57 protein-coding genes (1 of these 57 only partly in view) are annotated in these 57144 nt (G+C 60.9%); 42 read left to right on the top strand and 15 right to left on the bottom strand.

All coding sequences use genetic code 11. The features are described 5' to 3' along the window. The 3 genes in view from ACTG4J_RS02725 to ACTG4J_RS02715 are tightly spaced (each overlapping or abutting the next) and all read left to right on the top strand, a layout consistent with a single transcriptional unit that may run on beyond the window. Positions 1-305, top strand: partial view of an ABC transporter permease gene (locus ACTG4J_RS02725; RefSeq protein ID WP_439136960.1) — the final stretch only. The gene continues 1255 nt to the left of window position 1, outside the view; only the last 305 of its 1560 coding nucleotides appear in the window; its start codon lies beyond the left edge, outside the window; it ends in the stop codon at positions 303-305. Then, positions 289-1266: a carbohydrate kinase family protein gene (locus ACTG4J_RS02720; RefSeq protein WP_439136959.1), complete on the top strand. Its 978-nt coding sequence runs from the start codon at positions 289-291 to the stop codon at positions 1264-1266. Before ACTG4J_RS02725 ends, ACTG4J_RS02720 begins: the two co-directional genes overlap by 17 nt. Further along, positions 1263-1925, top strand: coding sequence for a transaldolase family protein (locus ACTG4J_RS02715; protein ID WP_439136958.1), 663 nt, complete (start codon positions 1263-1265; stop codon positions 1923-1925). Before ACTG4J_RS02720 ends, ACTG4J_RS02715 begins: the two co-directional genes overlap by 4 nt. Before the next feature lie 53 nt (positions 1926-1978). Here the strand turns inward: ACTG4J_RS02715 and ACTG4J_RS02710 are convergent, their stop codons facing one another. From ACTG4J_RS02710 to ACTG4J_RS02700, 3 genes are all read right to left on the bottom strand, one after another. Further along, on the bottom strand, positions 1979-3259 hold the full coding sequence (locus tag ACTG4J_RS02710; protein WP_439136957.1) for a TRAP transporter large permease: 1281 nt from the start codon (positions 3257-3259) through the stop codon (positions 1979-1981). After that, positions 3259-3816 (bottom strand): TRAP transporter small permease, encoded by a 558-nt coding sequence (locus ACTG4J_RS02705; protein WP_439136956.1) that lies wholly within the window; start codon positions 3814-3816, stop codon positions 3259-3261. The genes ACTG4J_RS02710 and ACTG4J_RS02705 overlap by 1 nt, the downstream gene beginning before the upstream one ends. A 67-nt stretch (positions 3817-3883) precedes the next feature. Next, entirely contained in the window at positions 3884-4870 is a 987-nt protein-coding gene (locus ACTG4J_RS02700; RefSeq protein WP_439136955.1) for a TRAP transporter substrate-binding protein, read from the bottom strand. A 197-nt stretch (positions 4871-5067) separates the two neighbouring features. Here ACTG4J_RS02700 and ACTG4J_RS02695 point away from each other — a divergent pair, with 197 nt between their 5' ends. The 5 genes from ACTG4J_RS02695 to ACTG4J_RS02675 are packed head-to-tail and all read left to right on the top strand — an operon-like array spanning position 5068 to position 10390. Continuing rightward, positions 5068-6243, top strand: a complete 1176-nt coding sequence (locus ACTG4J_RS02695; protein WP_439136954.1) for an L-rhamnonate dehydratase — start codon at positions 5068-5070, stop codon at positions 6241-6243. Continuing rightward, positions 6240-7151: a dihydrodipicolinate synthase family protein gene (locus tag ACTG4J_RS02690; RefSeq protein ID WP_439136953.1), complete on the top strand. Its 912-nt coding sequence runs from the start codon at positions 6240-6242 to the stop codon at positions 7149-7151. The genes ACTG4J_RS02695 and ACTG4J_RS02690 overlap by 4 nt, the downstream gene beginning before the upstream one ends. Continuing rightward, positions 7151-7855: a GntR family transcriptional regulator gene (locus ACTG4J_RS02685; protein WP_439136952.1), complete on the top strand. Its 705-nt coding sequence runs from the start codon at positions 7151-7153 to the stop codon at positions 7853-7855. The genes ACTG4J_RS02690 and ACTG4J_RS02685 overlap by 1 nt, the downstream gene beginning before the upstream one ends. 1 nt (position 7856) lies before the next feature. After that, positions 7857-8876: a 4-hydroxythreonine-4-phosphate dehydrogenase PdxA gene (locus tag ACTG4J_RS02680; protein WP_439136951.1), complete on the top strand. Its 1020-nt coding sequence runs from the start codon at positions 7857-7859 to the stop codon at positions 8874-8876. Beyond that, complete coding sequence (locus tag ACTG4J_RS02675) at positions 8873-10390, top strand: aldehyde dehydrogenase (NADP(+)) (protein WP_439136950.1); 1518 nt, start codon at positions 8873-8875, stop codon at positions 10388-10390. Before ACTG4J_RS02680 ends, ACTG4J_RS02675 begins: the two co-directional genes overlap by 4 nt. Before the next feature lie 104 nt (positions 10391-10494). On the opposite strand, the gene ACTG4J_RS02670 is transcribed toward ACTG4J_RS02675, so the two are convergent. After that, positions 10495-11181, bottom strand: a complete 687-nt coding sequence (locus ACTG4J_RS02670; protein WP_439136949.1) for an FCD domain-containing protein — start codon at positions 11179-11181, stop codon at positions 10495-10497. A 158-nt stretch (positions 11182-11339) separates the two neighbouring features. Between ACTG4J_RS02670 and ACTG4J_RS02665 the strand changes: the two genes are divergently transcribed. The 20 genes from ACTG4J_RS02665 (at position 11340) to ACTG4J_RS02570 (ending at position 30799) form a co-directional block, all read left to right on the top strand. Next, positions 11340-12185 carry a fumarylacetoacetate hydrolase family protein gene (locus tag ACTG4J_RS02665; RefSeq protein WP_439136948.1) on the top strand — a complete coding sequence of 282 codons (846 nt, stop codon included), beginning with the start codon at positions 11340-11342 and terminating at the stop codon, positions 12183-12185. 108 nt (positions 12186-12293) lie between these two features. Beyond that, a complete protein-coding gene (locus ACTG4J_RS02660; RefSeq protein ID WP_439136947.1) occupies positions 12294-13226 on the top strand; it encodes a VOC family protein in 933 nt (310 codons plus the stop codon). A gap of 23 nt (positions 13227-13249) precedes the next feature. Further along, positions 13250-13807 (top strand): NADPH-dependent FMN reductase, encoded by a 558-nt coding sequence (locus ACTG4J_RS02655; RefSeq protein ID WP_439136946.1) that lies wholly within the window; start codon positions 13250-13252, stop codon positions 13805-13807. 34 nt (positions 13808-13841) lie between these two features. Then, positions 13842-14729 (top strand): alpha/beta hydrolase, encoded by an 888-nt coding sequence (locus tag ACTG4J_RS02650; protein WP_439136945.1) that lies wholly within the window; start codon positions 13842-13844, stop codon positions 14727-14729. Next, positions 14726-15760 (top strand): Ldh family oxidoreductase, encoded by a 1035-nt coding sequence (locus ACTG4J_RS02645; protein WP_439136944.1) that lies wholly within the window; start codon positions 14726-14728, stop codon positions 15758-15760. The genes ACTG4J_RS02650 and ACTG4J_RS02645 overlap by 4 nt, the downstream gene beginning before the upstream one ends. Positions 15761-15815: 55 nt before the next feature. Continuing rightward, entirely contained in the window at positions 15816-16280 is a 465-nt protein-coding gene (locus ACTG4J_RS02640) for a tripartite tricarboxylate transporter TctB family protein (protein ID WP_439136943.1), read from the top strand. Positions 16281-16282: 2 nt separating this feature from the next. Then, entirely contained in the window at positions 16283-17782 is a 1500-nt protein-coding gene (locus tag ACTG4J_RS02635; RefSeq protein WP_439136942.1) for a tripartite tricarboxylate transporter permease, read from the top strand. A gap of 97 nt (positions 17783-17879) precedes the next feature. Further along, on the top strand, positions 17880-18839 hold the full coding sequence (locus tag ACTG4J_RS02630) for a Bug family tripartite tricarboxylate transporter substrate binding protein (protein WP_439136941.1): 960 nt from the start codon (positions 17880-17882) through the stop codon (positions 18837-18839). Between the two features lie 69 nt (positions 18840-18908). Continuing rightward, positions 18909-19280, top strand: coding sequence for a YciI family protein (locus ACTG4J_RS02625; RefSeq protein ID WP_439136940.1), 372 nt, complete (start codon positions 18909-18911; stop codon positions 19278-19280). A 52-nt stretch (positions 19281-19332) separates the two neighbouring features. Next, positions 19333-19662, top strand: a complete 330-nt coding sequence (locus tag ACTG4J_RS02620) for an NIPSNAP family protein (RefSeq protein ID WP_439136939.1) — start codon at positions 19333-19335, stop codon at positions 19660-19662. A gap of 49 nt (positions 19663-19711) precedes the next feature. Continuing rightward, a complete protein-coding gene (locus ACTG4J_RS02615) occupies positions 19712-20512 on the top strand; it encodes a crotonase/enoyl-CoA hydratase family protein (RefSeq protein WP_439136938.1) in 801 nt (266 codons plus the stop codon). A gap of 218 nt (positions 20513-20730) precedes the next feature. Then, positions 20731-21666: a 2-hydroxyacid dehydrogenase gene (locus ACTG4J_RS02610; RefSeq protein WP_439136937.1), complete on the top strand. Its 936-nt coding sequence runs from the start codon at positions 20731-20733 to the stop codon at positions 21664-21666. Positions 21667-21926: 260 nt separating this feature from the next. Next, positions 21927-23669 (top strand): Ldh family oxidoreductase, encoded by a 1743-nt coding sequence (locus ACTG4J_RS02605; protein ID WP_439136936.1) that lies wholly within the window; start codon positions 21927-21929, stop codon positions 23667-23669. A gap of 94 nt (positions 23670-23763) precedes the next feature. Continuing rightward, positions 23764-24717, top strand: coding sequence for a sialic acid TRAP transporter substrate-binding protein SiaP (locus ACTG4J_RS02600; RefSeq protein WP_439136935.1), 954 nt, complete (start codon positions 23764-23766; stop codon positions 24715-24717). Between the two features lie 83 nt (positions 24718-24800). Then, a complete protein-coding gene (locus tag ACTG4J_RS02595; protein ID WP_439136934.1) occupies positions 24801-25391 on the top strand; it encodes a TRAP transporter small permease in 591 nt (196 codons plus the stop codon). A 10-nt stretch (positions 25392-25401) separates the two neighbouring features. Continuing rightward, positions 25402-26682 (top strand): TRAP transporter large permease, encoded by a 1281-nt coding sequence (locus ACTG4J_RS02590; protein WP_439136933.1) that lies wholly within the window; start codon positions 25402-25404, stop codon positions 26680-26682. A 145-nt stretch (positions 26683-26827) separates the two neighbouring features. Next, on the top strand, positions 26828-27568 hold the full coding sequence (locus tag ACTG4J_RS02585) for an SDR family NAD(P)-dependent oxidoreductase (RefSeq protein WP_439136932.1): 741 nt from the start codon (positions 26828-26830) through the stop codon (positions 27566-27568). A gap of 65 nt (positions 27569-27633) precedes the next feature. After that, positions 27634-29160, top strand: a complete 1527-nt coding sequence (locus ACTG4J_RS02580; protein WP_439136931.1) for a UxaA family hydrolase — start codon at positions 27634-27636, stop codon at positions 29158-29160. Between the two features lie 28 nt (positions 29161-29188). After that, positions 29189-29935 carry an SDR family oxidoreductase gene (locus ACTG4J_RS02575; RefSeq protein WP_439136930.1) on the top strand — a complete coding sequence of 249 codons (747 nt, stop codon included), beginning with the start codon at positions 29189-29191 and terminating at the stop codon, positions 29933-29935. Positions 29936-29950: 15 nt separating this feature from the next. Beyond that, the gene (locus ACTG4J_RS02570) at positions 29951-30799 is read left to right on the top strand and encodes a fumarylacetoacetate hydrolase family protein (RefSeq protein WP_439136929.1); all 849 of its coding nucleotides are present in this window, start codon (positions 29951-29953) and stop codon (positions 30797-30799) included. Positions 30800-30897: 98 nt separating this feature from the next. Here ACTG4J_RS02570 and ACTG4J_RS02565 read toward each other — a convergent pair whose 3' ends face one another. Continuing rightward, positions 30898-32193, bottom strand: coding sequence for a ribulose-bisphosphate carboxylase large subunit family protein (locus ACTG4J_RS02565; protein WP_439136928.1), 1296 nt, complete (start codon positions 32191-32193; stop codon positions 30898-30900). Further along, positions 32190-33566 carry a four-carbon acid sugar kinase family protein gene (locus ACTG4J_RS02560; RefSeq protein ID WP_439136927.1) on the bottom strand — a complete coding sequence of 459 codons (1377 nt, stop codon included), beginning with the start codon at positions 33564-33566 and terminating at the stop codon, positions 32190-32192. The genes ACTG4J_RS02565 and ACTG4J_RS02560 overlap by 4 nt, the downstream gene beginning before the upstream one ends. Before the next feature lie 124 nt (positions 33567-33690). Here ACTG4J_RS02560 and ACTG4J_RS02555 point away from each other — a divergent pair, with 124 nt between their 5' ends. From ACTG4J_RS02555 to ACTG4J_RS02515, 9 genes are all read left to right on the top strand, one after another. Next, positions 33691-34521, top strand: a complete 831-nt coding sequence (locus ACTG4J_RS02555) for a phosphogluconate dehydrogenase C-terminal domain-containing protein (protein ID WP_439136926.1) — start codon at positions 33691-33693, stop codon at positions 34519-34521. A 32-nt stretch (positions 34522-34553) separates the two neighbouring features. Continuing rightward, positions 34554-35357, top strand: coding sequence for a transcriptional regulator NanR (nanR, locus tag ACTG4J_RS02550; RefSeq protein WP_439136925.1), 804 nt, complete (start codon positions 34554-34556; stop codon positions 35355-35357). Positions 35358-35414: 57 nt separating this feature from the next. Then, positions 35415-36383, top strand: a complete 969-nt coding sequence (locus ACTG4J_RS02545; protein WP_439136924.1) for a TRAP transporter substrate-binding protein — start codon at positions 35415-35417, stop codon at positions 36381-36383. 68 nt (positions 36384-36451) lie between these two features. Further along, positions 36452-36973: a TRAP transporter small permease gene (locus ACTG4J_RS02540; RefSeq protein ID WP_439136923.1), complete on the top strand. Its 522-nt coding sequence runs from the start codon at positions 36452-36454 to the stop codon at positions 36971-36973. Continuing rightward, positions 36970-38253, top strand: a complete 1284-nt coding sequence (locus ACTG4J_RS02535) for a TRAP transporter large permease (protein ID WP_439136922.1) — start codon at positions 36970-36972, stop codon at positions 38251-38253. The genes ACTG4J_RS02540 and ACTG4J_RS02535 overlap by 4 nt, the downstream gene beginning before the upstream one ends. After that, complete coding sequence (gene ltnD, locus ACTG4J_RS02530) at positions 38253-39137, top strand: L-threonate dehydrogenase (protein ID WP_439136921.1); 885 nt, start codon at positions 38253-38255, stop codon at positions 39135-39137. The genes ACTG4J_RS02535 and ltnD overlap by 1 nt, the downstream gene beginning before the upstream one ends. Further along, entirely contained in the window at positions 39137-40375 is a 1239-nt protein-coding gene (gene otnK / locus ACTG4J_RS02525) for a 3-oxo-tetronate kinase (protein WP_439136971.1), read from the top strand. Before ltnD ends, otnK begins: the two co-directional genes overlap by 1 nt. Then, the gene (gene otnC / locus ACTG4J_RS02520; protein WP_439136920.1) at positions 40372-41019 is read left to right on the top strand and encodes a 3-oxo-tetronate 4-phosphate decarboxylase; all 648 of its coding nucleotides are present in this window, start codon (positions 40372-40374) and stop codon (positions 41017-41019) included. Before otnK ends, otnC begins: the two co-directional genes overlap by 4 nt. Further along, positions 41016-41780: a hydroxypyruvate isomerase family protein gene (locus tag ACTG4J_RS02515; RefSeq protein WP_439136919.1), complete on the top strand. Its 765-nt coding sequence runs from the start codon at positions 41016-41018 to the stop codon at positions 41778-41780. The genes otnC and ACTG4J_RS02515 overlap by 4 nt, the downstream gene beginning before the upstream one ends. 277 nt (positions 41781-42057) lie before the next feature. Here the strand turns inward: ACTG4J_RS02515 and ACTG4J_RS02510 are convergent, their stop codons facing one another. The 6 genes from ACTG4J_RS02510 to ACTG4J_RS02485 form a co-directional block, all read right to left on the bottom strand. Further along, positions 42058-42678, bottom strand: a complete 621-nt coding sequence (locus ACTG4J_RS02510) for a 2-dehydro-3-deoxy-6-phosphogalactonate aldolase (protein ID WP_439136970.1) — start codon at positions 42676-42678, stop codon at positions 42058-42060. After that, positions 42675-43571 (bottom strand): 2-dehydro-3-deoxygalactonokinase, encoded by an 897-nt coding sequence (locus ACTG4J_RS02505; protein ID WP_439136918.1) that lies wholly within the window; start codon positions 43569-43571, stop codon positions 42675-42677. The genes ACTG4J_RS02510 and ACTG4J_RS02505 overlap by 4 nt, the downstream gene beginning before the upstream one ends. Before the next feature lie 241 nt (positions 43572-43812). After that, positions 43813-44700: a DMT family transporter gene (locus ACTG4J_RS02500; protein ID WP_439136917.1), complete on the bottom strand. Its 888-nt coding sequence runs from the start codon at positions 44698-44700 to the stop codon at positions 43813-43815. 68 nt (positions 44701-44768) lie between these two features. After that, positions 44769-45776 (bottom strand): TRAP transporter substrate-binding protein, encoded by a 1008-nt coding sequence (locus ACTG4J_RS02495; RefSeq protein WP_439136916.1) that lies wholly within the window; start codon positions 45774-45776, stop codon positions 44769-44771. Positions 45777-45814: 38 nt separating this feature from the next. Then, complete coding sequence (locus tag ACTG4J_RS02490; RefSeq protein WP_439136915.1) at positions 45815-47092, bottom strand: TRAP transporter large permease; 1278 nt, start codon at positions 47090-47092, stop codon at positions 45815-45817. Continuing rightward, positions 47092-47595: a TRAP transporter small permease gene (locus ACTG4J_RS02485; protein ID WP_439136969.1), complete on the bottom strand. Its 504-nt coding sequence runs from the start codon at positions 47593-47595 to the stop codon at positions 47092-47094. The genes ACTG4J_RS02490 and ACTG4J_RS02485 overlap by 1 nt, the downstream gene beginning before the upstream one ends. A gap of 133 nt (positions 47596-47728) precedes the next feature. On the opposite strand from ACTG4J_RS02485, the gene ACTG4J_RS02480 reads away from it, so the two are divergent. Together ACTG4J_RS02480 and ACTG4J_RS02475 are read left to right on the top strand one after the other, a co-directional pair. Further along, positions 47729-48781 (top strand): LacI family DNA-binding transcriptional regulator, encoded by a 1053-nt coding sequence (locus tag ACTG4J_RS02480; RefSeq protein WP_439136914.1) that lies wholly within the window; start codon positions 47729-47731, stop codon positions 48779-48781. Positions 48782-48823: 42 nt separating this feature from the next. Beyond that, positions 48824-50605 carry an IlvD/Edd family dehydratase gene (locus ACTG4J_RS02475; RefSeq protein ID WP_439136913.1) on the top strand — a complete coding sequence of 594 codons (1782 nt, stop codon included), beginning with the start codon at positions 48824-48826 and terminating at the stop codon, positions 50603-50605. 269 nt (positions 50606-50874) lie between these two features. Here the strand turns inward: ACTG4J_RS02475 and ACTG4J_RS02470 are convergent, their stop codons facing one another. Continuing rightward, a complete protein-coding gene (locus ACTG4J_RS02470; RefSeq protein WP_439136912.1) occupies positions 50875-51759 on the bottom strand; it encodes an NAD(P)-dependent oxidoreductase in 885 nt (294 codons plus the stop codon). Further along, positions 51756-52727, bottom strand: coding sequence for a D-erythronate dehydrogenase (denD, locus tag ACTG4J_RS02465; RefSeq protein ID WP_439136968.1), 972 nt, complete (start codon positions 52725-52727; stop codon positions 51756-51758). The genes ACTG4J_RS02470 and denD overlap by 4 nt, the downstream gene beginning before the upstream one ends. A gap of 122 nt (positions 52728-52849) precedes the next feature. Between denD and ACTG4J_RS02460 the strand changes: the two genes are divergently transcribed. The 3 genes from ACTG4J_RS02460 to ACTG4J_RS02450 are packed head-to-tail and all read left to right on the top strand — an operon-like array spanning position 52850 to position 56269. After that, complete coding sequence (locus tag ACTG4J_RS02460) at positions 52850-54304, top strand: FAD-binding oxidoreductase (RefSeq protein ID WP_439136911.1); 1455 nt, start codon at positions 52850-52852, stop codon at positions 54302-54304. Beyond that, positions 54301-55017 (top strand): FadR/GntR family transcriptional regulator, encoded by a 717-nt coding sequence (locus tag ACTG4J_RS02455; protein ID WP_439136910.1) that lies wholly within the window; start codon positions 54301-54303, stop codon positions 55015-55017. The genes ACTG4J_RS02460 and ACTG4J_RS02455 overlap by 4 nt, the downstream gene beginning before the upstream one ends. Before the next feature lie 46 nt (positions 55018-55063). Continuing rightward, entirely contained in the window at positions 55064-56269 is a 1206-nt protein-coding gene (locus ACTG4J_RS02450) for a mandelate racemase/muconate lactonizing enzyme family protein (RefSeq protein ID WP_439136909.1), read from the top strand. Between the two features lie 333 nt (positions 56270-56602). Here the strand turns inward: ACTG4J_RS02450 and ACTG4J_RS02445 are convergent. Beyond that, the coding region (locus ACTG4J_RS02445) for an acyl-CoA dehydrogenase family protein (RefSeq protein WP_439136908.1) at positions 56603-57144 on the bottom strand (542 nt) is incomplete at its 5' end.

The following is a 57144-nucleotide window of genomic DNA, read 5'->3' as shown; positions in this document are numbered from 1 at the left end:
AGAATGCGCGCTTGTTGTCGCCCGCCGAGTTGGAGGCATTTCAGACCGCCGCCAACGCAAATATCACCGCGGCGGCCCTTCTGTCGCTTCTGGTGATCGCCGCGGGCTATGTGGTGTTTCGCGGCAAGCCGATCTTGACATGGGTGCTTGCGGCGGGGTTCGTGGCGATGATTGTGCCGCTCGTAGCCTTGGGCTACCAGATCACAGTCCCCTTCCTTGTCCTTGGTGCCGTCGTGGCTATGGGCAGCACCTTTGTCTTCACCATCTTCGCGAAAGCCCGCCAGCTCGATGCCAACGCAAGCTGAATACCCCATCATCATCGGTGGCGAGAACCTGATCGACAGTATCGCCGATACAAGCGGGACCACGGCTGACGGATTCTTCCACAATCTCGGCGGCTCACCCTACAACGTGGCCGTGGCGCTTGGCCGCCAAGGGGTGATGACACATTACGTCACGCCGATCTCGACCGATGATTTCGGGGTGCGGCTGGCGGCACATCTCGAAGCCCAGGGCGTAACCCTCACCGGGCCGCGGCTTGCAGCGCCGACATCGCGGGCCATCGTCACGCTCAAGGATGGTATACCCCAATATCACTTCTTGCGCGAAGGCACCGCCGAACGGATGGTCACGGCCCCGATGTTGCAAGCCGCGATCCCCCCCACGGCGCGGCATTTCCATATCGGCTCACTCGCGCTGGCGGGCGGTGCGGATGCGGAAATCTGGGAGGGCACATTCATCGCCGCGGCAGGGGCGGGCATCTGTACCTCGCTCGACCCTAATGTGCGCCCCTCGCTGATCGGTGATCCTGCCAGCTACCGCGCAAGGATCACAAGGCTTTTGGGTCATGCGACCATCGTCAAGCTGAGTGACGAGGATCTGGAATGGCTCTATCCCAACTTGACCCAAGACGCGGCTATCGCGGCCTTGCGCAACCAGACCACGGCGGCCCTCGTCACCCTGACAAAAGGCCCCGAGGGGGCCGAGGCATGGACCCCACAGCACCATGTGCGCGTGACGAACCCGCGGTTTTCCGGGCTGATCGACACGATCGGGGCAGGCGACACGTTGATGGCCACATTGATCGCGGGGCTGGCGGAGAAAGACCGACTGGGCAAGGATGCGATCGCCGCACTGCCCGAAGATGCGCTTGCAGACCTGATCAAACGCGGGATCTATGCAGCCTGCCTGAACTGTACCAAGGAAGGCTGCAACCCGCCGACAGCGGCGGAATTGGCGCAAGCCCTGATGGATGAGCGGATATGACACTCTATCTCGACACAGCCGACCGCGCGGCGTGGGACGAGCTGATGCCTACGGGGCTGTTTCACGGGGTCACCACCAACCCCCTTTTGGCCGCGCGCGCGGGGCTTGATTACGCGCGCATCGATTGGCAAGCGATGGCCGCCCATGCCCGCGATCTGGGGGCGATGGAATTGCATGCGCAGGTCGCAGGCCCGGTCGAGGGTTATGTCGATTGGGCGGGCGCGCTTTACGAAGCAGGACGCATTGCGGGGATCGAAACCATCGTCAAAATCCCGCTGGTCGAGGCCGCGATCCGGGCGACCCCGGCGATCAAATCCCTTGGTGGGCGCATCTTGATGACGGCGTGTTATGACGCCAAGCAGATGTTCGTCGCCCGCGCGCTGGGGGCGGATTTCATCGCCCCCTATTTCGGCCGCATGGCCGAGGCGGGGATGGATGCCATGGATCATCTGGCGACAATGGCGCGGATGAACGCAGGGGCGGGAAAACCCTGTACGGTTCTTGTCGCTTCACTGCGCTCACCCGAACAGATGGTGGCGCTCGCCGATCTCGGGCATGATTGCTTCACCATCTCACCCGATGTCGCGCGTGCGCTGATGAACTGCCCGCAAAGCATCGCGGCCTTCGAGAGCTTCGAGGCAACGATCAAAGCCCGCTAGATGCGGATCGCCGCGCCATGGCAACAGCGCCACGGCACGGCATTGTTTAAACCTTAATCCAACAGCCCGACCAGCCCAAGGCTGACCTGCGGCACATAGGTGACCAGCAGCAAGATGAAGGCCAACACCCCGATAAAGGGCAGGTTGGTGCGGGTCGTCTCCCATATACCGGCTTTGGCGATGGAGCATGCGGTGATCAACACGCTCGCCACGGGCGGGGTTTGCTGCCCAATGGCAAGGTTCAAGGTCACGATGATCCCGAAATGTACCGGATCGATGCCCACTGCCGTGACCAAGGGCATCACGATCGGCACCACAAGGATGATCGCCGCCGCCCCATGCAAGAACATGCCCAAGACCAAAAGCAGCACGTTCAACAGCGCCAGAACGACCCAAGGGTTGGTGGTGAATTCGGTGATCGCGGCGGCCAGTTGCTGGGGCACCTGTGCTTGGGTCAAGAACAGGCCCAGCGCGGCCGAGGTCGCCACGAGCAGCATCACCACACCCGTTTGCGAAATGCCGTCCAGCATGGCGCGGTGAAGCCGCGTGATATTGAGGTCGCGGTAGATCACGCCACCCACGAACAAGGCCGCAACAACCGCCAACGCGGCCCCTTCGGTCGCAGTGACAATGCCCGAAAAGATGCCCCCCAAGATGATCACCGGCATGGTGAGCGCCCAAGCCGCTTCGCGGAAGGCTTTGGCCAAACGGCAGAGATTAAAGGCCTCTTCACGGGGCAGATCATAACGCACGGCAAGGAAATAGGTCACCAGCATCAACAAGAACCCGCCCAGAACACCCGGAATTATGCCTGCCACGAAAAGCTTGAGAACCGATGTCTCGGCGATCGCGCCATAAAGGATCATCGGGATCGAAGGCGGAATGATGATCGCAAGCGAGGCCGAGGATGAGGTGATGGCCGCGGCCATCGTGCGGGTATAGCCACGCTTTTTCATCTCGGGGATCATCACGGTGCCGGTCGCAGCCACATCAGCCACGGCCGAGCCCGAGATCTCTGCGAAAACCATCGAGACACCGATATTGACCATGCCAAGGCCGCCGCGGACGAAACCGATCAGCGCCGAGACGAAGTTGATCAACCGAACCGAGATGCCCGAGGTGTTCATCAGGCTACCCGCCAAGATGAACAGCGGGATCGCGATCAGTGGAAAGGATGTGGCGCCGGTGTAAAGCGCGATGGCGACATCATAAAGTTGCATCGGCCCGGTGGTCAGCAAAAAGCCAACCACAGCCACGATGCCGACCGACACCGCGATGGGAACATTGAGCAAGATCAGACCGATCAAGCTGGCCGCCGTGAAGAACAGGATCATCAGACAGCCCCTTTGCGGTCATCGGTGCGCATATCCGCCTCGGCGGCGGCGATGGCTTCGGCGATCTCCGCGTGGTCGCGGTCGATACCGTCGATCGCCTCGCGCAGAATTTTCGGAAAAGTGCCGATCGAGGCAAAGATCATCAGCGCGCCGGTGATGGGGATCACGGATTGGACGACACCCAAGGACACCCAAGGCAGGCTGACCATCGTGTCGAAGGCGGCAATCGGCAAGATCGCCCAGCCATACCAGACGGCGACGCCGAAAAAGGCGATGATGGCGGCTTCGGCGAACAGCACGAAAAACAGCCGCAGGGGTTTGGGCATGGCCATGACAAGGCCACCAAAGCCCATGTGCTGGCGGTGAAACATCGCATGCACCGCCGCGAAATAGGACAGCCACGCCAACAGGATCTGGGCGACTTCATCATACCAGCTGGGTGAGGCGCCAAGATATCGCATCGTGGCCGAGTAGACGACCGTCGCGGTCAGCACGACGAGCAAAAGCAGGCACATGGCCTCCACGGATCGCGCAACTGAGCGGATCAACAACGACATTTTGGATTTCCCCCAAGGATCGCGCCGGCCGATGATGCGGCCGGCGCTTTTGCAAGGTGATCGCGGCTTAATTCGACGCGGCCAAGGCCTGCGCTGCGGCAACCAGTTCGGCGCCACCTTCGACACGCTCGGCGAACATCGCGTAGATCGGCGCGGACGCTTCGACAAAGGCGGCCTTGTCGGCCTCGTTCACCGCGACGCCTGCAGCGATGACGCGGTCAAGCAGGGTTTGATCGGCGCTGTCGCCCTGACCAAAAGCCCAACCCTGCACCTCGCTGGCGACCTCGGTCGCGGCAGCGCGCACATCATCGGGAAGCCCGTTCCAGCTTGTCACGCCAGCGGTCAGGTAGCTGGGCGAATAGACATGGCCCGTCAGGCTGAGATAGCCCTGCACCTCGTGCAGATTGGCGCCTACGATATTGGTCAGCGGGTTTTCCTGACCATCCATCGTGCCGGTCTGCAACGCCACGAACAGTTCCGAAAACGCCATCGCGGTTGGGTTCGCACCATAGGCCTGGAACATGGCCACACGCCATTCCGACGAAGGGGTGCGGATCTTCAACCCGGCCAGATCGGCGGGGGTATTGATCGGGCGCACCGAGTTGGTGATCTGGCGGAAACCGTTTTCCCATGTCGAGATGACCTGAAGCCCCTCGGCGGCAGCCAAGGGCGCAAGCTTTGTCTGCACGATCTCGGCGTCGATACGCGCCATATGGGCGCGGTCTTGCACCAAGAACGGCAGGTCGAACAGCGCGAATTCATCGGCGACATTGGTCATGATCGACGACAGCAGCGTGAAGTGAACCGTGCCGAGACGCAGCTTTTGCATCAACTCACGCTCATCGCCAAGCTGGCCATCTGCGTAGAATTCCACAGTATGTGCATCGCCCAGCTTCGCCTGAAGCTCGGTCGCAAAGCGCTGCGCGCTTTGGCCCTGAAGGCTGTTTTGGGCTGCCCCAACGGCAACGATGATTGTTTCCGCCGAGACCGGTGCCGCGACCGATGCCAAAAGTCCCGCGAAAGCGGCGGCCTTGATAGTGCGAATTGAAAACATCTTATCCTCCCTGGTTTTCAATCCAGACGACCTGTTCACGCGCACCTGATGTTGTGATCGGGCAATTCGGTCGTTTGAATTTGGTATGCCAAATACCATTGACATATTCATCTGGCAAGGGCAAATCAAATTCAAGGGCTTGCGCCGGTGTGGACTCGATCCGATCCGGCCGCGCCACGTTCAGGAGTGAATACCAAATGACCAAGATCCGCTCTGTCCGCACCCGTGTCTGGAACTGGACCGGCCCGACCGTTCCGCCACAGGGGAATTTCTGCACCAATGCTTCGGACGCGCTTTGGGCGCGTGGGGATGCGATGGCCTCGTTCCGGTTTCACCAATGGCTGACCTGCGAGGTGGAGACGGATGACGGCACGATCGGCATCGGCAATGCGGCCTTGGCACCCACCGTGGTCAAAAAGGCGATTGATGATTGGTTCGCGCCGCTTGTGATCGGCGAAGACCCGTTCGATTACGCTCATATCTGGGAAAAGATGTATCGCCGTAGCCATGCTTGGGGCCGCAAGGGCATCGGCATGACCGCAATCAGCGCGATCGATCTGGCGATTTGGGATCTGATGGGCAAGCTGACGGGCAAGCCGGTCTTCAAGCTGCTCGGCGGGCGCACCAAGGAAAAGATCCCGGTCTATTACTCAAAGCTTTACGCCGACAGTATCGACGCCATGCAGCGCGAGGCCGAGGTCGCGCTCAAGGCAGGCTATCAAGGGTTCAAGACGCGCTTTGGCTTTGGGCCAAAGGATGGCGCGGCAGGCATGCGCGAAAACCTGAAGCGGGTTGAAGCGGTGCGCGAAGTCATCGGCTGGGACCGCGACATCATGCTGGAATGTTACATGGGCTGGACCCTCGATTACACCAAGCGCATGCTGCCCAAGCTCGCGAAATACGAGCCGCGCTGGCTGGAGGAACCCGTGATCGCCGATGACGTCGCGGGCTATGTCGAACTCAATGCCATGAACATCGTGCCGATCTCGGGTGGGGAGCATGAATTCTCGGTTCTCGGCTGTGCCGATCTGCTACGGCGCGGCGCGGTCAGCGTGATGCAATATGATACCAACCGCGTAGGCGGCATCACCGCGGCGCAAAAGATCAACGCCATCGCCGAGGCATTTCAGGTGCCGGTGATCCCGCATGCAGGGCAGATGCACAATTATCACCTGACCATGGCCAATGTGAATTGCCCGATCAGCGAATACTTCCCCGTCTTTGACGTAGAGGTCGGCAACGAGCTGTTCTATTACATCTTCGAAGGCGATCCCGACGCGGTCGATGGCTATATAGATCTTGCCGATGATGTACCGGGTCTTGGGATCAGCATCACCGACAAGCACTTGCATAATTTCGAGATCATAGAATGACGCAGTATTCGGGCATCTGGCCTGTCGCGCCCACGCCCTTTCACCCCGACGGGTCGGTCGACTACGACGGCATGTCTCGCGTGATCGATTGCATGGTCGATCAGGGCAATGACGGCATCTGCATCCTCGCCAATTTCTCGGAACAATTCCTGCTGACCGACGAGGAACGCCGCCGCCTGACAGAAGCATCGCTTGACCATATGGCGGGCCGCTTGCCGGTGATCGTGACCATCAGCCATTTCTCGACCGAGATAGCAGTAGCGCGTGCGCGTCACGCCAAAGAATGCGGCGCGTCGATCTTGATGATGATGCCGCCCTATCACGGTGCCACCATGCGCGGGACGGCCGATCAGACCTATGAACAATTCGCACGCGTGGGCGATGTCGGCCTGCCGATCATGGTGCAAGATGCGCCGCTGTCCGGCGTCGATTTGCCCGTGCCGCTACTGGTGCGCATGGCGCGCGAGATCGAGATGGTAAAGCTGTTCAAGATCGAATGTGCCGGTGCGGCGGCCAAGCTGCGCGCGCTGGTGGCCGAGGGCGGCGATGCGATCGAGGGGCCGTTTGACGGCGAAGAGGCGATTACCCTTTTGGCCGATCTCGATGCAGGCGCGACCGGCACCATGACCAGCGCGATGATCCCCGAATTGATCAAGCCGATCCTGACCCATTGGGCGACGGGTGATCGCGCCGCGGCAACCAAGGCCTATGCCCGCATCCTGCCGGCGGTGAACCATGAAAACCGCCAATGCGGCTTTCGCGCCGCCAAGGCGGCGATGATGGCGGGCGGGGTCATCGCCTCGGATTTCTGCCGCCATCCGATCCCGCCGCTGGCGCCGGCCACGCGCGCCATGCTGCTAGAATTGCTGCGCCCGCTTGACCCCATTGCCCTGAATTGGGGGCGCTGATGTCGGCAGGTTCGATCCTTTCCGCGCTGGAAGATGTCCAGATCGCGCCCCGCCGGAGCCTCGCTGAAGAGGCCGCCGACAAGCTGCGCGAGGCGATCTTGCTCGAGCATCTCGCCCCCGGCACGCCGGTGCCCGAGCGCGACCTGTCCGAGGCGATGGGGATCAGCCGCACACCGCTGAAAGATGCACTGCGCCTCCTCGAGATGGAGGGGCTGATCGATTACGGCCCGACGCGGCGGCCGCGCGTCGCCAACCCCTCGCTCGACACACTGCGCGACAATATCACGGTTCTCGGTGGGCTCGAGGCCTTGGCGGGCGAATTGGCCTGCGCAGTGGCCACCGACAAGGAACTGGCGCATATCACGGCCTTGGCACGGAACATGGAGGCCGATGGCGGTGATACGCTGTCCTTCTTTCATCAAGACATGGCGTTTCATGGCGCGATCGTGACCGCAGCGCGAAACACGCCCTTGGCCGAGACGCATCGCCAATACAATGCGCGCCTCTGGCGGGCGCGCTTCTTGTCCTCGCGCCAGATCGACCGGCGCGAGAATACCCAGGCCGAACATGACCGCATTGCCACCGCGCTGATGGCGCGTGATGGCGCGGCGACCGCAACGGCGATGCGCGCACATCTGCGCAGCACGATCGAAAATATCGCACGGGTCCATGCCGATGCCCGGACCAAGAGGGACGAACACTGACATGACCACGACAAAACCGCGTATCGGGATTTTGGCGGGCGACCCTGCAGGGATCGGACCCGAACTGATCGCCAAGCTTTGCACCGCCGAGGGCGTGACAGAGGCCGCCGAGATCTTGCTGATCGGCGATGCGCATGTCTTTGCCGCAGGGCAGGCGGTGGCAGGGGTGGAATTGGCGCTTGAACCGCTCGATGCGCGCAAGGGATGGGTGGGGCGCACCGGCGCGCTTCACGCGCTTGCCACCATCGCACCCGATGAGGTGCGCTTGGCCCAAACAAGCGAGGCCGGTGGCCGCTCGGTCCTGCGCGCGCTCGACGAGGCGCTTCTTCTTGCACAAGAAGGTGTGATCGACGCCATCGTGTTCGGCCCCTTCAACAAGGCCTCCATGCATCTTGCGGGGATCGGCCATGATGACGAATTGCACTACATGGCCGAGCGGTTGGGAGTGACGGGCTATATCTCGGAACTCAACACGCTCGACGGGATGTGGACAAGCCGCGTAACCAGCCATATCGCGCTGCGCGACGTGGCCGACACGATCACCGGCGAACGGGTGGCCGAGGCGACGCATCTGATCCATCGCACGCTGCGCCGGTCAGGCATCGACAGGCCCCGCATCGCGGTGGCGGCGCTGAACCCGCATGCCGGCGACGGCGGCAATTTCGGACGCGAAGAGATTGACGTTTTGACCCCCGCGGTCGAGGATCTGGCCCGGGGGCAAATGTCGGTCAGCGGCCCTTGGCCATCGGACACCGTGTTTCTCAAGGCCGTCCGCCGCGAGATCGACGCCGTGGTGACGATGTATCACGACCAAGGGCAGATCGCGCTCAAGCTTTTGGGCTTCGATCGGGGCGTGACGGTTCAGGGCGGGCTGCCCGTGCCGGTATCGACACCCGCGCATGGCACCGCCTTTGACATCGCCGGGCAAGGTGTGGCCGATCTGGGGGCGACGCGCGCGGCCTTTGACATTGCCTGCGCCATGGTCACCCATTGGGATAGCGAAAAGGAAAGTGCTGCATGAACTGGCAACCAAGGGGCGCGCATCTGATTGCGGGCGAATGGGTAACGACCCAAGACAGCTTTGCCTCCGATCCCGCACATGGCCCGGCGCATCGCTTTTCGGTCGGCACGCCCGCGCTTGTCGATCAAGCCGTGAGAGCGGCGGAAGACGCCTTTGCCGTTTATGGTTGGACCACGCGCGCCGCGCGCGCCGCGTTTCTCAATGCCATCGCCGATGAGATCGAGGCGCGCGCCGACGCGATCACCGCCATCGGCGGTCAGGAAAGCGGCCTGCCCGATGGGCGATTGATCGGCGAACGCGGGCGCACCACGGGGCAGTTGCGCTTTTTCGCGCAGCATATCGAAAAGGGCGACCATCTCGACCTGCGCCATGATCCGGCCCTGCCCGACCGCCAACCCCTTCCCCGCCCAGATCTGAAAATGATCCAGCGGCCCATCGGCCCGGTGGCGGTGTTCGGCGCGTCCAACTTTCCGCTCGCCTTCTCGACGGCGGGGGGCGACACTGCGGCGGCATTGGCGGCGGGATGCCCGGTCGTCGTGCGGGGCCATTTCGCCCATCCCGGCACATCCGAGATCATGGCCGAAGCCATCGAAGCCGCACGGCAAGCCTGTGGTATGCCAGCGGGGGTGTTCTCGCTGATCCAAGGTGGCGAGCGCGATGTGGGGCAAGCGCTCGTACAGCATCCGCTGATCCGGGCAGTGGGCTTTACAGGCTCGCTGGCGGGGGGCCGGGCGCTGTTCGATTTGTGCGCCGCGCGGCCCGAACCGATCCCGTTTTTCGGCGAGCTGGGTTCGGTGAACCCGATGTTCCTTTTGCCCGCCGCGATGTCGGCACGCGGAGCTGCCATCGCCAAGGGGTGGGCGGCCAGCCTAACGATGGGCGCGGGCCAGTTCTGCACCAATCCCGGCATCGCCATTGTCCTTGCCGATCAGGCCGACGCGCTGGCCGAAGCCACATTGGCGGCACTGGCCGAGGTCGGGTCGCAGGTCATGCTGACCGACGGCATCGCCGAGGCCTATGTCAAGGGCGCGGCGCAGGTAGCCCAATCATCCGGCGTGCGGACGCTTCTGACCCAGGTCTGCGACCGCCGCGCGGCCAAACCGCATCTTTACCGGATCACAGGCGCGGATTGGCTGGCCAATCACAGCTTGGGCGAAGAGGTTTTCGGCCCCCTTGGCCTGATCGTCACTGCGACGGACGAAGCCCAGATGCACGCCATCGCACAAAGCCTTGCCGGGCAGTTGACCGCCACCTTGCATATGGATGACGCCGACACAGGCATCGCCCAGCGCCTTATGCCGACGCTTGAACGCAAAGCAGGCCGGATCGTCGTGAATGGCTATCCTACAGGAGTGGAAGTGGCCGATGCTATGGTCCATGGCGGCCCCTACCCCGCCTCGACCAATTTCGGCGCAACCTCGGTCGGCAGCCTGTCGATCCGGCGGTTCTTGCGACCCGTGTGCTATCAAGCCGTGCCGGATGCATTGCTGCCGGAAGGTTTCGCGCAAGGCTAAGAACCCATCACGGGGCCTTATGGTGCCGTCGGCCCACCGCTTGCGCATGGCCAGTCGGTCCCTATGGCCTTGGCCGCAGGCCGCACCGGCGCTTTGCGTGATGTTCAGAGCAGCTTGATCGCGCGCTCGGATGTGTCGCGGATGTGCTGCTCGATCAAGGCACAGGCAAGGTCGGCGTCACGCGCAAGGGTGGCATTCATGATTTCGCGATGCTCTTCGAACTTGCGGCCGCCAAGACCTTCGGGCGCCCGTTTTGTGACGAAGCGGTAGCGATCCAACTGGTCGAACATGATCGAGCGCAACCGGAACAGCCAACGCCCCGGACAGGCGGCGACAATGGCCTCGTGGAATTCGCGATGCCGTTCGACCCATTCGGAATGTCGTTCCATCCGCCGCGCCCAAGGCAGCCCCTCGATCAAGCTGAGGCGGTGATGCACTGCAACGATATTGGTTTCCCAATCCTCATCGCCATGCGCGATCGCTTCGCGCACCGCGCGCTTTTCGAAGGCGATGAAATGATCGGTAATCTCGACCAATTCCGCAGCCGACACCGGCGCGACCTTGAAACCCTTGCCTGTCTCGACCGTCACGAATCCTTCAGAGGAAAGCTGCGAAAGCGCCTCGCGCAGCGTGCCGATCCCGACGTCATATCGTTTTGTCATATCCGCGAATTTCAACCGGGTTTCCGGCTCGAACACGCTGCTGACGATATCCGTGCGCAGACGGGTCAGCACATCGCGTGACCCGGAAGCGTCAGATTTCATCGTCTGGCCAGCCGCTTGATTGATCATGCCTGCAGTCAATGGTTATTCCATCATTCATCGCCAGGTGCAGTTGCACCGTGGATTTTCGAATATCCTATCTACTCCCGGTTGGACAGATTTATCCAGAAAGGCCATTCTCGTCCAGTGTTTCAATGATTCGATTATTTTCGAAAAAAGGGATATGCATGCGATTGATATCCTTCGTCCATGATGAACGGTCTTCTTGGGGTGCCGTGGCGGACGGGATTATCTATGATCTGGGCCATCCCGCGGTCGGCCGATTTCCAGATCTGAAATCCTTTATCGCCGCGGGCATGCCAACGGATCTGTTGCGACATACAGCGGCACCTTCCTTGCGGTTCGACGCGGTGACATTGGCCCCGGTAATCCCCAATCCCGACAAGATCGTCATGGCGGCCGTGAATTATTGGGATGGGCCACCCGACCCGGACAAGGCACCGCCCTATCCTGTGCTTTTCCTGCGCTTGCCATGCTCGCAGATCGCCCATGGCGCAGCGCTGATCCAGCCGCGATCCTCGCAAAAGCTGGATTTCGAGGGTGAGCTTGCCGTGATCATCGGCAAGGGGGGGCGTCATATCTCGGAACCGCAGGCCATGCGCCATGTGGCGGGATATTCGATCTATAATGACGGGAGCGTGCGCGATTGGCAAAAGCACTCGCATCAATTCACACCGGGCAAGAACTTCACCGGCACGGGTGCCTTCGGGCCGTGGATGGTCGCAGCAGATGATCTGCCGATCGCGCAGTCGGGTGTGTCGATGGTGACGCGCGTGAACGGGGTCGAGAAACAGCGCACCGACACCTCGCGCATGATTTTCGATATCCCATACCTGATTTCCTACATCTCGACTTTTGCACCTTTGGTGCCGGGGGATGTGATCGTCACGGGCACCTGCACCGGCTTCGGCACGACGCGGCAGCCGCCGGAATTCCTGCGGCCAGGGGATGTGGTCGAGGTCGAGATCGCGGGCATAGGCGTGCTGTCGAATACCGTCGCAGCCGAGGAATGATGCGCCCGCGACGCCGAAAGCACCCGACGCGACCTTGCTGATATTTTTTCCACTAATTTCATATTTTCGAAAATGTTTGAGGTTTTTGAAACCGCGTGCTAGCACCTGATGGACACAGACGAAACGAGGGACGGTATGCACTATCTGGTGAATTCCGTAGGACATGTTCAGCTCAACGTCGTGGACGTTGATGCGATGGTGCGCGAATCTTGCGACATCCTCGGATTGCGCGTGACACGCCAGCAGGCTGGAACGGTCTGGCTATCCTCCAATGGGCGCATGGCCGAGTTGGTGCTGCATGAGGCGCCCGAGAATGCGATCCGCTCGCTTGGCTTCGAGGCAGTGTCAAACGCGGCAGTGGCCGTGGCCGCCGCGCGCGTTGCCGCTGCAGGATGCCGGCTGATATCCGAGGAGCCGAGCCTTGATTGCTGCGATGCAGGCATGCGCTTCGTCACCCCGCAAGGCCATACATTCGAGCTGCACGCGCCGGTCGCAACCGAGATCTATGGCAACCGTTACGCGACCACGGGCATGGCACCCCTGCGCATCGATCATGTGAATATCACCTCGCCCGAACCCGCCGAGACCCGCGCCCAGATGGAGGCGATCATGGGCATGCGCCTGTCCGAGCGGATGGTCGATGATGGGCTTAGCTGGATGCGCGGCGCAAACCGGCTACACCACATTCTCGGGATCGTTCGTGGCGATACGGGGCTGCACCATTATTCGTGGGAAGTGGCCGAGTTCTCCGACTACTGCCGGCTTGGTGATCTGCTCGATACGGTCGAGAAGAACTTCATCTGGGGGCCGGGTCGGCACCGGCCCGGCGACAACACATTCGCCTATTACATCGATGCCTGCGGCGCGATGGTCGAATGCGCGGGCAATATGGCGCTGATCAATGATGACGACCGGTATGTGCCCAATGTGATCACCGCGCTGAAACGTCCCGACAATGTCCGCGTGATGAATGTCTGGGGCGAACCTGCGCCGCTCCCGTGGCGCGAGCATCACTTCCCATGGGCGGCACCTGCAGCATGAGCGCGTCGAGGAAGGATAGTTCCGTGATACGGCTCGGTATTCTTGAAGGGTCATTGCGCCGCGCCTCGCTGTCGCGCGCGGTCGGGCGTGCGGTGTCGGGGCTTGCCCCTACGGGCATGGAGGCCGTGATCTTGCCGGGTCCGGGCAATCTGCCGCTGTTCAACCAAGATGTGCTGGACGAAGGCATGCCCGACAGCGTGGCGGCCTTGGTGGACGCGGTCACGGCGATGGATGCGGTGCTGATCGTCACCCCGGAATACAACTGGTCCATCCCCGGCGCCCTCAAGAACGCCATCGACTGGCTGTCGCGCGTGGACCCCAACCCGTTGGCCCGCAAAGCTGTCGCGATCTGGAGCGTCTCGCCCGGCCTGTTGGGTGGCGCGCGGGTCCATGAAAGCCTGCGCCAGACGTTGCACAGCCAAGACATGCTCATCATGGCCAAACCCGAAATCCAGATCACGGGCGCCAAGGGCAAGGTCGATGTCGTGGCGGGCACCATCACACATCCCGAGACCGAAACCTTTCTGCGCGGTCATCTGTCCAGTTTCGCAGAGTTCTCCAGCCGGTGGGGTCGCAGCTAGGCGCGACCGCCATCCGATGACAAGGCAACGACCCATGGAACACCCGCTGTCTTTCATGTCCGACGGTTTGAAACTGTCCGGTGTGCTGCATGTGCCAGACAGCCGCAAACCCGGCCAGCGCCTGCCGACCTTCATCGTGCTGCACGGTTTTGTGGGGACCAAGGACAAGTCTCATGTCGAGCTTGTCGCGCGGATGTTGGAGGAATTCGGATATTGCGTCTTTCGCATCGATTTCCGCGGCTGCGGCCAGTCCGAAGGCGCGCGGGGCGAGGTGCGCTGTTTCGACCAAGTCGCCGATACGCGCAACGCGCTGACCTTCATCGCCCAGCGCGAGGAGGTGGACCCCGACTGTATCGGCGTGACCGGCCACAGTTTCGGCGCGGCGGTTGCGATCTTTACCGGCGGCGTCGATCTCCGGGTGGCCTGTGTCCTGTCGCTCTGCGGCTGGGGCGATGGCGAGCGCAAATTCCGCGGCCAGCACCCCACGCCCGAGGCTTGGGCGAAATTCACCGGCATTCTGGAAGAAGGTCGCCGCCACCGGGCCGAAACGGGCGAAAGCATGTGGGTGTCACGCTTCGATGTCGTGCCCATCCCCGAAGAGCTGCGCAAGAACCTGTCGCCGCATGCCCAGTTCGAAGTCCCGGTCGAGACCGCGATCAGCATGTATCATTTCCGCGCAGAAGATGTTGTCGCCGATATCGCGCCTCGCCCGCTGTTGCTGTTCCACACGGCTGGCGATGTGATCACGCCGATGGAGCAATCCATCAGCCTGTTCCAAAAGGCCGGCGCCAATGCGGAGTTGATGATCCCGACCGGCGTGTCCCATTTCCCCCTGTCCGACGAGGATGCGCCGCATACCCGCGCGCTGATCTCGGCATGGCTGAAGAAATTCTTTCCCACCCCATTGAGCGATAGCGCATGATCCGGTTTCGCCCAGACGACCTGAGGGAATATGCAGCCGCCTTGCTGCGCGGGGCGGGTTACACCTCGGGTCACGCGGAACGCACGGCGGACATTCTTGTTTGGGCGAATGAGCGGGGTGCGGAATCGCATGGTGTCCTGCGCATCCCGCGTTACGGCGAGATGGTCGCGCAAGGGCTGATTGACTCCGTGGCCACACCGACAGTCATCTCGCAGCAAGGGGCCGTCGCCGTACTCGAGGCTGCACATGCGCCCGGCCCCTCGGCCATGGTGATGGCGATGGATGAGGCGATCGAGATCGCCGGGCGTCTTGGGATCGGCTGGTGTTCGGCGCGCAATATCACCCATGCCGGCGCGGTCGGGTATTTCGCCTTGCGCGCCGCCGAGCGCGGCTATCTGGGGATCGTGATGACGGCATCCGGCCCGCTTATGGCCTATCACGGCGCGCGGGTCGCGGGGGTGTCGACCAACCCGATTTCGATTGCCGTTCCGGGCCGGGAACGCCCCTTGTTGCTGGATATGTCCACATCGACCGTGGCGCTGGGCAAGATCATGCACGCCCGTGACACCGGCAGCGCCATCCCGGAAGGATGGGCCATCGATACGTCGGGCCAGCCCGCCACCGATCCGGCCAAGGTCGCCACCCTGACCCCGCTTGGCGGGGCAAAGGGTTCGGGCCTGTCGCTGATGATCGAGGTGTTGGCCAGTGTGCTGATTTCCAACCCCGCCATCTCGGGCGTCTTGTCAGGGGGCAAGGGGGCGATGAACGGGGTGGCGCTGGCGATCCGGATCGACGCCTTTACCGATCCCGACATATTTGTCGCGCAGATCGCGGAATTGGCCGCAGGGCTCAAGGCCTTGCCGAAAGCGCCCGACACAAATGAAATCCTCATGCCGGGCGAGCGGGGCTTTCGCCTTGCGGCCGAACGCCAAAGCGCCGGCATCCCGATTGCGAAAGGCACGCTCGACCGTCTGGCCGTCATGGCAGGCAGGTTGGGCATCACGGCGCCCATGGCAATGGAGCTGCCTTGAGGCACCACGCGACACACCGGGCCAGAAACAGCCGCGCGAGAAAGGAGGGGCGATCATGCAGGACATAGACCAAGACCGACCATCCATCTTGCGGCGCGCCCTGAGTGGCGGCGTGCTTTTGGTCATCGGGCTGATCATGCTGGCGGTGGCGTGGGATTATCCGGTGGGCCGCCTGACCCAGATGGGGCCCGGCTTTATCCCGCGTATCATCGGGCTTTTGATCTGCGCCCTCGCTGTCGCCATCATCATGGCGGATATCATGGCCGCGCGCCTGCCGCGTGACGGCACGATGCATTGGCGTGGACTGGCTTTCATCTCGGCCGCGATCTTGATTTTCGCGGCGCTTGTCGATCGCGTGGGCCTTGTGCCGTCCATGTTTCTTGCCGTTGCCATCTCGATGTTCGCCGATGACGAGGCGCGCCCGCTCAACGTGCTGATCTATGCATCGCTCGCAACACTTGGCGGCTGGCTGTTGTTTCTCGTGGCCCTCGAATTGCCGATCCCGGCGTTCTGGAGGTAGCGATGATCGACCAGCTCTTCCTTGGTCTGAATGTCGTGATGCAGCCACATGTGCTGGTCTATGCCTTTATCGGTGTATTCATCGGGCAGTTGATCGGCGTACTTCCGGGGATCGGGGCGATCACGGCAATCTCACTTTTGCTGCCTGTGACCTTCTACCTCGATGCCACCACCTCGATGATCATGCTGGCGGGGATCTATTACGGCTCGCAATACGGCGGCTCGATCGCATCGATCTTGTTGAACCTGCCCGGCACGCCCTCCTCGGTTGTCACCTGCCTCGAGGGCTATCCGTTGGCGCAGAACAACCGCGCGGGGCTTGCGCTGTTCGTGGCGGCGTTCTCTTCTTTCGTGGGGGGCATGGTGGGCGTCGCCATTCTGGTTTTGGCCGCGATCCCGATGACGCTGATCGCGCTGCGCTTCGGTGCGCCGGAATACGCGATGCTGGTGATCCTTGGCCTGTTGGCCGCCTCGCTCATCGGGACCGGCTCGCAGATCCGGTCATTCGCGATGGTTGTGTTGGGCATCGCGCTTGGGCTTGTGGGTGCCGATCAGACGACAGGCTATTACCGTTTCGTCGCGGTGCCGGAACTGGCCGATGGCATCAGCCTTGTGTCGCTGGCCATGGGCCTGTTCGGTGTCAGCGAGATCATCCGCAATGCCGCCACGCGCACGCCGCCCGGCCCTGCCTTGGCGCTGAGGATGCGCGATGTGCTTCCCACACGGGCCGAGGCGCGGACCCTCGCCTTTCCGATCCTGCGCGGCTCCAGCGTGGGTAGCTTCTTTGGCGCTCTCCCCGGCACGGGGGCGGCGATCGCGTCTTTCATGGCCTATGCGTTGGAACGGCGTTTCTCGCGGACGCCGGACAAGTTCGGCAAGGGGCATCTGCCCGGCCTTGCCGCGCCGGAATCCGCCAATAATGCCGCCGCACAGACAGGTTTCATCCCGACCCTGACGCTCGGCATTCCCGGCGATGCGGTCATGGCGCTGATCATCGGTGCGTTGATCTTGAACGGGATCGTCCCCGGACCCCGCCTGATGACTGATCAACCCGAACTGTTCTGGGGTGTCATCGCCAGCTTCCTGGTCGGCAACATCATCTTGCTGATGATCAACATTCCCCTGATCCGGCTATGGGTGCTTTTGCTGCGCATCCCGTATCAAAAACTTTATCCGGTTATCATCGTGATGATTTGCGTTGGCGTCTATTCGCATCGCACCAGCGTCACTGATGTCGTGCTGACGCTGGCCTTCGGGGTTCTGGGTTACCTGATGAAGAACTATCGGTTCGAACCCGCTCCGGTGCTTCTGGGCTTTGTCCTCGGCCCGCTGCTCGAGGATAATTTCCGCCGCGCCATGCTGATCTATCGCGGCGATTTCACCATCTTCGTCACCCGCCCCATCAGCGCGATCCTCGTCGCCTGTTCGGTGGCGCTGATCGCTTATGCAATTTGGTCGAGCATGACTGCCCGGCGAAAGACCGTCCGGGCAGTATCATCCTGACCGGACAAAGCCGCGTCCGCAAATGGCGCGAACAAGGCCAATGGGAGGTCCTAGGCCTTACAAGACTGGACGATGGAAAAACATTGGGAGGAAGACCATGATCAAGACAATACTCGTCGCTCTACCGCTCACATTGGCACTTGCGGCGCCATCCTTCGCGCAAGAATTCCCCGATCGCGCAATGCGGATCGTTCACGGCTTTGGCGCAGGCGGCAACGCCGATGTCGTATCGCGCATCATGGCGGAGGCGATCTCGGCCGATCTGGGCGAGCCCGTCGTCGTTGAATCGCGCCCCGGCGCGGGTGGCACCGTGGCCTCGGGCTATGTCGCGGGCGAAGCCGCCGATGGCTACACCATGCAACTGCTGGTCGGCGGACATGCCGTGGCGGCGGCGCTCTACAATCAGCTGCCTTATGACTCGGTGAATGATTTCACCTTCCTTTCGACAGTCGGGCAGTTCCCGTTCTTCGTTGCAGCACGCGCGGGCGAATACGACTCGATCAACGCCCTCATCGAAGCGGCGCTGGCCGATCCCGGTGGGATCGTCATCGGTCATTCCGGCGTCGGTTCAACCCAACACCTGACCGGCGAGCTTCTGGGCCTTCAGACGGGAGTGGAGTTCATTCATGTGCCTTATCAGGGCGGTGCTGCCGCCAGCACGGCGCTGATGGGCGGCGAGGTCGATCTGATCATCGACGCAGGCACCGTGATCCGAGGTCAGGCCGATGCGGGCGTCTTCGATGTTCTGGCCGTGACCTCGGGGACGCGTTGGCCCGACGCGCCGGATGTCCCCACGCTGGCCGAAACGGTCGCACCGGGCTTTGACGTCATTTCCTGGACTGCGCTTGGCACGCCTGCTGGTCTGCCTGACGATGTTGCAGCGATCTTGAGCGAGTCGATCTCTGGCGCGCTGGCACAGCCTGCCGTGCAGGAAAGTATTTCGGCTCTGGGCGCGAACCCGACCGGATCGACGGGGGCCGAGCTTCAGGCATTGATCGAACGTCAGATCGGCGTCTGGACCGAAGTGATCGCTGCGGCGGGCGTTGAAAAGCGTTGAACCCAAAAAGCATGCGCGGCGGCAATGCTGCCGCGCATCCACCGCTCTTGCTATATTCACGAGGCAGGGATGACCGCGAAAACACCGGAAGAGCTATACGCCACCATGCTGCGCCGCTCGCTTTGGGTGGTCACCACCCGGCCGGCACGCGGTCCCGGCATGCAAGCGCTATTGCCCGCCCATCTGGACTACCAAATCGCATTGGAGCGTGAAGGCCACCTTTTCGGTGCGGGCCCCATCTTCGAGGAGGGCGGCACCGTTCCGACCGGCGGCATGATCATCTTGCGCGCAGAAGACGAGGCCGCAGCCCGTACCATCGCCGATGCCGATCCGTTCCATGCGGCTGGGTTGCGCGCATACACGCTGCACCGCTGGATGTTGAACGAAGGCGCGATGACGTTCACCATACGCTACTCCGATCAGAGCGCTATCATCGGCTGAAACCATCACCCTCGCCCATATGGACAGGTTGGACCGAACCCAAGGATACCCCATGATCTACGAGATGCGCGTTTACGCTTGCGTGCCGGGTGGTTTGCCCGCGTTGTTGCAGCGGTTCGAAGATACGACACTGCGCATATGGGCGCGGCTCGGCCTGCGCCCTGTCGGCTTTTTCACTACGCTTGTCGGGCCATCGAACCACGAGTTGACCTATTTCCTATCTTGGGAAAGCTTGGCCGAGCGCGAACAGCTATGGACAGCTTTTGCAACCGATCGCGAATGGGTCGCGGCGCGCGCGGCGCATCACGCGGCACATGGCGAGGTCGTGGCCAACATCGCGTCAAGCTTCCTTACGCCAACCGCTTTCTCTAAAATGCGTTGAACGTAGGTACGATAGTCCCATCGCACCGCAACGGGGCAGGACATTCCGCATGACCACAAAACTTCTCATCACCCAAGATGAGGGCATCGCGACCCTGACCCTGAACATGCCAGAGCTGCGCAATCCGATCACGGATGCGGACATGATCGACGAGATTTGCGCCGCGATGGAATGGCTCAACACCGATCAGTCGATCCGCTGCGCGATCCTGACCGGCGCAGGCAAAGCCTTTTCCTCGGGTGGCAACCTCAAACATATGCGCGACAAGGAGGGCATCTTTGCAGGCGATGCCATCGCGGTGCGCAACGCCTACCGCGCGGGCATTCAACGTGTGGCGAAAGCGGTCTGGTCGGTCGAAGTGCCGATGATCGCCGCGGTGAATGGGCCGGCCTATGGGGCGGGTTGTGATCTGACGCTGTTTTGCGACATCCGCATCGCTTCTGAAAACGCGACATTCGCCGAGAATTTCGTGAATGTCGGAATCATCTCGGGCGATGGTGGGGCGTGGATCTTGCCAAGACAGGTGGGGCTGTCGCGCGCCAGCGAGATGGCCTTTACTGCCGATGCGATCGATGCCGATACGGCGCTGGCATGGGGGCTGGTATCGCGGGTCACGCCACCCGATGCGTTGATGAACGAAGCAATGGCGCTAGCCCGCCGTATCGCGCGCAATCCGCCCCGTCAGCTTCGCTTGACCAAACGCTTGTTGCGTGACGGAACCACGGCAACGCTGGACCAAATTCTGGAACTGTCGGCCGCCTATCAAGGTGCGATGCACCAGACCGCCGATCACGCAGAAGCCGTCGCAGCCCTCCTTGAAAGGCGCGAGGGGCGTTTCAACGGCGATTGAACCTTGGGTGCGGTGCGCGCCCTCATGCGGCTTTGGGAAAACGACCTTCGATATCCACATGTGGTCTCGAACCGGGGCCTTTGCCATGTGCTTGGGCCATAAGGCTGGCTTGACCATGGGTATCTTGCTAGGTTGCAAAGCGACCGCTCACTGGGCGCGCCGGCCTTTTCTGGACAACAGCGTTCCTTGACCACGATTTTCAGCGATGGATTTCACGGATGACCCACACCCTTGCCATCGGACACTATGAGCCCGAGGAAATCGACGCATTCCAGAGCCAGTTCGCGGCCTTGGTCCTGCCAGATCTCGCTGCCATGGCGGCGCTTGACCCCGCGCTGAGAGAAGGGGTGCGCATCGTGGCTTACAAAGGGCATGAGCCCTTCGGCCCGCTTCAAATGGATGGTTTGCCCGGCCTCGGTCTGATCGCCAATTACGGGGTCGGTCACGACGCCATAGACGGCGATGCTGCACGCGCACGTGGCATCACCATCACCATAACGCCCGATGTGCTGAACGAAGATGTTGCGGATCTGGCCCTATGCATGTGGATCGCCGCCTGTCGGGGCGTGATGGGAGCCGCCGCCTATCTGCATCGAGGCGACTGGGTGGCGGGGCAGCCACTCGCCTTGGGCACCAAGGCCAGCGGCCGCAAGGTGGGTATTGTGGGGATGGGCCGAATCGGTCGTGCCGTCGCCGACAGGTTGGCGCCGTTCGGCTGCGAAATCCATTATACCGCCCGCGCGGATAAAGGCGTGGCTGGTATGCGCTGGCACGCGACTCCGCGCGCGATGGCGCAAGACGTTGATGATCTCATCGTCACGATCGTTGGCGGAGAGCAGACGCGCAACCTCATCGGCCATGACACGCTTGCAGCACTCGGGCCCGGATATATCATCAATGTCGCACGCGGATCTGTGATCGACGAAGACGCCCTTGTTGCGGCGTTGAAAGAGGGGCGTCTGGCTGGTGCGGCGCTTGATGTTTTCGCGCATGAGCCGCAAGCGAACGCGCAGCTTCTGGCGTTGCCGAATGTGCTGTCTTTACCGCATATCGGCAGTGCAACAGTGCAAACACGCGCCGCGATGGCAAGTCTTCAGCGCGCCAATATCGCAGCATTCCTTGCGGGCGCACCATTGCCCAGCCCCGTCCCTTAGCGCCGGGAAACGCGCGCACGATCCGGCGGAATCGGTCTGCCCCAAGGGCGAGGATCGTCGTTTCATTCGCATGACGATCACGGCCCGCGAAGCATGGCGGCAACCAAGCGCCGCGGAGCCTTGCGGTCACCCCAGATCGACACGTACGCCCGCTTGCCGCAAGGCTCGCCAATTTGACACTCTTCAAAGTAATGGTTGACCTTCGCCCTGAGTTGGGCGTGGATATACAATATATCCATGCGAAGACGGTTGGATCAGGGATGCAAAAAAATCAGCTTGAACGCGTCAAGTTGTCGGACCTCGCCCGAGAGGAGATCCGCGAGCGTATCATTTCCGGCACCTTTCCAATGGGACGGAAGCTGCCCGAGAACGAGCTGTCTGAGCTTCTGGGCATGAGCAAAAGCCCTATCCGTGAGGCGCTACTGCAACTTGAAAGCGAAGGTTTGGTAGAAATGCCACCCGACCGGACCGCACAAGTATTCTCGATGGGCAGCGGCACGATCGCCGAATTGGGTGAACTGCGCCTGATCCTCGAGCGCGAGGCGCTGACGCTTGCCATCGCGCGCAACCGTGCAAGCTTGACCGAAACGCTCGACGGGATCGTCGACAAAATGCGCGCGGCCCTCGATGTCGCGGATGCCTCCAGCTACCGTTTGCTCGACCGCGATTATCACACGGCGATCTTCGATCTGTGTGGCAATGGATACCTGCGATCGAACTACCTGTTGTTGTCATTCCGCATCCAAGCCCTTCGCAACTGGCTTTCGCGCGAAACAGAACTCAACACGATTTCATTGGCCGATCATGCTGAAATCGTGGCGTTCATCCGCAGGGGAGACAGCGCTGGCGCAATGGCGCTTTTGCAAAAACATGTCGGCGAGACGACGGCCAATTACCTTGCGCGCTTCGGCTCGAACGACAATGCCGCCAAGGCACAAGGCGCCGCACGAAGGGTGATGCTGCCCGAAATCGAGCGTTTTTGCCGGACGGCACTTGATGAAGTTGGAGCCAATGCGCTGACCATCGAAGCGGTCATCGGGGCATTGTCCCATGCTTCAGGCTTGGGTGTGGACTCGCACGGTTATCGCCTTTTGCCCCATTACCTCGAAGGTTTCGCACGCGGGCGGTTGAACCCAAAGCCATCGCCGCGCTTTTCACAGGGCAAGGGCGGCGCAGCAGTGCTGGATGCCGATGACGCCCACGGTGCCGTGGGCGGCTATGAGGCGGCGCGCCACGCCGTCGCCTTGGCGCGGCAAAATGGTATCGGGGCGGTCGCTATCCGCAATTCATCGCATTTCGGCCCAGCGGGCGCTTATGCAATGGCGATCGCCGAGCAAGGCATGATGGGATTGGCCGTTTGCAATTCTGATAGCTTCGTTCGCCTTCAAGGCGGCGCGCAGCGATTTCATGGCACCAATCCCATCGCGGCCGCTGCCCCGTCTGATGGCGCGCGGCCATGGCTGTTTGACATGGCCACCAGCGCAATCCCGTTTAACCGGGTGCAACTGGCGCACGCGCTGGGTCTGAGTTTGCCGCCCGATGTTGCCGCCGATGCCGAGGGCCGCTTCGTCACCAATCCCGCCCAAACCGAAATGTTGGCTCCGCTTGGTGGCGCGCTGTTCGGCTACAAGGGCGCGGGCTTGGCCGGCTTGGCCGAGATATTGTCGACGGCTTTTTCGGATGCCCCGTTGAGCGTGGAGTTGCCGCCGATGATCAGCGACGACATGGAAACGCCGCGCCATCTGGGGGCCTTTGTGCTGGCGCTGGACCCTGATGCCTTTGGCGGCAGTACGGTCTTTCGCGCGGTGGTCGGTCGTTACATCAGCCATATCCGGCAATCGCGAGCGGCCGAGGGGCAGCGCGTCATGGCGGCAGGTGATCGCGAATGGGAGGAACAGACGCGTCGCAATGCCGAGGGAATTCGCCTCGATCAAGGCACGGTCGACGCGCTCAACTGTTTTGCGGCGGAGAGATCCATCCGACCGCTTGAGACGGTGTCGTGAAGCGGCACCCGAAGCAAAATTGGATCACTGAAAGGGAGGAAGGAAAATGACAAATTGGTTCTTTGGAAAGACCCTAGGACTGGCGGCCAGCAGTTTGGCCATCACATCTGTGATCGGATTGGCAAGCCCGGCCCAAGCAGCTGATCGTGTGCTCAAATGGGCGCATGTCTATGAATCGTCCGAGGCCTATCATACCTGTGCCGTCGCGGCCGATGATGCGCTGCGGTCGGCTACGAACAATCGACTCGGGATTGAGGTTTTCCCCGCCTCATCACTCGGCAGCGAGGTCGATATCAACGAAGGCCTCGGTTTGGGCACGGTCGATATCATCTACACGGGGCAACTCTTCGCCGGGCGCGCTTTTGGCCCGATCGCAATTGGCGGGGCACCCTACATGTTCCGCGATTACGCCCATTGGGATACGTTCCGCAATTCCGACCTGTTTGACGAACTCGCCGCCGGTTACACGGCAGCCAGTGGCAACCACGTCGTTGCAATGACCTATTATGGCGCGCGGCATGTGACCTCGAATATCCCGATCACAAGCCCCTCTGATATGGAGCGGCTCAAAATCCGGGTTCCCAATGCGCCGCTCTACATGATGTTCCCTCGCGCGGTCGGGGCCAACCCGACGCCTATCGCCTTTGCCGAGGTCTATCTTGCGCTACAACAAGGCACAGTGGATGCGCAAGAGAACCCGCTGCCGACCATTCAGGCCAAGGCCTTCTACGAGGTCCAGACCAATATCAACCTTACTGGGCACATCACGGATGCGCTTTTGACGATTATTGGTGGGCCGACATGGGGAAGCCTGAGCGCCGATGATCAAACCGCGCTGGCGGCGGTTCTGGAAGACACGGCCACCTGTGCCACCGATGCGATCATCCAGCTTGAGTCCGAGTTGACCCAGTGGTTCCGCGATCAGGGCGTCACCGTGAATGAGGTCGACCGTGGCCCGTTCATCGAAGCGGTCAAGGTCATGCACAATGGTGAAATGGCCAGCTGGGATCAGGCAACCTACGATCGGCTGCAGTCCCTCAGCCAGTAAAGCCACGCCACCAATGCGACGACCGGGAGCTGTTTCTCACCCCGGTCGTCGTCCATCGTGACCGCCAGCCGCAGGGGGCTACCATGACCGACCCGAATGAAGGGTACGCGACACAAAAAGAGCCCGAGGCTCTCTCGACCGTGCCACATGATAGTGAGGACGAAGAGATTAGCCTGTCGGATCTGCGCTGGGATGATGGCGTTGTCTTTGTGTTCTTTTGGGTATTGGCCTTTGTGGTCTTTTTGCAATTTTTCACACGCTATGTTCTGAATAATTCATTTGGTTGGACAGAAGAAATCGCCCGGTTCTTGTTGATCGGCGTAACCTTCACTGGCTCTGTCATGGCGACGCGCAAGCACAGCCATATCGCCGTGGAATTCATTTATCGTTGGGTGCCGCGCACGCTGCGACGCATCGCTCAGGCCGTGATTGATGCCATCTGCATCGGCTTTTTTGGACTCATGGCTTGGTATTCCTATCAGGTGTCAGGCCGGACGCAGCAGATGATGGTATCCATCGATGTATCAAAATCCCTTGTTTATCAGGTCTGTGCTGCCTGTTTTGCGGCCATGGCGATTTATGCGGCAATCAATGCTTGGCGACATCTGCGCACAGGCAGCTCGCGGCTGATCGACCCCGATCTTTCGTCTCACCGCAACGTCGGTCTGGACTAGGAGCAACATCGTGGAAGTTATTCTTCTTTTCGGTTCTTTGGCGATCATGCTGCTGTTGGGCGTGCCGGTGGCCATCGCGCTGGCGGGCTCGGCGCTGTTGTTTATCGTCACCAACATGACAGTGCCGCCCTTCGTGGTCGCGCATCGCATGATCAACGGTGTCGACAGCTTTCCTTTGCTGGCGGTGCCGTTCTTCATTCTGGCCGGCAATCTGATGAATACGGCCGGGATCACGCATCGCATCTTTCAGTTCGCCTTGGCCTTGGTCGGCTGGCTGCGCGGCGGCTTGGGGCATGTCAATGTCGGGGCTTCGGTCATTTTCGCCGGCATGTCGGGCGCGGCTGTCGCCGATGCCGGTGGGCTGGGCGCAATCGAGATCAAGGCCATGCGCGATGCCGGTTACGATGATGAATTCTCGGTGGGCATCACGGCGGCATCCTCGACCATCGGACCGATCATTCCGCCGTCTTTGCCGATGGTGATCTATGGTGTGGTTGCAGGGGTTTCCATCGGACAGCTTTTCGCGGCCGGGTTCATTCCGGGCCTGATCATGGCGCTTTCCCTGATGGGCTTGGTTGCCTATATCGCTTGGAAGCGGAATTACCCGCGCGATCAGGCATTTCGATTGTCGGTTCTGTGGTTCACTTTCCGCCGGGCCTTTTTGTCCCTGTTGACGCCCGTGATCATCGTCGGTGGCATTCTTTCAGGTGCCTTCACCCCGACCGAGGCTGCGGTAGCGGCCTGTGCATGGGCGCTTTTCCTGGGCCTCGTTGTCTATCGCACCTTGACCGTGCCGAGGTTCCTGCGCGTCAGCTTCGACACGATCGAAACCACGGCAGTTGTTCTTTTGGTGGTGGGCGCGGCCTCGATCTTTGCCTGGGTGCTGACCGCCAACCGTGTGCCCGAGTTGGTGGCGGGGATGCTTTTGGCCGCATCGGATCGGCCTTGGGTGATCTTGTTGCTGATCAACCTGATCTTGCTCATCGTGGGCTGCTTCATGGAAACGGTGGCCGCGATCACGATCATGGTGCCGGTTCTGTTGCCCGTCGCGATGGAGTTGGGGATCGACCCGGTGCATTTCGGCGTCATCATGGTACTGAACCTTATGATCGGTCTGCTCACGCCACCTGTGGGGATGGTACTTTACGTTCTTGCACGGGTGGCCAACATACGCTTCGAGCGCGCCGTGGTCGGGACCGCACCATTCATCATTCCCTTGGCACTTGTGCTGTTGCTGATCACCTTCGTTCCACAGGTCGCGATGTGGCTGCCCACCTTGCTGTACCGTTAAGGGCCATGCGGGCCGGATGTTTCGCCACGGCGCGGCACAACATATGATCGGCCCAGAACAACAAGACCCACGCGCGGCATCCGCGCTTGGGTGGATGATCAAGCGGGGCTGAACCGGCCCCATTCAAACCAACAGGTGAACGCAGATGATGACATTCGAGGGACAAGTCGCGGTCGTGACCGGCGGTGCGCAGGGGATCGGGCAAGCGGTGGCCAAACGGATCGCCGCCGCAGGCGGGCGGATCGTGTTGTGGGATATCGACCTGCCGCTGGCCAGTATAGCCGCCGCCGACCTCGGGATCGGGGGGCTGGCCTATGGTGTCGATGTGAAATCATGGGAGAGCGTATCGGCCGCCTGTGCGCAAACGCTGAGCGCTTGCGGTCGGATCGATGTGCTGGTCCATGCCGCTGGCATTGCCGGGCCCAACGCGCCCTTGGCGGAATACGACGTGGCGGCCTTCGCCGAGATCCAGGCCGTCAATCTTTTGGGCACCTTCCATGTCAACAGGGCCGTGGTTCCCGGCATGCAGGCACAAAATTATGGGCGTATCGTCAACATCGCCTCGGTGGCGGGCAAGGACGGGAACCCCAATGCCTCGGCCTATTCGGCATCGAAGGCTGCGGTCATTGGCTTGACGAAATCGCTGGGAAAAGAACTGGCCAATCATGACATCGCGGTAAATTGCGTCACCCCCGCGGCGGCGCGCACCCGGATATTCGACCAGATGAGCGAGGAACACATTTCCTACATGCTCTCGAAGATACCGCGCGGTCGCTTTCTCGAACTCGACGAGGCGGCAGCGATGATCAGTTGGATCGCCAGCCGCGAGAACAGTTTCACCACAGGGTCGGTGTTCGACCTTTCTGGAGGACGCGCAACGTACTGAGCGCAACCGATGTTGCGCTATACCGACCGCAGCCGCCGCAATTCGCCTTTCAACCGGAGACAGAAATGACCAAGAACCTGCCGCGTGTGATCCGGCTTCACCCCAGCGACAACGTCGCTGTCGCGCTCGAGGATATCGGCAAGGATGCGCAGCTGGCGGAATTCGGGCTAAACACCCGCGATCAGATTCCGCGCGGTCACAAGGTGGCCTTGAATGATCTGGCGATCGGTGACCCGGTGCGCCGCTATGGCCAGCTTATCGGGGTGGCGACCGCTGCGATCGGGGCAGGTGGTCATATCCACAGCCACAATCTCGGGATGGGCGATCATCGCCAGGACTACGCCTTTGGCGCAGATTGCCGATCCCTGCCCGCCGCGACCGGCGAGCGCAGCTTCATGGGCTTTCACCGCAGCGACGGCAAGGTCGGCACCCGAAACTATCTCGGCATCCTGACATCGGTGAATTGCTCGGGTTCGGTCGCGCGCTTCATCGCCGAAGCAGCCGAGCAGTCGGGCATGCTTGCGGATTTCCCGAACGTGGATGGGGTCGTTCCAATCGTGCATGGCACGGGATGCGGGATGTCGGGCGACGACGAAGGATACACTGCCCTCTTCCGGACCATCGCGGGCTATGCGCAGAACCCGAATTTCGGCGGTATCCTTTTGGTCGGGTTGGGGTGCGAGGTGATGCAGATCCCCGACCTTGTCGGCAAAGGCAGGATGCGCGCCGATGGCAATTTCCGTTACATGACGATCCAGCAAACCGGCGGCACGCGTCGCACCATCGACCGCGGGCTGGCCGTGCTGAAGGATATGGCTGAGATCGCAAATCAGGCCGCCCGCGCACCGGCCCCGGTTTCGCATTTGACGGTCGCGTTGCAATGCGGCGGGTCCGACGGCTATTCGGGGATCACCGCCAACCCGGCGCTTGGCCATGCCTCGGACCTTTTGGTGCGTCATGGCGGCACCACCATCTTGTCGGAAACGCCGGAAATCTACGGGGCCGAGCATCTGCTGACGCGCAGGGCGGTCTCGGCTGAAGTGGGACAAAAGCTGGTCGACCGTATCCGTTGGTGGGAGGACTATACCAAGCGGAACGGCGGCGAGATGGATAACAACCCTTCGCCCGGTAACAAAAAGGGCGGTCTGACCACGATCTTGGAAAAGTCTCTGGGCGCGGTGGCCAAGGGCGGCACGGCACCTTTGGCCGGGGTCTATAAATATGCCGAACCCATTACCACGACGGGCTTCGTTTATATGGACAGCCCCGGCTATGATCCGTGTTCGGTGACAGGGCAGATCGCCAGCGGGGCCAATCTGGTCGTCTTTACCACGGGGCGCGGCTCCGTCTCGGGCTACAAGCCAACGCCGTGCATCAAGCTTGCGACCAATTCCGAGATGTACGCACGCATGGCAGAAGACATGGACCTCAACTGCGGCGACATCGTCTCCGAGGGGGTCAGCGTCGAAGCCAAGGGGCAGGAATTGTTCGAACTGCTCATTCGCACCGCATCGGGCGAGCGCACCAAAAGTGAAGAACTGGGCTTTGGGGGGGCGGAATTCGTGCCATGGCAGATTGGCGCGGTGATGTGATGACCCGGAACAAGGAGGAAAAACAGCCATGAGACTTGAGGGGAAACGCGCTTTTCTGACAGCGGCCGGTGCCGGGATAGGGCGAGCGACCGCACGCGCCTTTGCCGCAGAGGGCGCCGAGGTGATCGCAACCGATATCGACCCTGCCGCCGTCGCCGAATTGACCGCCGAAGGGATACGCGCCTACCAGCTTGACGTCACTAACGGGCAAGCCGTTCAGGCAATGGCCAAGGACGTCGGCGGGGTGGATATCCTCTTCAACTGCGCGGGGTTCGTGCATCACGGCACGATCTTGGAGTGTGACGAGCCCGCCTTTGACCGGTCTTTCGCTTTGAACGTAAAGGCCAATTACGCCGTGACGCGGGCGTTTTTGCCAGCGATGATCGCGTCCGGGGGCGGATCGGTGATCTTTATCGCCTCGGTGGCGTCCTCGATCATCGCCGCCCCAAACAGATTTGTTTATGGCGCGACCAAGGCCGCCGTGATCGGCATGATGAAGGCCTTGGCAGCCGATCATGTGACCCAAGGCATCCGCGCCAACGCGATTTGCCCCGGCACCGTCGAAAGCCCGTCATGGCACGCGCGTGTCCGTGCGCAGGGACAAACCGAGGCAGAGATCGAAGCGGCCCGCAAAGCCTTTGTCGCGCGACAGCCGATGGGGCGCATTGCACAACCTGAAGAGATTGCCGCGCTCGCCGTCTATCTGGCCTCCGATGAAAGCGGCTTCATGACCGGACAAGCCGTCGGCATCGATGGCGGCTGGGCCAACACCTGACTTGGGAGAAGTTCAATGAAATTGTTGCGTTACGGCGCTCAGGGCGCCGAAAAGCCCGGCTTTATCGGTGATGATGGACGCATTCGCGACCTCTCGGCCCACTTGGCTGACATCAGCGGTGCGGCATTATCGGATGAAACCCTAGACCGGCTGCGCGCGCTCGATCAGGCAAGCCTGCCGGTCGTCGAGGGTACGCCGCGATTGGGCCCTTGTGTCGGTCAGGTCGGAAAATTCATCTGTATCGGCCTCAACTATTCCGATCACGCCGCCGAAACGGGCGCACCAATCCCGGAAGAGCCCATCGTGTTCATGAAAGCCACATCGGCCATCACCGGACCAAATGACGATGTCATCATTCCCAAAGGGTCCGAAAAGACCGATTGGGAGGTGGAACTGGGCGTCGTGATCGGGCGCGAGGCCCGCTACATAACCGAGGCCGAGGCCCTTGATCACGTCGCCGGGTATTGCGTCATCAATGATCTGTCCGAGCGCGATTTTCAGATCCATCGCGGCGGCCAGTGGACCAAGGGCAAATCCGCCGACAGTTTCGGCCCCATAGGTCCATGGCTCGTGACCCGTGACGAGGTGGCAGATCCGCAAGCGCTTCAGATGTGGCTGGATGTGGATGGGCATCGCTATCAAGACGGTTCGACCGCAACCATGATTTTCGGTGTTGCCCATGTGGTGGCCTATCTCAGCCAATTCATGAGCTTGCAGCCGGGCGATATCATCTCGACCGGAACACCGCCCGGTGTCGGTTTGGGCCAAAAGCCGGAGGTGTATCTGCGGCCCGGCCAAACGATCCGACTGGGCATCGAAGGCTTGGGCGAGCAGCGGCAAAAAACCCGCGCTTGGGCGGGTTGAACAGGGTCCGGGGCGCTTGTTCCACCAAAGCGCCCCGCATCGACGGCGCATCCTTGGTCAATCTTTCCTCGACCGTTCAGTGAACGGCATTGCCCATTTCAATCGGAAAAGATTGATGGATCTACTTTTGCTGGCGGGAAATGGGCGATGGCACGCGCCAGTTCTTGCGCGTTCTTCGCCATTTCCGAAAGCGAAACGCCATCACGCGCTGCCTGTGCGGACTGTCGCATGGCCCGCACACCTGCCCCGACTCCGTCGGGATGGCTCAACAAACCGCCGCCGGCACAGAAGATGAAATCATCATTGCCCAAAAGCGCCCGCGTCGGGCCGATATGCCATACTGTCTGACCCGAGGATATCACCGGCATGGCCGTCATCGCCGGCGCATCGCCTGTGCATACCGGTGCCTGAACAGAGCGCGCAGCGCGGGCAACCGAGATATCGGACTCGCTGAACTTGCTGGCAAGGCCGCTGACATGAAGATGGTCCGCCCCTGCCAAGCGCCACAGCTTTTGCATCACGGAATAATCAATGCCGATATCGGGCGAACGCGACAACAGCCCCCATCCGGCGCGGTGACCATGGATCGGCATGGTGGTATGGTTGCGGACGACACGCAGCGCAGGCAGGCCGATGGTCTTGAGGCAGACCATGGCGCAGCCTGCCCGATGCTCTTCCAGCAAGTCGAGGCTACGCCGCATCTCGTCGATCTCGCCCGTGATGTTGCAGGCATAAAGCACGCGCTTGCCGGTCCGCTCGGCGTGATCGTTCAACACCGCCATCACCTGCGCCACGCGTTCGGACAATGGGCAGTCGGGGCCGTTGGCCTGTAGCTCGTCATCCTTGATGAAATCGATCCCGGCATCGGCAAGCTGTCGGACCAGATCGGCTGTCTCGGCGGGCGATAGGCCGACGCTGGGCTTGATGATGGTGCCGATCACGGGGCCATCATGCCCTCCCATTGCCGCGCGTGTGCCGGGTGCGCCGTATTTCGGGCCGGGATGGGCATGCGCGAATGCGGGTGGCAGCGTCAGATCGACGAGCCGCACGGCCGACATTTCGGCCAGCTCGAACAGATTGCCCGCAATCGTGGCCATGAGTGTAGGCAAGGATGTACCGAAGTTGCCCATCGGCCAACTGATCGTGACAAGACCACGCTCATAGACCGGGCCGCTCTCGCGCGAGAAAAGGGCTGGCCGGTCGGATGTGCCGGTGATCTCGATCGCTTCGATCCGCGCGGCCGAGCGGTCGCGCAAGGCGTCCGTCTCGCTGGCCAGACGCACGAAGGTACCCGTGGATTGTTCCCCAGCCAGCACGGCGGCCGCATGAGCCACGCCCTTGTGCGATTGGATATCGTAGATCGCCGTGACACGGGTGGTGGTCTGCGCGCTCATCTTGGGCCTCCTCCATTTCTGATCCAGCCAAAATAATCGCGGCTTCCCATCTGGCCGCCTTTCAGCGCCAGTTCTTGCCCATCCATCGCGCCGCTGGCATGCGCCCGAAAGATCGCGGCCCCGGGGATGGTCGGGGCAAGCGCCGAGAGCGCGTAGATGCCAAGCTGGCGTGTCGCATGACCCGATGTATCACCGCCCGATACGACGGCGCGCGCCGGTCCAAGCTCGGCCAGAAGATCGCGCAACAGACGGCCCAATGCCTCGCCGACCCGCTCATTGGCAAGATGCATATCCGTGCCGCTTGTCACGCAGGCGGTGCGGAAGTGAGCGACGCTTGGGTCATCGGGGCCAGTGGCGGTGTGGATCAGCGGATCGCGCCCGCGCGACAGGCTTTGGCGCGCGGCAGCTTTCACCCGTGCGACCTCGGCCATGATCGCCGCCTCGCCACCACAGGCGACGCTTGCATCGAATGCCAGCGCATCGAACCCGTTTTCAGCGGCCCATGCGATCTGACCAGCCGTCACGGGCGAGACGGAGCCGGACACGATGATCGTGGCCTTCGCCCGCCCGATGCCCTGCGGTGCGGGGTGATGCGCCAAGGCCCCGCGCGCTTGCCAATGGCGGATCAGCGCATATTCCACGCCTTGTGAGCCCACGACAAAGGGGCTTTGGTCGCGTGCCTCCCAGATCAACCGCCCGGCCTGCGCCTCGCTGGCTGCATCGACGGCATCCAGTGTGACGATCTGGATACGCCCATCCTCGACTGCGCTCATCGCGGCCCCGCGAAGATCGGCCTGTGCCAGATCCTCCAGCGTGATACAGGCTGCATCGAGTCGATCAGATTGCAGCGCGATATGCCGCGCCACGTCGGATTCCGCCATCGGCGTGACCGGATGGCGCGACATGACCGGATGCCGGTCAAGGCGAAATACACCCTCCTCCAGCCCGGCGAACAAATGGCCAAAGCACTGATAGCGCCGCATCTGTGGGGCTGCGATCAAGACGGGCACGCGGCTTGCGGCACAAAGGTCGGCACCGATTTCAGTGGCCCGCCCGATCGCGCCGACATGGGGGGCAGAATCGAGCGTGGAGCAGGTTTTGTAGTGCAGAAGCTGTGGCCCAAGCGCGCGCAGGGCCGCGAATGCGCCGGGCAATTCGCGGTTCATCCATGCCGGGGATTGCGCCCGTGCGGTCGAGGCGATGCCGACGGCACGCACGCCGGGAAACCGCGCCAATTGCTCGGCTGTGGGCGGGGCGAGAAACAGCACCGCTTCAAGGCCGGAAAAGCTCAAGACTTCCATCACCGCTGCTGCGCCGGTGAAATCGTCGCCATACCAGCCGATCAGGACACCCGTGGGCAGGGTCGCATCCATTCGGTCCCTCCCCTTTCGGACGCCTTGTTGCGGTTTTTCTTGACACACTGATGCGATTACTACCTCATCATACCAGTTGTCAAACCAGACCGTGGCAGGATCCATGGAAGCAAAGGAACGGCGGATGATCAAGCTTGCCCTGTTTGGGGCCGGTGGCAAGATGGGCATGCGACTGGGCGCCAATCTTGCAAAATCGGACGAATTCGAAACTCTGCGAGTCGAAATCTCGCCCGAGGGACAGGCCCGTGTAAAGGCCGCCTTTGGTACCGATTGCGTCACTGCCGAGGCAGCATTGGCCGAGGCGCAGGTCGTGGTGCTGGCGGTGCCCGATACCCATATCGGCGCCGTGACCAAGACGATCATCGACAAGGTGCGGCCCGGTGCGATGGTTGTCTGCCTTGATGCCGCAGCACCCTATGCAGGCCATTTGCCGGTGCGCGATGATATCACCTATTTCGTCACGCATCCTTGCCACCCGCCCATCTTCAACGATGAAACGGACATGGCGGCCAAGCGCGACCATTTCGGCGGGATCGCTGCAAAGCAGGGTGTGGTGAACGCCTTGGTCCAAGGCCCCGAACAAGATTACGCGCTGGGCGAAAGGGTTGCGAACGCGATCTATGCGCCGGTCGTTCGCTCGCATCGCGTCACGCTCGAAGGCATGGCGCTGCTGGAGCCTGGCCTTTCTGAGACTGTTGTCGCCTCGCTTTTGGTCGTCATGCGCGAAGCGATGGACGAGGTCGTCGCCCGTGGTGTGCCGCATGCAGCCGCGCGCGATTTCTTGCTTGGTCACATGAATATTCTGGCGGCCGTGATCTTCGAGGAGGTGGATGGCGTCTTTTCGGATGCAGCCAACAAGGCGATTGAATTCGGCAAGCCCGTCCTCATGCGTGAAGATTGGAAACGGGTGTTCGAAATCGACGAGATCCGTGCAAGTATCGAGCGCATCACCTGACAAACAGGGTCAGGACGACAGGAGTGCCCTAGATGCAAGACAGCGCCGACACACCGCGTGCATATGCCCTTTCGCAAGGTTCGGAAGGCGATAGCGATGATGTGATCGTGCGCCACAAGCTGTCCGATCAAGTGTTCGAGAAACTTTGGCACATGATCGAGACTGGTGAGCTTTTTCCGGGTGATGCAGTCCCCTCGGAACGGGCATTGATGGATCGCTTCAAGGTGGGGCGCCCCGCCGTGCGTGAAGCGTTGCAGAGCATGGCCAACAAGGGCTTGATCTCGATTAATCATGGCGAGCGCAGTCGTGTGAATCAGCTGACGGCGAGCATGGCAATTCGTCAGATGGATTCCATGGCAAAGCTGCTGCTTCTCAAAGATCCCACCGCGCTTGACCAACTCAAGGAGATGCGGAAACTTCTTGAATTGGGGACGGTTCGCATGGCCGCCGAGCGCTGCACGGCGCAAGACGCCGATGAATTGCGGGCAATTGTTTCAAGCCAACAAAGCAAGCGGGATAATGAAGGTGATTTCGTAAAGGCGGATATCGCTTTTCATTTACGAATCGCGGCCATTTCCGGGAATGCAATCATTCATGCCGCAACACAGGCCATGCTTGCTTGGCTTTTCGAGCATTACAAGCCGATGCTGCGTTGGTCGGGCCAAGAACAAACCACTATTTTCGAACATAATCGACTTATAGACTTTATTGAGGATAGGGATGCAGATGGTGCTGAAGTTATGATGCTGACGCATCTGAACCGCTCAGCGCCTTTATATAAAATGACGCAGGAGAAAGGTAGAAACAGCTACCAAAAACCTGCGCTAGACGTCTAACATGACCGAGATTTTGGTTCATGGAAGTGACCTAAGTCCAACATGAGGAGGAAAAAAATGAAACACTGGGTATTGAGTGGCTTTGCAGCCCTGATGATGTCTGGAGGCGCTTATGCGCAACAGAATATTCTTGTTGCCACCACAACGACTGCTACGTCGCACTACGGTGTCGGCGCAGACGCGTTTTTGGCAAAACTGACCGAACTGTCGAATGGCGCGTTCACCGGAGAACAGGCGCCGGGTGGACAGTTGGGCGGCGAACGCGATTTGATCGAGGGCTTGCAGATCGGCTCGATTGATATGGCGATCACGTCGACTGGACCGCTGGGCAATTTTGTGCCCGAGGTTCTGGCGCTCGACTTGCCTTTCCTATTCCGCGACTACGCCCATGCGCGTAGCGTTCTGGATGGCGAGATCGGTCAGGAAATGCTGGACGCCATCGGCCAAAACAATCTTGTCGGTTTGGCTTGGTCAGAAAACGGGTTTCGTCATGTGACCAATTCGCAGCGTCCTGTGACCTCGCCCGCTGATCTTGAAGGGCTCAAGCTGCGCACAATGGAAAACGCCGTCCACATGGCCGCGTTCCAAGGCATGGGCGCCTCACCGACGCCAATGGCTTTCCCAGAGGTTTTCGGCGCGCTGCAACAAGGCGTGATGGATGGTCAAGAAAACCCGATCACCGTCATCACCGCCTCGCGCTTTTGGGAGGTGCAGCGACATGTGACCTTGACCGGCCATGTGTATTCCCCGGCGATCATCCTTGTATCACCCGCGCTGTTCGATGGTCTGACCGATGAGCAGAAGGGCTGGTTCTATGAGGCCGCGCGCGTTGGCGTTGCCGCAACCCGCGCAGAGGTGGACCGTCTGGAAGCCGCAGGCGTCGCACTGATGCGTGAAAACGGGATGGAAGTCATCACCGAGATCGACCGCGCCCCGTTTCAGGCCTTGGCCGCAGAAGCTGCGTGGCCGGTCTACACGGACCGTTTCGGCAGTGCGATGATCGAGCGGATCGTCGCCGCCCAGTGAACTTGGCATCCTGACACAAGCCGGTCGGCCCTTGGGCCGGCCGGTTCACCATTTTGATCGGAGGGGGCATGCGGATGTTCTTGCGTTTCGAAGCGATGACGACCCGCATCGCGCTATGGGCAGCGATCATCTTTTTGCTGATCGCGGCAGGGCTTGCCATATACCAAGTGACAACGCGATTTGCCTTTGGGCGTCCGTCGACATGGTCGGAGGTCATCACCCGCTCTGCAATGATGTGGTCGGTCTTTCTCGGCGTGGCCCCGGCCTTTCGCGAAGGCACGATGATTGCGCTGGAATTCATCCAGACTGCACTGCCCCGCAAGCTGGGGCTGGCGCTTTACATGTTCGCGATGGTCATGACCGTGCTGTTTTTCGCGATCTTGTTTTGGCAAGGTTGGTCGATGGTCGAGCGTGTCTCAGGCCAGACATTGGCTGCGCTGCAAATCTCCATCGCTTGGGTTTATGCCGCGCTCCCTGTCGGATCGGTCTTTATCATCATCGCCGTTCTGGGCTGCATGGTCCGTGCGGCAGGTGGCGATTGGCCCCGCACCCATGCCGATGACGCGGCGCGCGTGGAGGCACAGCAATGAACACCGCGCTGGCCCTATCGCTGGGGATATTCTTCTTGCTGGGTGTTCCGATTGCCGTTGCCATCGGACTGGCCTCGGTCATCGGCATCGAAGCACATGGGCGGCTGCCGATGCTATTGGTGGCCCAGCGCATGTTCACGGGGCTCGACAGCTTTCCGCTGATGGCCATTCCGCTGTTCATTCTGGCGGGCAATCTGATGTCGGTGGGCGGCATCTCGAAACGCTTGGTCGATCTGGCCAAATCCATCGTGGGCGGCGTGCAAGGCGGGTTGGCGGCAACTTGCGTTCTGACCTGCATGATGTTCGCCTCTGTCTCGGGCTCATCTGTGGCCACGACCTTCGCCATCGGCGCGATCTTGATCCCGGCCATGGTCAAGCATGGCTACCCCAAGCCTATGGCCGCATCTGTTCAGGCATCATCGGCGGAACTGGGCGTCTTGATCCCGCCATCGATCCCGCTGATCCTTTATGGTGTTGCCACGGATACATCCATCGGACAGCTTTTTCTCGCGGGGCTCGGACCAGGTTTGTTGGTGGCAGCCGCGCTGATGGCGCTGGTGCTGATCTTGTGCCGGGTGCGTGGCATCGGCGCACAAGACGGGGATGATCGCCCAAGCGTCGGCCCCGCACTTTTCGCGGCCCTGCCTGCGCTGATGGTGCCTGTGGTGATCTTGGGCGGCATTTATGCAGGCGTGTTCACGCCGACCGAAGCCAGCGCCGCCGCCGTGGTGGTGGCCGTATTGGTTGGCATGGTGTTCTATCGCGAACTCAAACCGCGCGACCTTCCCGAAGTGCTGACAAAGACCGTGCTGGCCACATCGGCGATCATGATCATCATCTCGGCTGCGGCGCTGTTTTCCTTCCTTGTAACGCGCTCGGGCTTGCCCAATGACATCGCGGCCCTCATCCGCGAGGTGATCGAGACGCGCTTCATGTTCCTCTTGGCGGTCAATATCCTTCTTTTGATCGTCGGCATGTTCATCGAGACATCGGCGGCGATCCTCGTGCTCGCCCCCATCTTGACCCCGATAGCCATCGCCTATGGCGTCGACCCGGTGCATTTCGGTCTGATCATGGTGCTCAACCTTGCGCTTGGGATGATCACGCCACCCTTGGGGGTAAACCTTTTCGCGGCCTGTTCTGTCGCGGGCATCCCGGTCGAGCGGATCATTCCGCAGCTTTTGTGGTTCGTCATCACGGTCTTTGCCACGCTCATGATTGTAACCTATGTCCCCGCAGTGTCACTGTGGCCGATGCAAACAATCATGGGAACGAGATGATGATCGCACATTTCGCTGGGCTTGGCTCGATGGGGTTGGGCATGGCGCTATCTTGCCTGCGTGCAGGCATCGCGGTGCATGGCTTTGACCCGTCGGCCGAGCGTGTCGCGGCGCTATGTGCGGCAGGCGGGCAAGCGCTTGACCAAACAAGCCCCGCGGCCCAGATCGCAGTCTCGGTCGTCTTGAATGCCGATCAGACACGCACAGCGCTTTTTGGCCCCGAGGGGCTGGCCAAGCGGCTGGCAACGGGTGGCGTCATCATCAGCTGCGCCACCGTCCCCCCCGCTTTCGCCCGCGAGATGGAGGCCGAGGCGTGCGCCCTTGGCCTGCACTATCTCGATGCGCCGATCTCGGGCGGGTCGGTCAAGGCGGCGGCGGGCAAGCTGTCGATCATGGCCTCGGGCAGCGCGGATGCCTTTGCCGCGGCGCGCCCCGCGCTCGATGCGATGGCCACGACGGTGTTCGAACTGGGCGATCAGGCAGGCGCGGGTTCGGCCATGAAGGCGGTCAACCAGATGCTTGCCGGCGTGCATATCGCCGCGATGGCCGAGGCGATGACCTTCGGCATGACCCAAGGCATCACGCCCGACAGCTTTCTGCGGGTCATCAGCCAATGCGCCGGCACAAGCTGGATGCTGGAGAACCGCGCACCCCATATCGTGGCGGGCGATTACACCCCCCATAGTCAGGTCAATATCTGGCCAAAGGATCTGGGCATCGTGTTGGATATCGCGCGTGATGCGGGCTTTACAGCGCCGATCACGGCGGCCGCGCTGGCACAGTATCTTGCCGCCGCCGAAATGGGCCTTGGCCGTGAAGATGATGCCGCCGTGGCCAAGGTCTATGCCCGCGCTGCGGGTCTGACCCTGCCCGGAGAGGCATGATGCGTCTGGGCTGTATCGGCGATGATTTCACCGGATCGAGCGATCTGGCCAATACGCTGGCCAAGGGCGGCATGCGCGTTGTTCAATACTGCAGCATCCCTGATCATCCGGCCGCGCGTGATGTCGATGCCGGGGTGGTCGCTCTCAAGACCCGCTCGATTGCGCCCGCCGATGCGGTGGCCCAATCATTGGCGGCGCTGGAATGGTTGCGCGCGCAAGGCTGCGAGCAGATCTTTTTCAAATATTGCTCGACCTTCGACAGCACGCCTGATGGCAATATCGGCCCCGTGGCCGATGCGCTGGCCGAGGTGCTGGATGCCCACAAGGTGATCGTCTGCCCCGCCTTTCCCGGCGCCGGGCGGTCGATCTATCAAGGGCACCTTTTCGTCATGGACCGCCTGTTGAACGAAAGCGGCATGCAGAACCATCCGCTGACGCCGATGCTTGACGCCGATATCCGCCGCTGGCTGGCACCGCAAACGCGCCATTCAGTCGGACATATCGGGGCGATGGATGTTTTTGCCGGGCCTGACCGGATCGCAGAAGGACTGGCCGCACAGCACGCAGCCGGCAACCGGCTGATCGTGGTCGATGCGATCCGCGATGCCGATCTGATGGCCATCGGGGCGGCGGCGCGTGGTCTTCCTCTCATTACGGGCGGATCGGGTGTGGCGTTGGGTCTGCCCGGGAATTTCGGCTGCGTGCCCGCACCCGTGCCATGGCAAGGCCAACCGGGCCGCGCCGCGATCCTGTCAGGCTCGTGTTCCACGGCGACCCGCGCGCAGGTCGCCCATCACACCGCCCACAACCCCGCGCGCGAGATCGTGGCGGCCGATGTGATCGAGGGGCGGATCAGCGCGGCCGAGATCGCGGCTTGGCTTTTGGCCCAAGAGGGGCTGCCCTTGGCCTATAGCTCGGCCGACCCGGCCGAGGTCGCGCGCGTGCAAGACCGCTTTGGCCGCGACGTCGCCGCGACGGCCATCGAAGATCTTTTTGCCGAGGTGGCGCGCCGCCTTGTAGCGGGTGGCGTGACGCGGTTGATCACGGCGGGCGGCGAAACCTCGGGCGCGGTGGTTGAAGGCTTGGGGCTGACAGACCTTGAAATCGGTCCCGAGATCGACCCCGGCGTGCCGGCGCTGCGCGCGCGGTCCGATCTGGTGGTGGCGCTGAAATCGGGTAACTTCGGGGCTAAGGATTTCTTTGAGAAGGCAGACCGCCTGATGGCAGGGGCAGCATGAGAGAGACCGACCTGCGCGACCAGATCTGTGATCTGGCACGGTCGCTGTTCGACCGCGGGCTGACCCACGGCAGCACCGGCAACATCTCGGCCCGGACCGAGGATGGCGGGCTTTTGGTCTCGCCCACAGGCACCAGTTTCGGGCGTCTCGATCCCGCGCGGCTCAGCCGGTTCGATGCCGCCGGGCAATTGGTGGGGGGCGATCCGCCGACCAAGGAAATGCCCCTGCATAGCGCCTTTTACGACACGCGCAGCTCGGCGGGCGCGGTGGTACATCTGCATTCGTGCCATTCCGTCGCGCTGTCGATGATGCCCGATGTGGATGCCGATGATTTCCTGCCGCCGCTGACACCTTACGCCATCATGAAGCTGGGACGGGTCAAGCTTTTGCCGTTCTTCCTGCCCGGCGATCCGGCGATGGGGGAAGCGGTGCGGGGTCTTGCCGGCAAACGCAGTGCCGTGATGCTGGCCAATCACGGCCCGGTCGTTGCGGCAAAGGATGTCGAAGCCGCCTGTGCCGCCATCGAAGAGCTTGAGGCCACCGCGCGGCTGGCGCTGATCTTGCGCGGCACCGATGCACGCATGCTCGACGCAGGGCAGCTACGCGCAGTCGTCACCACTTTTGATGTGGAGTGGGATGGATGACGCGGTTTTCGGCCAATCTCGGCTTTCTGTGGACCGACCGCGCGCTTCCCGATGCGATCCGCGCGGCCCATACGGCAGGCTTCGACGCGGTCGAGTGCCATTGGCCCTATGACATCGCCACAGGCGATGTCGCCGCTGCCTTGACCGAGACCGGCCTTGCGATGCTTGGCCTCAACACCCGGCGCGGCGATGTGGCTACGGGCGAAAACGGGCTTGCCGCCCTGCCCGGTCGTGAGGATGAGGCGCGCGCGGCCATTGATGAGGCGCTGGATTATGCTACGGCCATCGGCGCGGGCGCCGTGCATGTGATGGCGGGCAAGGCCGAAGGTGAAAGGGCGCATCGCACCTTTCTCGACAATTTGCACTATGCCTGCACCCATGCGGCGCGCAGGGGGCAGATGATCTTGATCGAACCGCTCAACCCGCATGATGCGCCGGGCTATTTTCTGAACACCACCGCGCAGGCCGCCGCGTTGATCGCGCAGATCGATAGCCCCGCGTTGAGGCTTATGTTCGATTGCTATCATGTCGGTCGGACCGAAGGCGATGTGATCGCACGGCTGCGCGCGCTTTGGCCCATCATCGGCCATATCCAATTTGCCGCTGTCCCAGACAGGGGCGCGCCCGATCACGGCGATCTGGATTATCGCGCGATCTTTGCCGAGATCGCGGCCCATGCTTGGGACAAACCCCTTGGCGCGGAATATCGGCCGATAGGCAAGACCGAGGACAGCCTTGGCTGGATGGCGGAGTTTGGGTAGCTCATGGGAAAAACCTTGCTGTTTTTCCATCGCACCAAAACGCTCTGCCATAGGTCGCACCGCTCTGGAAAAGCTGATTTCCAATTTCGCCAACGTCCGTTCGTCGGACTTTTGTCTGGATCGCATCTAAGGGCGGCGCTTACCAGATTGTGTTGCCTTCGCCGTGCGCCCGTCGAACAGCTGGTGTGAATAGCTGAAACGCGACCGGGCCATGCGATCTTGGCCAAGCCTTGTCCAAGCTGTCGTCATGTGAAGTGCGTGACCCTATGGCCTCGTTTCACGTTAGCTCACCGTCTGAGGCCAGCGCATCCCAAGCGGCGACGATGCGCTTGGCCCTAGCTGAAACTTCGCTTGGGCTCAGCCCCGGCTTGTACAGCATGGTGCCAATGCCGAAGCCGGTTGTGCCTGCGGCTGCCCAGATCTTGAAATCATCTGCAACCACACCGCCCACCGCATAAACTTCGGTTGCGGGCGGCAAGACAGCGCGTATTGCCCGGACACCGTCAGGGCCAATCAGTGAAGCCGGGAAAAGCTTGAGCCCAGACGCCCCCGCCCTGAGGGCGCAAAAGGCTTCGGTCGGGGTAAAGACACCGGGAAAGCTCAACATTCCGGCCGCGCGGGTGGCCGCGATAACATCGGGATTGCAGTTTGGCGACACGACGATCTGTCCCCCGATGGACGCCAGACGGGTCACCTCTGCAACCTCAAGCACCGTGCCTGCACCGATTTGCGCTTGGTGACCAAAAGCATCTTGCATGATCGCGATACTGTCCCAAGGCATGGGGGAATTCAGCGGCACCTCGATGCGGCCAATACCCGCCGCGATCAGCGCGCGGGTCACGCTCAATGCCTCGGGCGGGGTGATGCCACGAAGGATGGCAATCAACGGGCGCATCAGCTTCCCTCCGATTGTGCAAGCCGCCGCGCCATGCCCAGACCCGCCAATGTCAATTCCGGTGCAGGCGCGATTTCGACCGATACCCCAATATGGGCAAGCCCAGCGCGATAGTGTCTTGTCAGTTTGGGATCGCCGATCACGGCGACGGGCTGGCCCAACCAATAGGGCTTTGCCACTGCCAATTCCGCCCCGATCAACAGCCCGGAAAGACGCGCCCGCGCATGCGCGCGGTCCAGATCATTCAAGAGCGTTTCGGCCCGGATCGAAAACAGCCGCGCCATCAATCGGTCTGGGCGATCGAAGCCCAGATCGACACCGGCCAAGAAGGCGGCATCATCCCACCCCTCGACGCAATGGCGCAGGACCGACGCCTTTGACAAAAGGTCAAAGATTTCGCCAGTCATGAAGGTCTGGAAACTGATGACCTCACCCGCGCTGAGGATCACCCATTTGCTATGCGTTCCCGGCAAACAGATCGCACCGTCCCAGCCGGGTCTTTGCGCCAGAAACCCCGCAACTTGCGTTTCTTCGCCCCGCATCACATCGGCGGGTTTGTCTTGTTTCAGACCGGGGGCGATCCATACCTGCAACCGCGGATCTTGTGTGAGAACGGCGGTCAATTCAGTGGCCAATGGGGCGCACGGAATCGTCCGATAAGGTGTTTCGTGCCAGCCTTGGCGGCTTCCGACCATGCCGCAGGCAAAGGCCGGTGTCACGTGACCCTCCGTTAGCCAACTATCAATGAGCGCGAGCAAAGCGGGTTCGAAATCGGCTGCGGACAATGTGACCATTCCGTCTTCGGACTCGGCTTCTCGTACCACGCGGTCTGCAACCAAACCCCAGACCCGCAATCGCGAGCTTCCCCAATCAATCGCAATCCAATCAAGGCTCATTCGATCTTTCCCAAGCGGCAACAGCGCTGCGGCATCACGCTATCGCTTGGGCGCAGGCGGCAAAAGAGCGCGCGGAATGTTTTGATGGCAGACTGGCATGAAGGAGCGTCGGATCGACCCGGCACCCCGACCGCAGGTAAGCGGCAAAACGCTGTAGGCTTTGGCCGCTGTGTGCCCGCGAATGGGTATGCCACGAAGAACACCTGAAGCATTGCGTATGCGCGTCCCTTTTTATTCCGGTTCAGCTTTTGTGAGGTCGCGTCAATTTCGGGCGTGATTGTTTGTCGGACATGACCAGCAACAGCCCCCCAAGAACAATGATAGCAGCCCCCACCAACATGGTTGTCCGTGGAATATCGTCGAAAAAGATCCAACCCAGAATGATCGCCCAAAGCAAAAGCGTGTATTGCAACGGGGCAAGCAGGCCCGCATCGGCCAGCTTCAGCGCCCTGTTGACACAAAGATGCGCCCCCATCGCCACCACGCCCACCAATGCAAGCAAAGCCCAATCCAAGGAGCTGGGCATGATCCAACCCACCGGCGCTGCGACAAAGCCCGCAAGCCCCGCCCCAATCAATTGCCAAAATACGAGTGCAATATCCGGCGTCTCGCGCAGATGACGCCCCGTGATCAGCATGAGCGCGAAGCAAAAAGAACCGAGGACAGCGATAAGGCCCGCAATCCCAAACCCTTGTCCGGTCGGCTCGAGCGCGATGATCACCCCGACAAATCCCAGCAAAATGGCCGCCCAGCGCAGCATTCCGACAGTTTCGCGCAAGAAGATCGGGGCGAGCAGGGCCACATAGATCGGCGCGGCGAGCCAGAACGTCATGGTGTCCGCAAGCGGCATGTAACGCACGGCAAAATAAAAGCAGAACACTTCTGCCGTCGAAAAACATACGCGTGCGAACTGCACCTTGGGTCGTTCAAGCCGGATCAGGTTACGCCACCCGAATGCGAAAACGAACGGCAAGAGGATGCACAAGGCCCCGAGGCTGCGGATCAATAGAACCTGACCAACGGAATAGCTGGCAACCAGCCATTTTCCGAGTGCGTCATTGGCTGTGAACAGGAACATTCCCAAAAGCATCATAGCCATCCCCAGCGTCGTGGGGGAAATGCGAAACATCGAGTATATCCTGTCCGGAGGAAAAAGAGCGACTGCGGACGATGATACGTCCGCAGTCGCGGTGCAACTCAGTTACCGCGCAATGTGTTCAGCTCGCTCTGCATGCGTTCGACCACATCGGTTCCGATGGTGGGTGCATGTTTGGCATAGACGCCTTGAACAGCTTCGCGGATACGCTCCATTTCAGCGGTGCTGATCTCGCTGAACTGCATCCCGGCCGCCTGAACATTTGCCAGTGATACGCCCGACAAAGCGCGGCTGACGCTGCGCTGCTCATCACGCCCGACAGCCGCACAATCGCGCAGCATTTGCTGTTCGACATCGGAATAGCTGTTGAAGATGGGCCCCGAGAACAGGGCCAGGAACGGCGTATAGGCGTGCTGAGTGGCCGAAAGGTAGCCCTGAACCTCGTAGAATTTCGAGGTGTCGATCGTGACATAGGGGTTTTCCTGGGCGTCGATCGCACGCGTTTCAAGAGCGGTGAACACCTCGCCGAATGCCATCGGCGTTGCATTGGTGCCGAGTGCCTGGAAGGTGTCCAGGAAGATGTTGTTCTGCATCACGCGCACGCGCAGCCCTGCGAAATCCTCCAGCGATTGCACCGGACGGACCGAGTTCGTGAGGTTGCGGAACCCGTTTTCCCAATAGGCGAGGTTCACAAGGCCGGCGGCCTCGAGCTTTTCGTTCATGAAATCGCCAAAACCGCCGTCGAGAATCGCATCCGCCTCTTCGGCATTGGCGAACAGGAAGGGCAGATCGAAAACGCCAAGCGCGGGCTCGATCCCGACAAGCGGCGAGGACGAGGTGATGACCATTTCCTGCGTGCCCGAGCGAAGTGCCTGTGTCGCTGTCAGGTCATCGCCCAATGCCGACGACCAAAATGCGTTCACCGTCCACGCACCGCCGGATTTCTCCTGAATACAGGCACTCATCGCTGCAACGCCGTTGCCGACAGGATGGGTTTCTGCAACGCCGTTGGAGAGCGTGATTGTTCGTGTGCTGATATCAGCCAGCGCAGGCATGCCTAGTCCAGCTGCAAGAATGGTCGTGAGGGTCATCTTTGCTACGGTTTTCATGGTTTTTCTCCTCCCATGGTGAAAACACGATATTGTTCTCAGCGCAGCCATTGCAGCGGCACCAGCACAATTTCGGGAAATGCGATCAGCACGAACAGGACGCAAACTTGGGCCGCCAAGAAGGGCAAGACGCCCCAAATCACCTGGCCTAGTGGCACGCGTGCGACGCCGCTGACGACATTCAGCACAACTCCGACCGGCGGGGTCAACAAGCCCACACAGGTGGTCATCACGAAAATTATCCCAAAATAGACCGGATCGATCCCGGCTGCGTGGATGACCGGCATCAGCACCGGCACCAAGATCAGAATGGTCGGCGCAAGATCGAGGACTGTGCCCACAACAAGCACCAAAAGGACGATCACCAGCATCAGAAGCTTGGGATTTTCGATAACCGGCGCAAGGAAACGCGTGATTTCAGCAGGAATATTGGCGCGCGTGATCAGCCAAGATGTCACAAGTGCAGCCGCGACGAGGAACAAGACGATCGAAGTGGTTTTTGCCGCGTTCAGAAGGACATGATAAAGATCGGAAATCTTGAGTTCCCGATAGATGAACATGCCGACGAAAAGCGCATAGACCGCTGCGATTACCGCGGCTTCGGTTGGCGTGAAGATACCAAAGCGTATGCCACCAAGAATGATAACCGGCATCACCAAGGCCCAGCCGGCCTTGACCGTCGCCAGCAATCGCTCTTTCCCGCTGCATTTTGGCAAAGGCTTTACGTTTTCGCGCCGCGCCACGATCAACCAAGCAACGATCAAGGAAATCGCCATCATCAGGCCGGGGACGATCCCTCCCATGAACAGCGCAGTGATCGACACATTCGCCGCAACACCGAAAATGATGAAGGCGATGGATGGCGGAATGACCGGGGCGATCACGCCGCCCGCCGCCATCAAGCCCGCCGCGCGCGGCACGTTATAGCCTGCCTCGCGCATCATCGGGATCAAGATCGCCGCCAAAGCTGCTGAATCCGCGGCGGCCGAGCCGGATAAGGAGGCCATGACGACAGCGGCAATCACCGCCACGATCCCCAGTCCGCCGCGGATGTGCCCGACGCATGCGACCGCGAAATTGACGATCCGCTTGGAAAGACCGCCCGCATTCATCAATTCGCCGGCCAACAAGAAGAAGGGAATGGCCAGCAGCGTGAATGAATTCGCGCCGGTAACCATTTGCTGGCTGATGATCTGAGGGTTGAACAGCCCCATCCACGACATCAAGACCACGGCGCACAGCATCAGGGCATAGGCCACGGGGATGCCGATGGCCAATCCCAGAAAAAGCGTGCCGAGGAAAATCAACAGAACCATCAGTGTCGGTCCGTCATGTCGAATTCACCCGTGAAGCGGGCCATTTCCGTTGGTGAGACGCGGCCGACGAGGGCCCGGATGAGACGGACAAATGCGATCAGGGCCATTGCCCCTCCCGTCACATAGGTGATTCCGTAAACCCAGATCATCGACAGACCCACAACCGGGGCGGTCATGCTGGCGTTGATGTCGTGCTGTAGCCATGTGCCCCAAAACAACACCGTGGCGCAGATCAAGATCACGAGATTGGTCAAGCCAATGCAGATACGCCGCCCTACAGGCCCGAGCATGCGCACGAAGGTTTCCACCCCGACATGGTTGTGTTCGCGGAAGGCGAGTATCGAGCCGATGAAGGTTAGCCAGACGAAGAAGTAGCGCGACATTTCCTCGGAAAAATTCCAGCCGCTGTTGAAGCTGTAACGCAATACAACATTGCCGAAGACCATGATGGTCATGCCCGCCAAAAGGCCGACAAGAGCCAATTCAGCCAAACGTACGAACACCGCCTCCAAGCGTGCCAGCACGTGCATCCCCCCTGTCGTTGTTCCGTCGCGACCTTGTGCGATCTGACAATTCTATTGCAGTTGGGTAAATGAAAACGTATATCATTGTCAAATCTGAAATTCAAATGAGCCCATGCATCAAGCATCTATGCCTGCGAATAGTTATAAAAAACAAGCGGTTAAACTTTCAGATGTTGCCGCATCGGCTAATGTTAGCGTTGTAACTGTTTCACGCGCAATGCGGAGCCCCGAACTGGTATCCCCCGCGACTCTCAGCAAGGTGCAAAAGGCCGTGGCAACCCTTGGTTACGTGCCCAATCCGGCCGCCCAAGCACTGGCTTCGGCGCGTTCACGGATCTTGGGTGTGGTGATCCCTTCGCTGACCAACCAGATCTTCGCGGATCTGGTGCGCGGCGTGATGGATGGGCTGGAGAACAGCGGATATACCCCGCAATTCGTCAACACCCGCTATCAGCTTACCGGAGAAGAGGAGTTGCTGCGCATCTTCGCGACACAGCGCCCCGCGGGTGTGATCGTCTCGGGGATAGATCAGTCCGATCGCGCGCGACAGGTACTTCAGCAGATGGGTTGCCCTGTCGTGCAGGTGATGGAAACCAGCCCGGACCCGATCGACATGATCATCGGCTGCGATCAGCGCGATGCGGGCCGCGCTGCGGTGCGCCATCTGATCGAACAGGGATATCGCCGCATCGGATTTTTGGGCGCGCTCATGGACCCGCGCGCCCAGCGGCGACTTGCGGGCTATCGCGATGTCGTGTCCGCCGCTGGGCTGAACGATGATGCGCGCCTCATCATGACATCGCCCCAGCCGACATCCTATTCTATGGGCGGACAGCTGATGTCCGACCTTTTGGCGCAATGTCCCGATGTCGATGCGGTCTTTTGCAACAATGACGATGTGGCGCTGGGCGCATTATTCGAATGCCAACGTCGCGGAATTTCGGTACCGGCACGGATGGGGATCGTCGGCTTCAACGATCTTGATGTCGCGGCATGTTCGGTGCCCACGCTCACATCGGTGCGCACGCATCGATATCAGACCGGTTTGCAGGCGGTTCAAATGATCCTGGCCCAGCTGGAAAATCTGCCCGATCACCCCCGCAATGTGGATGCCGGCTATCAATTGATGCCACGCCAAAGCACACAGCGGATGATCGCCCTGTGACGACCCTGACAATATTCGCAACGCTAGCCCAATAGGACAGCCATGACCGATACCCGCGCACGCCGGAAATACCGCTCTCAGGAATGGTTCGACAATCCCAACAATCCGGGAATGACGGCGCTCTATATCGAGCGCTACCTCAACCAAGAATACACGCGCGGTGAATTGCAAGGTGAGCGGCCAGTGATCGGCATCGCGCAGACCGGCAGCGATTTGGCTCCTTGCAACAAGATCCACGTGTTCTTGATGGACCGGATCAAGGCCGGCATCCGGGATGCGGGCGGCGTCCCAATGGAATTCCCGGTGCATCCGATCCAGGAAACCGGCAAACGGCCGACCGCCGCGCTGGATCGAAACCTTGCCTATCTGTCCTTGGTCGAGGTTTTGCATGGCTATCCGATTGATGGCGTTGTGCTGACGACGGGCTGTGACAAGACCACCCCGGCCATGTTGATGGGAGCGGCGACTGTTGATTTGCCCGCGATCGCGTTGAATGGTGGGCCGATGCTGGATGGCTGGTGGCAGGGAAAACGCGCCGGATCAGGTACGATCGTCTGGGAAAGCCGCCGCCTGCTGAGCGAGGGCAAGATCGCCTATGAGGAATTCATGGAGCGTGTCTGTGCCAGCGCGCCCAGCCTTGGCCATTGCAACACGATGGGAACGGCCAGCACGATGAATGCGATGGCCGAAGCCTTGGGCATGACCCTATCCGGGTGTTCGGCCATTCCGGCCCCCTTCCGCGAACGCATGAATATGGCCTACGAAACCGGGCGTCGCATCGTTGCCATGGTGGAAGAGGATCTGAAGCCTTCGGATATCTTGACGCGCCAAGCCTTTGAGAACGCGATTATCGTGAATTCCGCGATCGGTGGATCAACCAACGCGCCACCGCATTTGCAAGCCATCGCACGCCATGCGGGTGTCGAGCTTGATGTGACTGACTGGCAGCGGCACGGTTTTGACATTCCGCTCTTGGTCAACATGCAGCCTGCTGGCATCTATTTGGGCGAAAGCTTTTTTCGCGCCGGCGGTGTGCCTGCAGTGATGGGTGAGTTGCTCAAGGCCGGATTGCTGCACAAGGATGTAGTCACCGCCACCGGGGCGAGCATGGCCGAGAACCTCGCCGGATGGGAAAGCCGCGACAAGGATGTGATCCGCCCCGTGTCCGATCCGTTGCGCCAAAAGGCCGGCTTCTTGGTACTGTCGGGAAATCTTTTCGAAAGCGCCTTGATGAAGACTTCGGTGATATCGCAGGATTTCCGGGCCAGATTCCTGTCGACACCCGGTCAGGAGGGCGTTTTTGAGGCCCGCGCGGTGGTTTTTGAGGGTCCGGAGGACTATCACGACCGGATCAATGACGAAACTCTGGGGATCGACACCGAGACAATCTTGTTTATCCGCAACGTCGGTTGTGTTGGGTATCCGGGCTCGGCCGAGGTGGTGAATATGCAGCCACCCGACGCGCTGATCCGTGCGGGTGTCAACCATATGCCTACAGTCGGTGATGGTCGCCAATCGGGAACGTCGGAAAGCCCCTCGATTCTCAACGCGTCGCCAGAGGCCGTCGTGGGTGGCGGGCTTGCGCTGCTCAAGACGGGCGACCGCGTCCGGCTGGATCTGAATGCCTGTCGCATGGATGCGCTGGTCGATGCCGCTGAGTGGGCAGCCCGCCGTGCGGCTTGGACCCCGCCGACCTTGCACAACCAGACACCGTGGCAGGAGATTTATCGCAACAATGTCGGGCAATTGGCCGATGGTGGCTGCCTCGAACTTGCGACCAGCTATCAGCGCATCCGCCACGACCTGCCGCGCGACAACCACTGAACCGCAATAGGCAAGCAACGCAATCTTGGCCCGTCAGGGCAGCAGCCGGGGCGCGCTTGGCGTCCCGGCAATAGCTCATTTTCGGAACCATGCGGCAAGCGCCGCGAAAGCGATCGGCCCTTTTGTGCGCCTGTTTGACAGATCCACCGCGCGTGATGAGGGCGCGCGCTCGTCAGGGTGATGTCGTTTCCTGAATGGGCTGAGGTCATAATCAGGCGTGCAGGGAGCGTTGCCGCCCTGCACAGTTCGCATCGGGAAAGGGTCTTGGATCAGCCGCGTTTCAGGTGGTCGTTGACGTCCTCGAGATGCAACAGCAAACCGCTGTGATCGACGTTGCCATTTCCATTGGCCACGAAATCGGCGAACGCCTGATGCACCGTTTCCGTCTGCGGCAAGCTCAGCCCATGTGTGCGGGCCAGATCAATCACCGAATTAAGATCCTTGAGATGCAGGCTGGAAGGGCCACCCGGCATGAAGTCGCGCGCGATCATGCGCGCACCATGCAGATCGAGAATGCGGCTCTCGGCAAAGCCGCCGCGAATGGCCTGACGAAACTGCTCGCGATCAGCACCTCCGGCATCAACAAGGATCATGGCCTCGGCCAGTGCCGCGATCGTGATGGCAACGATCTGCTGATTGGCTAGCTTGCACACCTGTCCCGCGCCCGATGGACCCACATGTGTCACGCGCCCCAAGGGGGCGAAAACAGGCGCAAGATCAGCGATGATCTCGGCCGGGCCGCCCGCCATCAGGGCCAACGTCCCGGCTTGGGCACCGGCGACGCCGCCGGAAACGGGGCTGTCGATATAAACTACGCCCTTTTCAGCCAATCGCGCGGCATGATCGCGGGCATGATCGGGTGAAATCGAGGACGTATCGACAACCACAGCACCGGGGGCCAAGGCCTCTGCCACGCCTTGCGCGAAAAGCACATCCGAAACGGCAGGCCCATCTGACAACATGGTAAAGACAACCCGCGCCTCGGACACGGCCAGCGCGGGGCTATGGGCGAGGCTTGCGCCGTCGACCACTAGCGCCTTCGCCTTGGCCAGATCGCGGTTCCAAACGCAGGTGGGCAATCCGGCACCAAGCAAGCGACGCACCATCGGTGCGCCCATCAAGCCGGTGCCGAGAAAAGCGATCTGCATTGTCATACCTGCCCTGCCAATTCATCTTCGATGTGGACGCGAATGATGTCGTCAAAGCTAGTTTCAGCTGAAAACCCCAAGGCGCTGGCGCGGCTGGCATCGAAGCCGGTCGGCCATCCTTCGCACATGCGGGTGATCATGTCGTTGGGTTCGCGCCGGATCAGCCCCACTGCTTTTTCTCCCGCGACCCGGCGCAGGGCTTCGATCTGTTCGGCGACCGTGGCGCTCAGCCCGGGCATCGACAGGTTGCGCCGCGCCCCCAAAGGCGACAAATCCATTGACGCCGCACGCATCATGAACCCGACCGCCGACCGGGGCGATGCATGCCAATGCCGGATTGTGTCCGGCACCGGCAAGACGGCCGGTTGCCCGACAAGCGGTTCCCGCAAGATATTCGAGAAAAAGCCTGATGCCGCCTTGTTCGGGGCGCCGGGGCGGATGCAGATCGTCGGCAAACGGATGCCGATTGCATCCAGAAAGCCCCGCCGCGAGTAGTCGGACAAAAGCAATTCGCAAATCGCTTTTTGTGTGCCGTAGCTTGTCAGTGGTGTCGTGTGGAAATCATCCGGGATCGGATGGGGAAATGGCGCACCCACGACCGCGATAGAAGAGGCAAAGACAACGCGCGGAAAATACCCCTCGGTCTGGTGGGCGATGCGAATAGCCTCGAGCAAGGCCCGGGTGGCATCAAGGTTGATGCGGTAGCCTTTTTCGAAATCTTGCTCGGCCTCGCCCGAGACGATCGCAGCAAGATGAAAAACGACATCGGGGCGCGTTGCAATCAACTGTGTCGCGGTATTTGGATCTTCGAGATCGGCCACGATGCACGACACGGTGCCATCGAAACCGCTGGGCTTGGGCGGTGCGACGACATCGGCCAGTGTCATGCGGGTAATAGTCTTGTTTGAAACCGCACCCTCGGCAACCAATTTGGCTGTCAATTTCCGCCCTATCATCCCGGCGGCACCCGTCATCAGAACATGCATCACCCTCTCCCCGCGTTTGCGCTTTGCTTAACCCTTGTGTGGCCAAGAATTTGTATGATAACCAGACATATGAGACATGCAAGTGACAGTATTTTGCACATCTCGCCCGCATGACGACGAGCGCCCAAAAGATGGACCACGATCCGACGCTTATTGAGCTTTGCGCAGCGCTTGGCCCCGAAATGGCCCAAGACCTTTTGCTGACCGGCCCCGAGATCGACGCCTATTGCCGCGATTGGCACGGCGATGTGCAAACCGGGGCCATCGCGGTGCTACGGCCGCGCGACAGGGAACAGGTCGCCGCATGTCTGCGCGCGGCCGCGAGTTTGGGGCTGGGCGTTGTGCCACAGGGCGGGCGAACGGGCCTTGCCTTGGGCGCGGTGCCTGATGCCCCCGCAAGACAGCTTGTGCTCAGCCTCGAACGAATGAACCGCATCCGCCGGATCGACGCTGATGATTTCACCGCCGAAGTGGAAGCCGGTGCCGTTTTGCAGTCCATCAAGGATCAATTGGCAGATGCCGGTTTGTTCTTTCCACTGGCCTTGGGCGCGCAGGGCAGTTGCCAGCTTGGTGGTAATTTGTCGACCAATGCAGGCGGTGTGAATGTGCTGCGTTATGGCATGACGCGGGATCTGGTGCTGGGGCTAGAGGTGGTTTTGCCCGATGGGCAGATCCTCGACCTGCTGTCACGCCTGCGCAAGGATAACCGGGGCATCGACCTAAAGCAGCTTTTTATCGGGGCCGAGGGTACATTGGGCGTGATCACGGCAGCGACGCTCAAGCTTTCGCCGCTGCCCGAACAGAATGTGACGGCGCTTGTGGCGCTGGACCGTTTGGAAGACGCGATCACACTGTTCCGTCACGCGCGCCGGCAATGCTGTGATTTATTGTCAGCGTTCGAATTCATGCCACCGCTTGCCTTCACACTGGCACGCGAGGCGATGCCGGATCTCGCCACGGCGATGGACGAAACGGCGCCAGCCTATGTGCTGATGGAATTGTCCGGCTCGGGTTTGGTGGATGTGGCCACATTGATGGAGCGGTTTATCGAATTGGCCTTTGTCGAGGGCTTGGTGCGCGATGGTGTCGTCGCCCAGTCGCAAGCACAGGCCAAGACCTTGTGGAGCGTGCGCGAAGGCATGAATGACGGCCAAGCCAAGCGCGGGCGGCATCTGCGCACTGATCTGTCGGTGCCCTTGTCGGCGATGGCCGATTTCGTCGCTGAGGCCGAAGCCGCGGTGACTGCTGCCCTGCCCGGTGCGGTTTGCGTGTCATACGGGCATGTGGGCGATGGCAACGTCCATCTGAACGTCCTTCCCGCCGTCGGGCGCGACGCCGAAGAACAGATTGGACAGGCCAAAAAGGTCATCCACGATGTGTTATATCGGTTTGGAGGTTCGATCAGCGCGGAACATGGGATCGGGCGGCTCAAGCGGGAGGATTTCGAGAAAGAGCTTTCGCAACCGAAACGGGCCATCTTGGAGAATATCAAGCGCGCGATCGACCCGGGCCTTGTGATGAACCCGAATTGCCAGATCTCCTTCACCGATCAGCCCGCTTCATGAGCGGCCCGCCCCCCGCATTCGACCGCAACACGCAGCTTTCGACGCGGATTGCGGCGCATCTTCTGGCACAGATCGAGGCCGATGGGCTCGTTGCTGGATCACGTTTGCCGACCGAGGCACAGCTGTCGCGCGATTTCGGTGTCAGTCGTACGGTCATCCGCGAGGCGATTGCGCAGCTGCGCAACGAAGGGCTGGTGCATACCCGGCAGGGCGCGGGTGCCTTCGTGGCCGACCCGTCAGCGCGACCCATTCGACTGGATAAGGCGCAAGATATGGATAGGCATGCCTTCGCGCATCTCTACCAGCTGCGCGCACCACTCGAGATCGAAGCCGCCGGTTTGGCTGCGCAACACCGCCGTGCGGTGGACATGACCCGGCTGACGGCATCGATGGCGTTGTTTGAGGCATCCGATCTCACCGCCGACGCATCCGTCACCGCAGATCTGGAGTTTCACCGCGTTTTGGCCGAGGCGACCCAAAACCCCTATTTCGTTCAATTCTTGACGGTAATTTCCGACCGGATCGCCCATGTCATTCTGACGGCGCGTGCCGGCGTTCCGCTTGATCGGCTGCATGAGCAAACGCGCCGCGAACATGCCGCGATCCACGATGCTATCGCCGCGAAAGATCCCAGCGCTGCCCGCACCGCGATGCGCGCCCATCTCGTAGGTGGCGCGAGGCGCGTCGGTTTGCGGCTGGATTCTTCGGATTAAAGGCCAGTGGGGACAGTTGTCTGAGCAGGGAAAAGGCAGGCACAGGATGAAAATCACCGCAATCGAAACGATCCGCATTTCGGAACGACCCAATCTTCTTTGGATTCAGGTTCACACGGATGAGGGTATCACGGGGCTGGGCGAGACCTTTTTCGGGGCCATGACCGTCGAGGCGCACATCCACGAATGGATCGCCCCCCGCGTGATCGGGCGTGATCCATTACAGATTGACGCATTGGCAGCTGATCTTGTCGGCTATCTGGGCATACGATCCGCCGGTGCGGAAACGCGGGGCAATTCCGCCTTCGACATCGCGCTTTGGGATATCTTCGGTAAAGCCACTGGTCAGCCCATTGCACAGCTTTTGGGTGGTTTCACCCGACCATCCATCCGAACATACAACACCTGCGCCGGGCTCGATTATATCAAGACCGCCGAAGGGCAGAAGGTCGGCAACTGGGGTCGCGATGCGCAAACGCATGACTACGACGACCTCAACGGTTTTCTTCATCGCGCCGATGAATTGGCCCTCTCCTTGTTGGATGATGGCATTACCGCGATGAAGATCTGGCCCTTTGACATTGCCGCCGAGAAAACGCGGGGGCACAGCATTTCATCCGAGGATCTGAAGACCGCGCTGCGGCCATTCGAGAAAATCCGAAATGCCGTCGGTGACCGCATGGACATCATGGTGGAGTTTCATTCGCTATGGCAGCTTTTGCCGGCAATGCACATCGCGCGGGCGCTCGAACCCTTCAACACCTATTGGCACGAAGATCCCATCCGGATGGACAGTCTGTCGAGCCTGCGGCGTTACGCAGAGGCATCCGTCGCGCCCATTTGCGCCTCGGAAACATTATCCACGCGGTGGGGGTTTCGTGATCTGCTGGAAACGGGCGTCGCGGGCGTGATCATGCTGGACCTCAGTTGGTGCGGCGGCTTGTCGGAGGCACGCAAGATCGCCTCTATGGCTGAAGCATGGCATCTGCCCGTTGCGCCGCATGATTGCACCGGCCCCGTGGTATTGACCGCATCGACCCATCTATCGCTGAACGCACCAAACGCCCTGATCCAAGAAAGCGTCCGCGCCTTTTACCGCACATGGTATCGAGATCTGGTCACCGCCTTGCCCGAAGTCATCAACGGCCAAATAACGGTGCCCCCCGGCGCCGGCCTCGGTCTTGAGCTGCACCCGGAACTGGACCGCGCACACACGACAACGCGCCGTGTCACCGTAAGTAGCGATGTGTGAAATGGACCATGTCCAGAACCCGCCCTACATTAAGGTGTCTGCACTGTGATGCAGCAGGTGACGAGACATATGTCGCGCGCCCCAAGATCTTGATTGAGGAAGGCAAAAGACGCCGGTCAATGCCCGCTCGTCGTATGTATTACATGGGGGATTTGGTTGCGGGGGTGCGCAACCGCTGCTGTCGGACCAGCATATGGTGTTGACCAGCAAACTATTTGCCTAGAACGCGCTCCCTTTGATCTTGTTCAGCTCTACTTATGGTCAGACGAAGTAGCGTTTGCAAAGCATAACGTGTTCGTCTGACCTGATGAATTCGATTGAGCAGGGTATACTTCAGAAAAAGGCCTGCAACCCTGTCTGTGCCCGGCCAAGGATCAGCGCATGGACATCGTGTGTTCCCTCGTAGGTATTGACAGTTTCGAGGTTCACCATGTGACGCATGACGGGGAAGCTATCGGAAATGCCGTTGCCGCCATGCATGTCACGCGCCATGCGCGCGATGTCGAGCGCTTTGCCACAGTTGTTTCGCTTGAGCAGGCTGATCATTTCCGGCGCCGCACGGCCCATATCCATCAACCTTCCCACACGCAAAACGGCCTGCAGGCCAAGGGTAATCTCGGTTTGCATATCGGCCAGTTTCTTCTGGAAGAGCTGCGTTTGCGCCAAGGGGCGGTCGAACTGTTTCCGATCGAGGCCGTATTGACGCGCCGCATGCCAGCAGGCCTCCGCCGCGCCCATTACACCCCAGCCAATGCCATAGCGGGCCCGATTTAAACATCCAAACGGCCCTTTAAGGCCCTGAACGCCGGGTAACAGCGCATCCTCGGAAACCTCGACATTTTCCATTACGATCTCGCCGGTCACGCTTGCCCGAA

It is taken from the genome of Roseicyclus sp. (assembly GCF_965662675.1).
Lineage (GTDB): Bacteria > Pseudomonadota > Alphaproteobacteria > Rhodobacterales > Rhodobacteraceae > Roseicyclus.
Note: the sequence above shows the minus strand (reverse complement) of the source record. Positions and strands in the feature narration are given on the sequence as shown.

Coding starts and splice junctions, on each gene's coding strand:
- ACTG4J_RS02565 (WP_439136928.1), bottom strand. CDS start 32,193: ATGAGCGCGCAGACCACCACCCGTGTCACGGCGATCTACGATATCCAA.
- ACTG4J_RS02505 (WP_439136918.1), bottom strand. CDS start 43,571: ATGAGCCTTGATTGGATTGCGATTGATTGGGGAAGCTCGCGATTGCGG.
- ACTG4J_RS02475 (WP_439136913.1), top strand. CDS start 48,824: ATGACCGATACCCGCGCACGCCGGAAATACCGCTCTCAGGAATGGTTC.
- ACTG4J_RS02570 (WP_439136929.1), top strand. CDS start 29,951: ATGAAATTGTTGCGTTACGGCGCTCAGGGCGCCGAAAAGCCCGGCTTT.
- ACTG4J_RS02660 (WP_439136947.1), top strand. CDS start 12,294: ATGGACACAGACGAAACGAGGGACGGTATGCACTATCTGGTGAATTCC.
- ACTG4J_RS02535 (WP_439136922.1), top strand. CDS start 36,970: ATGAACACCGCGCTGGCCCTATCGCTGGGGATATTCTTCTTGCTGGGT.
- ACTG4J_RS02680 (WP_439136951.1), top strand. CDS start 7,857: ATGACCACGACAAAACCGCGTATCGGGATTTTGGCGGGCGACCCTGCA.
- ACTG4J_RS02515 (WP_439136919.1), top strand. CDS start 41,016: ATGACGCGGTTTTCGGCCAATCTCGGCTTTCTGTGGACCGACCGCGCG.
- ACTG4J_RS02615 (WP_439136938.1), top strand. CDS start 19,712: ATGACCACAAAACTTCTCATCACCCAAGATGAGGGCATCGCGACCCTG.
- ACTG4J_RS02630 (WP_439136941.1), top strand. CDS start 17,880: ATGATCAAGACAATACTCGTCGCTCTACCGCTCACATTGGCACTTGCG.
- ACTG4J_RS02545 (WP_439136924.1), top strand. CDS start 35,415: ATGAAACACTGGGTATTGAGTGGCTTTGCAGCCCTGATGATGTCTGGA.
- ACTG4J_RS02540 (WP_439136923.1), top strand. CDS start 36,452: ATGCGGATGTTCTTGCGTTTCGAAGCGATGACGACCCGCATCGCGCTA.
- ACTG4J_RS02605 (WP_439136936.1), top strand. CDS start 21,927: ATGCAAAAAAATCAGCTTGAACGCGTCAAGTTGTCGGACCTCGCCCGA.
- ACTG4J_RS02480 (WP_439136914.1), top strand. CDS start 47,729: ATGCATCAAGCATCTATGCCTGCGAATAGTTATAAAAAACAAGCGGTT.
- ACTG4J_RS02580 (WP_439136931.1), top strand. CDS start 27,634: ATGACCAAGAACCTGCCGCGTGTGATCCGGCTTCACCCCAGCGACAAC.
- ACTG4J_RS02625 (WP_439136940.1), top strand. CDS start 18,909: ATGACCGCGAAAACACCGGAAGAGCTATACGCCACCATGCTGCGCCGC.
- ACTG4J_RS02690 (WP_439136953.1), top strand. CDS start 6,240: ATGACGCAGTATTCGGGCATCTGGCCTGTCGCGCCCACGCCCTTTCAC.
- ACTG4J_RS02705 (WP_439136956.1), bottom strand. CDS start 3,816: ATGTCGTTGTTGATCCGCTCAGTTGCGCGATCCGTGGAGGCCATGTGC.
- ltnD (WP_439136921.1), top strand. CDS start 38,253: ATGATCGCACATTTCGCTGGGCTTGGCTCGATGGGGTTGGGCATGGCG.
- ACTG4J_RS02555 (WP_439136926.1), top strand. CDS start 33,691: ATGATCAAGCTTGCCCTGTTTGGGGCCGGTGGCAAGATGGGCATGCGA.
- ACTG4J_RS02665 (WP_439136948.1), top strand. CDS start 11,340: ATGCGATTGATATCCTTCGTCCATGATGAACGGTCTTCTTGGGGTGCC.
- ACTG4J_RS02610 (WP_439136937.1), top strand. CDS start 20,731: ATGACCCACACCCTTGCCATCGGACACTATGAGCCCGAGGAAATCGAC.
- ACTG4J_RS02675 (WP_439136950.1), top strand. CDS start 8,873: ATGAACTGGCAACCAAGGGGCGCGCATCTGATTGCGGGCGAATGGGTA.
- ACTG4J_RS02500 (WP_439136917.1), bottom strand. CDS start 44,700: ATGTTTCGCATTTCCCCCACGACGCTGGGGATGGCTATGATGCTTTTG.
- denD (WP_439136968.1), bottom strand. CDS start 52,727: ATGACGGGTGCCGCCGGGATGATAGGGCGGAAATTGACAGCCAAATTG.
- ACTG4J_RS02700 (WP_439136955.1), bottom strand. CDS start 4,870: ATGTTTTCAATTCGCACTATCAAGGCCGCCGCTTTCGCGGGACTTTTG.
- ACTG4J_RS02650 (WP_439136945.1), top strand. CDS start 13,842: ATGGAACACCCGCTGTCTTTCATGTCCGACGGTTTGAAACTGTCCGGT.
- ACTG4J_RS02490 (WP_439136915.1), bottom strand. CDS start 47,092: ATGGTTCTGTTGATTTTCCTCGGCACGCTTTTTCTGGGATTGGCCATC.
- nanR (WP_439136925.1), top strand. CDS start 34,554: ATGCAAGACAGCGCCGACACACCGCGTGCATATGCCCTTTCGCAAGGT.
- ACTG4J_RS02640 (WP_439136943.1), top strand. CDS start 15,816: ATGCAGGACATAGACCAAGACCGACCATCCATCTTGCGGCGCGCCCTG.
- ACTG4J_RS02595 (WP_439136934.1), top strand. CDS start 24,801: ATGACCGACCCGAATGAAGGGTACGCGACACAAAAAGAGCCCGAGGCT.
- ACTG4J_RS02645 (WP_439136944.1), top strand. CDS start 14,726: ATGATCCGGTTTCGCCCAGACGACCTGAGGGAATATGCAGCCGCCTTG.
- ACTG4J_RS02585 (WP_439136932.1), top strand. CDS start 26,828: ATGATGACATTCGAGGGACAAGTCGCGGTCGTGACCGGCGGTGCGCAG.
- ACTG4J_RS02715 (WP_439136958.1), top strand. CDS start 1,263: ATGACACTCTATCTCGACACAGCCGACCGCGCGGCGTGGGACGAGCTG.
- ACTG4J_RS02670 (WP_439136949.1), bottom strand. CDS start 11,181: ATGATCAATCAAGCGGCTGGCCAGACGATGAAATCTGACGCTTCCGGG.
- ACTG4J_RS02685 (WP_439136952.1), top strand. CDS start 7,151: ATGTCGGCAGGTTCGATCCTTTCCGCGCTGGAAGATGTCCAGATCGCG.
- ACTG4J_RS02495 (WP_439136916.1), bottom strand. CDS start 45,776: ATGAAAACCGTAGCAAAGATGACCCTCACGACCATTCTTGCAGCTGGA.
- ACTG4J_RS02450 (WP_439136909.1), top strand. CDS start 55,064: ATGAAAATCACCGCAATCGAAACGATCCGCATTTCGGAACGACCCAAT.
- ACTG4J_RS02455 (WP_439136910.1), top strand. CDS start 54,301: ATGAGCGGCCCGCCCCCCGCATTCGACCGCAACACGCAGCTTTCGACG.
- ACTG4J_RS02635 (WP_439136942.1), top strand. CDS start 16,283: ATGATCGACCAGCTCTTCCTTGGTCTGAATGTCGTGATGCAGCCACAT.
- otnK (WP_439136971.1), top strand. CDS start 39,137: ATGCGTCTGGGCTGTATCGGCGATGATTTCACCGGATCGAGCGATCTG.
- ACTG4J_RS02695 (WP_439136954.1), top strand. CDS start 5,068: ATGACCAAGATCCGCTCTGTCCGCACCCGTGTCTGGAACTGGACCGGC.
- ACTG4J_RS02460 (WP_439136911.1), top strand. CDS start 52,850: ATGACGACGAGCGCCCAAAAGATGGACCACGATCCGACGCTTATTGAG.
- ACTG4J_RS02720 (WP_439136959.1), top strand. CDS start 289: ATGCCAACGCAAGCTGAATACCCCATCATCATCGGTGGCGAGAACCTG.
- ACTG4J_RS02575 (WP_439136930.1), top strand. CDS start 29,189: ATGAGACTTGAGGGGAAACGCGCTTTTCTGACAGCGGCCGGTGCCGGG.
- ACTG4J_RS02620 (WP_439136939.1), top strand. CDS start 19,333: ATGATCTACGAGATGCGCGTTTACGCTTGCGTGCCGGGTGGTTTGCCC.
- ACTG4J_RS02470 (WP_439136912.1), bottom strand. CDS start 51,759: ATGACAATGCAGATCGCTTTTCTCGGCACCGGCTTGATGGGCGCACCG.
- ACTG4J_RS02560 (WP_439136927.1), bottom strand. CDS start 33,566: ATGGATGCGACCCTGCCCACGGGTGTCCTGATCGGCTGGTATGGCGAC.
- ACTG4J_RS02710 (WP_439136957.1), bottom strand. CDS start 3,259: ATGATCCTGTTCTTCACGGCGGCCAGCTTGATCGGTCTGATCTTGCTC.
- otnC (WP_439136920.1), top strand. CDS start 40,372: ATGAGAGAGACCGACCTGCGCGACCAGATCTGTGATCTGGCACGGTCG.